This window comes from Vibrio sp. T9 (assembly GCF_003123985.1).
GTDB classification, from domain to species: Bacteria; Pseudomonadota; Gammaproteobacteria; order Enterobacterales; family Vibrionaceae; genus Vibrio; species Vibrio diabolicus.
Map to the genome: position 1 here is coordinate 57,672 of NZ_NIGY01000003.1, position 57,671 is coordinate 115,342.

Genomic DNA, 57,671 nt, shown 5'->3' on the forward strand with positions numbered 1-57,671 from the left:
ACTTTGCCGTTGAGGTCATGAGTTAAAATCAAGCTACCGAGTTTGGGGATTTCTAGTGCGTATTCCATACGTTTTTCTTCATCGTTAGGGATACCGAAGAGAATCAATGGCGCGCCTTGGTGAGACTCATAGTGCCCTTCCATCGCGGCAACTTTGGCGGGTTGATGTTCAAGGGTGTTTAATCCGTGCATGTCTCCAGCAACGATTTGAATTGGTGTCACGATGGCTGCCATCCACATTGCCATCGAGAACATAATTCTGGCTAGTGGATTATGGTTTGCTTTTAGTAAGTGATAAGCGGCAACGCCCGCTACAACAAAGGCGGTAGTGAGGTAAGCGGCGAGCAACATATGAACGAGCCGATAAGGGAAGGAAGGGTTGAAGACAATCGCCCACCAATCTTCTGGGATAAACTGTCCGGCTTCGTTGATACTGTAGCCCGTTGGTGTTTGCATCCAGCTATTGACCGAAAGTATCCAAAACGCAGACAAAAACGTCCCGAATGCAACAATACAAGTCGCGGCGAAGTGAAGCTTCTTACCTACCTTATCCATACCGAAAAGCATCACGCCTAAAAACCCCGCTTCGAGGAAAAATGCAGTGAAAACTTCATAACCCATTAGCGGGCCTAGGATTGGGCCTGTTTTGTCGGCAAACACGCTCCAGTTGGTCCCGAATTGATAGCTCAACACGATGCCACTTACCACACCCATACCAAAACTGATGGCAAAGATTTTGAGCCAGTATTTATAGATCTGCATGTACTGTTTGTTGCCCGTTTTTAAGTACAAGCCTTCTAACACGGCGAGGTAACTTGCCAAACCAATCGTAAACGCTGGAAAAATGATGTGGAAAGAGACAGTAAAGGCAAATTGGAATCTGGCTAAATCGATGGCGAGTGTGTCCATGGGCATTCCCTTTTAAGTTTCGAATTAACGGTTCGCCGAATTAGAAAATATGAGGGAAGAGCGACGAACAAAATGGAATACGAAGAGGGAAGGCTAAGAGATTAAAAAACGATCGCTTTTTACGGCAGTGCGTACCATCTTTTAGATAAAGGAGGAGTTGTTATGAGCCTTAAACACTACTTTGAGAAAGCGACACCTAAGTTTGGCCCTGGTGGGAAGTATCACAAGTTCTATCCATTGTTCGAAGCTGTCGAAACCATTTTTTACACGCCTGGTAAGGTTAACCAGGGCATGACTCACGTTCGAGATAGCATCGATTTAAAACGTATTATGATTATGGTGTGGCTGGCGGTCTTCCCTGCCATGTTCTGGGGTATGTACAACATAGGTCAGCAGTCCAGCGATGCTTTGTTGTATGGAATGGATCAAGCCTCAGCTCATCAAGCGCTGGCTTCTTCGTGGAAACTGAGTTGGGTATGGGGCTCGTTAGATGCGGTTTCACAGGCGGGGTGGGCAAGTAAAATGTGGCTTGGTGCTACTTACTTTCTCCCGGTTTATGCGACGGTGTTTATCGTTGGTGGTTTCTGGGAAGTTCTGTTTGCTATTGTGCGAAAGCATGAGGTAAATGAAGGCTTTTTTGTCAGCTCTATACTTTTTGCGCTGATCCTTCCACCGACAATTCCACTGTGGCAAGCGGCTTTAGGTATCACTTTCGGTATTGTTGTGGCTAAGGAGATTTTCGGTGGTACGGGGCGAAACTTCCTAAACCCAGCTCTGGCAGGGCGCGCGTTCTTATACTTTGCTTATCCTGCCAACATGTCCGGTGGTGCCGTGTGGGTCGCGGCTGATGGTTACTCTGGCGCAACACCGCTGAGCCAATGGTATGAAGGTGGACAAAGTGCCTTGATAAATAATATGACGGGACAGCCAATTTCATGGGGAGATGCTCTTGTTGGTAATTTGCCAGGCTCGATGGGTGAAGTCTCCACGTTATTGATTGCACTAACAGGCTTGGTTCTTATCTTTATGAAGATTGCGTCGTGGCGAATCGTTGCAGGCGTGTTGGTTGGTTTAGTGGCGGCTTCATTATTATTGAATGCGATCGGTTCAGACTCTAATCCCATGTTCTCCATGCCGTTCTACTGGCACTTCGTGATTGGTGGGGTTGCGTTTGGTACCTTCTTTATGGCGACAGATCCCGTCTCGGCGGCTTTTACCAATGGCGGTAAATGGGCATACGGACTATTAATCGGTGTGATGACGATTTTTATCCGAGTGCTGAACCCAGCGTATCCAGAAGGCATCATGTTAGCGATTCTATTTGCTAACTTATTCGCGCCACTTTTCGATTATTTAGTCAAAGAAAGTAATATCAAACGCAGAATGAAAAGGGCGAGACCTTCTTAAAATGAGGGTGACTTCACTGAAAGTTGATTGAAAACTGCACTATATTGAAAAGGTCAGAAACATGGGGTTTCTGGCTTTTTATTTTTATCAGGAGGACGAAGACGATGAGAATAAAGGATATTCTCGATAGCCGTTTGGTGCTGTCGTTCTGGTACAACCTAGACTACTGCTTGTCTCTTCTTAGTAAAATCTCTTCTCGTTGATTTCCTCAATGCAATCGCATTGAAAAGCATTCTATCTATTTGTTTTTTAGTCTTACGTGATACCGCGTAGGGCAATGCGTATAAGGAAATTAACAATGAAACGTATTCCAGAACCTTTCCGTATCAAAATGGTTGAGCCAATCAAAATGACCACTTTGGCAGACCGTGAAGTCGCGTTAAAAGAAGCGGGTTATAACCCATTTCTTCTTCGTAGTGATGATGTTTATATCGATTTACTGACTGACTCTGGCACTGGTGCCATGAGTGATAATCAGTGGGCTGGCATCATGATGGGGGATGAATCCTATGCGGGTAGCCGAAATTACTACAACCTGTGTGATGCAGTAGAGCACTTCTTTGGTTACAAGCTCACCGTGCCTGCGCACCAAGGACGTGGTGCCGAGCAAATTTTGTTCCCAGCTTTGATTGAGCGTATGCGTCAGGTGCGTGGTGGCGAAACGCCAGTATTTATCTCGAACTACCATTTTGATACCACAGCGGGTCATATTGAACTCAATGGCGGTAAAGCGATTAACGTGGTAACGGAAGAAGCATTCGACACCACTACGCCTTATGATTGGAAGGGCAACTTTGATATCGATAAGCTGGTGGCAACAATTGAAGCGCACGGTTCACATAACATATGTGCGATTATCACCACGATTACTTGTAATAGCTCCGGTGGCCAGCCTGTGTCGATGGAAAACATGCGCAGCGTGTACGAAATCGCAACCAAGTACGATATTCCGGTGGTGATTGACTCGGCTCGTTACTGTGAGAACGCCTACTTTATTAAGCAGCGTGAAGAAGGGTACGAAGATAAATCGATTCTGGAAATCATTCGCGAGATGTATCAATACGGCGATATGCTCACCATGTCAGCTAAGAAAGACCCGATGGTAAACATTGGTGGCATGTGTTGTATTCGTGACCATAAGGAGTTGTTCCAGGCGGTGCAGACGCGCTGCGTACCCATGGAAGGATTTGTAACATACGGCGGCATGGCTGGGCGTGATATGGAAGCGCTCGCTCGCGGTTTGTATGAAGCCGCGGATGAGGATTTTCTTCACTATAGAATTAGCCAAGTTCAATACTTAGGTGAACGCTTACGTGAAGGCGGTATTCCGATTCAATACCCAACGGGTGGTCACGCGGTGTTTGTGGATGCCGCTAAGATTTTGCCACATATTCCAACGGATCAGTTCCCTGCGCAGGTATTGTGTAATGCTTTGTACTTGGAGGCGGGTATTCGAGCAGTAGAGATAGGATCACTATTGCTTGGCCGTGACCCTGAAACAGGTAAACAAAAAGCGTCAGAGTTAGAATTAATGCGTTTGACCATTCCACGTCGTGTCTACACAAACGATCATATGGATTACATTGCGGATGCGATTATCGAACTGAAAAATCGTGCACATGAGTTAAAAGGGCTCACTTTTGAGTATGAACCACCAGTGCTGCGCCACTTTACTGCTCGGTTTAAAGAGATCGATTAATTAAGGTTTGAATATAGAAAAGCAAAAGGCCGCGAGTTTCGCGGCCTTTTTCGATTTGTTTCTTAGCGTTACACTTACGCCAACTCTAATGTGATGCGAACGAACTGATCGTCCTGGTACTGCACTTCATAATTGAAGGTGCCACTGGCGTAAATGCTGCCAAGGAAAAGTGAGCGTTGACTCATTGGTCCGCGGAACAGCATCGAAATAGGAGCGATTAGGGCGTTATTATCATCGAAATGCTGATTTAAGTTCTCAGAAAGCACACATAGCAAACAGCCGTGTTGGTCGTGAGATAAGTCGACGTCTTCCGGTCGAGATAATAATACGGTAGTCCCCAACTTCTTCTCAATCTCGTTAATCAACAGCAAGTAGCTATCTAGATCAGGTTGAGGGTTACTTGGTTTATCTGCACCCACGCAACGTTCGAGTAACGCTTCCAGATTTCCGTTCTCGCCTTTTGCCTGTTGAGTCAAAGACTTTAACGGCTTTTTAATCAGCTTATAGCGATTACTCTTCAGTTTTGGCTTCAGCCATTTCTGCAGTAAGTCGTTACGCTCTTTAAGGGAGAGACCATGTGAGGACGCGTGAATTTTAAAGTGCAGGTGCAATAAAGCGTGAACCGCAAGCTCACTCAGAAGTTGGTTAGCATCTGTAGACTGTCTTGCCTGCTTAGAACTTTGCATTACACTCGAACAAAATTAGGGAAGAAGGATAATGGTGCCGAGAGAGGGACTCGAACCCTCACACCAAAGGCACTAGCACCTCATGCTAGCGTGTCTACCAATTTCACCATCTCGGCATCATGATGCTCTGAATACTCAGAGGCCTCGAAAAGAAGCACCGCGAATTGTATAACCAAAATCCATCTGTTGGCGAGAGCAAAATGACGAATTTTGGATCTTTCGAGTTTGATTGCGTGTTTATTGGTCACTTTTGCGTTTTTTACCATCAAAGTCTGTCCTTATACCCTTACTTTTATTAGCAGTATGACGACAAAAGAACGTTTTTGCCTAAATTTTGAACGCTTGAACGTTTGCGTAAATAAATGTGATGAATATCTCTTTTTGTTGGCTATACTTGCGTCCCGTTTAAGCGGGAATTAGGGTTTAGTTGTTCAGGACCCTTACCCATACAAGCCGTCACATGGAGCAGGCCAAGCAATACGCTCGCCAGCAGTGAATGACCCCACGGACCGGACCAGCTACGTTCAATTGCTTGTATAAGGTAAAAATAAGATGTCGAACTATTCGTTCTGTCTACATTCTGGATCTGAAGGCGAGTTATCACTCGCTGCGTTGTCCCTTTCTTCTGCCAATTCCTTTGGCTCTTTTTTCTTTTTCAACGTTCAGTAGGTCCAGCTCATGAGTGTTCTATTTAGTCTATTTGGTATTGTTGCACTGCTAGGTTGTGCTTTCCTACTTTCTGAGGGCCGTTCTTCCATTAATTGGAAAACCGTATCTCGCGCCTTGATGCTACAAATGGGATTTGCTGCCTTAGTGCTTTATTTCCCGTTAGGTCAGGCGGCGCTGGCGAGTTTAAGTAATGGTGTCGCGGGGCTACTCAGCTTTGCTGATGAGGGGATTAAATTCCTCTTTGGTGACCTCGCTTCTTCTGGCTTTATCTTCGCTATTCGTGTCCTTCCTATCATCATCTTCTTCAGTGCTCTTATCTCCGCCCTTTACTACTTGGGCATCATGCAAAAAGTGATTCAATTTATTGGCGGCGCTATCCAGAAGTTCTTGGGTACGAGTAAAGCAGAGTCTCTGGTTGCAACAGGTAACATTTTCTTATCTCAAGGCGAGTCCCCACTTCTTATTCGTCCATTTCTTTCGAACATGACTCGCTCTGAACTGTTTGCTGTGATGGCTGGTGGTATGGCTTCAGTGGCGGGCAGTGTGCTTGGTGGTTATGCCGGTTTAGGTGTCGACCTAAAATACTTGATTGCGGCAAGCTTTATGGCTGCTCCAGGGAGTTTGATGATGGCAAAAATTATCGTTCCTGAACGCCAAACACCAAGTGATTACAACGATATTGAGCTAGATAAATCAGAAGAAAGCAACGTTATTGATGCGCTAGCAAGCGGTGCCATGGGCGGTATGAAAGTGGCCGTTGCTGTTGGTACCATGCTTATCGCTTTTGTTAGTGTTATCGCGATGGTGAACACGGGACTAGAAAACTTAGGTGACATACTTGGCTTCTCTGGTGTAACGCTACAAGCGATTTTTGGTTACTTGTTTGCACCTCTAGCGTGGTTGATTGGTGTGCCAAGCCACGAAATCCTTGCTGCGGGTTCATACATTGGTCAGAAAGTGGTGATGAATGAGTTTGTTGCGTTCATCGATTTTGTACAGCACAAAGCGACGCTGTCTGAGCATACTCAAGTCATCATCACTTTTGCGTTGTGTGGCTTTGCAAACATTGGTTCAATTGCTATTCAGCTGGGTTCTATCGGCGTGATGGCACCTGAGCGCCGCAAAGATGTAGCAAGTTTAGGCCTAAAAGCGGTTGCTGCTGGCACACTCGCTAACCTGATGAGTGCGTGTTTAGCGGGTATTTTCATCTCGCTCTAATTTAGATTGAAGATGCACACTAAAAAACCCGCCTAAATGGCGGGTTTTATTATTTCTAAGGCTTAGGTATTAAGCCGTAGGGTATTGATTTAAAAGCGTCAGGGTGCTCTTGATAAGTTGGCGCTTTATGTACCCCTTTCCAATCGAGCAGCATGATGGCTAGCACATTACGGTGCTCGCCGTACTTGAGATCAAAACTCCCATCGACCGATGGAATCATCCCTTTTTCAGCGTTGATTGCGTGACGAATGGCTTGGCGGGTTTTCTTTACGACCGGATCATGGTCCAAGCCTGCTAACAAAAACGAAATGCCGACTTCTGCAATCACATCTTCTTTGGCGCGCAGTAGAATAGTGTCGATGTTGTTGCGAAAGTAATCATAAATCCATTGGTGTTTCTTTTCGCTTACTCGTTCTTGATAGTACTGTGAGTCGGCAAAGATGATGTGCGTCATACCATAGAGTTTATTCCAATACTGCTGAGCTGACAGCATCTTATCTTTATCGTCGGGGTAGGTATTGCGAAAGGTTTGAGCAAATTCCTCGACCACATCTTGCTCACCAAGCTGACGAAGCCAGTAGACTTGGTTTGCGAGCTGAGCTGCCCACGCCTCTATCATTTCTTTGTCCGTAACGTAACGCGAGAAATCGTAGCGCCTCAGGATCTTTCTTAGCGTCTTGTCTTTCTTATGTTTCAGACCATATTCGTTTGCTCTTGCCATTGCGCCAAGCAAATCCACGCCAAGATAAAGATATTCAGGATGGTGTTTAGTGACGGTATAGCGTCGTTGCCCTCGCTCACTTTCTTTCTCTTGATACGCGGTCAATCTTTGTGATGAATAAAGAATAATGTCTTCAGGTTCAACGACTTCATTAGCAAATCGGTTTAATCGGCTAGCTACTTGTGCCATGTCGGTCCAAACGGCAGCGAGATATTTCTCATCTAACGTCTGACGGTACATGCGTAAGCCAAAGTGCCCCTCTTTAAACGCAGGTAAAGTGAACAGTTCCTGCTCGTAGGTACTACGAATCAACTGTGCTGATTGAGCATTATCTAGGAGCGGTATCTCTTCTTGTGATGCCTGAACAGCAAAGGTAAGTGAGCAAGAGAGTAAGACCGCTAAGCTAAGAGGTTTGATACGCATAAATCCATTCCCTATGAAGTCCTGAATCTAAACCTACCATCAATATTAATTAAGAATGTAAAAGCTGAGTCAATAGTTAAAAATCTGTCGAAAAGTCAGATTGATACGTTCACCTTTGGTTTTCGCGGTTTTTGGTACACAGTGTTTCCAGTGATGTTGGAGCTCGCCAGCCATAACCAGTAAGGAGCCGTGAGAAAGCTCATATTCAATCTCAGTTTTACAATGTAAATTTCTGAGCAAAAATCGACGTGTTTCACCTAAATTCAAAGAGGCGATAACCGGGTTTCTACCTAGCTCTGGTTCATTGTCTTGGTGCCAGCCCATCGAATCTTGGCCGTGTCGGTATAGGTTGGCAAGTACAGAGTTGAAGGCTACATCCGCAATCGTCTCACAGCGCACTTTGAGCTGAGTTAACTCAGGAGTCCAAGGGTGAGGCTGCATGGTCAAGCCAGAGTAAGTATATGCTGCATCACCATGCCACGCTTGTAAACGAGGTTGAAGTACTGACTTGCCGAACATGGTAATGCGCTCTTGATGCCATGGCAGTGTTTTCAGAAGTTGGTCAAAGTAGTGATCCGCTTCTAGATGGCTAAGAAAATAAGGATCGTAATAGAGTTTCCCCCTTTCTACTTCTTGCCACTGAGTACCGTCAAATAAATCGCCTTGTTGATGCATCATCTCATACCTAAAACATAAAAAATCTTAATCACTGTTACCTTTCCGATTGGGATTGGTTATTCTTGTAATAATAAGAATTTTAACAATAAATAAAAATCTCGTAACGATATACGAGTTGTGGGGAGAAAATGCGTTATTTACCCAGAAAGCGATGCTATTTTGCATTGTTCTTCCTCTGTTTTTTCGCTTTATGCGTTGGGGTTATTGAGCTGTTGCATCGAAATCAGCAAGAGCTTCACCAAGAGCGAGTTCAAGTTGAGGCCAAAGAACAACTTTCCACCCTCCGTTCCAATTTGGAAGCGGTACTTATGGCGGATATCTATAAAGCCAGTACCTTGGCGACACTCATTACTTTACTGCCTAAAAACCAAGAAGACGAATTGAACATTGCGGCTCACCGCATTCTGAACAAAAGCAAACATATTACGATCATTGGCATCGCGAAGAATGATGTTATCAGTCATATATTTCCCCGCCAAGGTAATGAGCGTTTAATTGGCCTCGATTACCGAACGGTGCCACAGCAGTGGGTGCAGGTGCAAAAAGCCAAGGATATACAAGAAATATTTATAGCAGGGCCTGTCAACTTGATTCAAGGCGGCAAAGGCTTGATCGTGCGGGTTCCGGTTTTTCTTGATCCACCGTTGAACCAAGATTATTGGGGTGTGATCAGTGCGGTGATTAATTTTGATGCTCTGATGCGAGAAACTGGCGTGATCGATTTCTCTTATCGCTATCCTTTGATGATTCGTGGTTACGACAGTGGCGGTGCTTTTGGTGACGTTTTCTTTGGCGCACTGAGTGAAACCAAAACGCCATACGCGAAAGAAATGGTTCATTTTCCTTATGGTGGGTGGAGTATGGTGGTTTTCTCCGGAGACAAACTCGACCATAAAATTCCTTGGCATCAGCTTTATTTAGCAAGGCTCATCGGTTATCCCATTGTTTTTGCACTGAGCCTCGCGCTTATTGCGATTTATCGCTTGTACACCATTGCGGATGATAGAGCACTGCATGATGAACTGACGCACTTACCAAACCGTCGCTATTTTATGAAGTTTTACAAGCAGCAGTTTGAAATAGCGAAACGTTACAAAAAGCGTTACAGCTTCGCCTTAATCAATATAGATCTGGATAGATTTAAACATATTAACGATACCTATGGTCATGACGCAGGCGACAAGGTCTTAGTCGCTACGGCTGAAAGAGTGAGAAGCTCTCTGCGTAAATCAGATATAGTGGCCCGAATGGGAGGTGATGAGTTTTTAGTTGTCGTTCATAACCCTGGGACGGAAGAAAATGTTCAGTCTCTGCTACAAAAGCTCAGGTTAGCTTTATGTTCGACGCCCGTGATTTACGATGAAGCGCTCATCTACCTGAGAACCAGCATTGGGTACGCGATATTTGATCCGGACATGTCATCTCCAGAGCAAATGATGAAAATAGCCGATGAGAGAATGTATCAACAAAAACATGGCGGATGAACCTGAGCCCAGTTTCAATCAGGGCTTTGGAGCAGTGGTAAGGTTAAGAATCCGAAATCTCACCATCATTTGGGTATAAGAATATATGACTTTACATGTCAATAGACTCTTTGCTGAGAGAGTCATTATTAGCAGTGCATAAAGTGGCATATTTGCATATTGTTGCATTTTGCAAATGCAGTTTGCGAAATTTATGGTTAATAAAGCAACGATATGCATCTGGATCTATTAAAAAACGGCCTTTTTAAAGTTGGCACGCATCGTGCTTTATCTAGAGTGACCCTTATTAAGCCGAGGGTCACCTAGCCAACTGACGTTGTTAGTGAATACACATTGTTCACAAGTATATACCGCCAATCACGATTATTGTGATTGGCGTTTTTTCTTTCTAGAGACCAATAATATTCATGTTGTCACCTGTCTCATCGGTTTCTCCGCACTTACTGTAACAACTAGGCTGCCTTGGACAAACGGCCCCTCTTGAGCAGATTAGCCTAGCTTGGGTTTGAATACCTCGTTCTATCCAATTGATGTTTAATATCTTAGCAATGGTTGTTAAGTCTTTTTTGATGTGGGGAGGAATGACACTACTTCCGCCGGAAGCGACACAAAGTGACTTCAGCTCTTCCGCAATAGAAGCTGCATCACCACCTTGTGCAGAAATCGCAGGGTTTAAATCTATCCCCGCGCACAACACTCGGTTGTTCCCCGCAGGGTCAAATACGTTGACTGATTCACAACAGTAAATACGTGGCTCGTCGCCCACATTCAAAATCGAAATTTGCGCTGAACTTGTATCCAAAGGTTGGGCTAGACGTCTAAATACAGCCCAGTGTTGGCAGGGATCGTTCACTTTGCGCATATTGCCCCAAGGAAGCGGGATGCCATTTCCACGATATACCGCTTTCAACTTGCCCGGACCATAGGCATCAAAGTAATGCCAATGAGGGTACGGAGAAACCACGGTCATACGACGCATCGCAACGGAAGGAGAAACGCCGGCCTTTTTGTGAACATCAATTTCGTAACCGGAACGGTCAAGCAACTGACGAAATGGTACTTTGGGGCAAAGCAGGGCACCAGCAAAAAAGCTGGACTCAAAATCGCGCCAAGCTTGTAGGATATCTTGCGAGTTGAGCTCAGAGTTGGAAACTGGGCTGTCCATTTGCTCCCAGTTGTTTTGATGCCCAATAGATAAAACGTTATTCATTGCATCACTGCTATGGAGCACGCGATGGCCGATGTATACCGCCAAGTCATATTTCAATCGGGTTGGGTAGTCACGCATTCGTTTATTGAGATAAATGGTGCCAGGTGGCTCCATGAAAGACGTAATCAACTGTTTGGCGCTGACGCCCAGTTCATCAATCACATCCTGTGGTGCTCGGTCTACCCAGCGAATATCCAACCCCATGCTTTTCGCAATATCTATCAGATCTTCTACCGATAGATTCAGGCGTTTCAAGCCGACCTCTTCGGCTGCGCGTTCTAAATCAGGAAAATGGTTTTGATGGTTTTCTTGGTGCGCACGGATCAATAAGTGGGCGAATTGACGTCCAGTAATACCCGTTTGAGACAACATCTCTGGAATCGCGATTTGGAGAATATCATTGGAGAACAAAAAGCTCGGCTCCAATGCCATACCGTTGATACCGCCACGATTCCCTTTGTTGGGTGTAATGGCTTCTAGTTCCGGTTCATCATCTAAAAACCAGGCAGGATCTTTTTGAAAAACTTCCGCGATTACTTCGAGCATATCAATACTCGGAACGCGTTTTCCGCGCTCTATCATCGAAAGGTAAGATACCGACGGTGCGTACTCAGGATTGATCCTTACACAGCGTGCAGATAAATCCTCCATAGTTAAATGGTTGTTTTTCCTTAGGTTGCGAATTTTCGTACCTAGAAAATGGGACTGACGAATAAGGCTTTTTGACACAGACATTTTGTAAAATTCACATTGTAAAATTTTTGTTGTGAAATTGTAGTCAATATTTCGCTAGTCTACATAATAAGCAGGCAAGGAAATTAACCATCAACTTCACAGAATTGCCTGAAACTTAAACGAAGGAATTAAGTTTTTACTCTAGGACGAGTTTTTTTAAGTGCGAGGATATGACGATGAATATGCTGAACTTCGATAAAAAAGAGATGCAACAACAACAACGCCCATTTATCGCTGAAGCTGTATTTGCCGTCGAAGCGGTAAGTGCTGAGCAGCAGAGCGAGAAGCAAGTAAAAGCGAAGCAACTACTAGACCGCATGTTCCCATTGGAGAACGGGTCGCACCAAGATGTATCAAGTTACGTAATTGATTACCGCCATGTATTGGCTTACTTCAAAGACGGCACACACAGCGGCCTGAAAAGCCCAAAACACTTTGTGGCGTATACGGGTGAGAAAGAAGATCCAAAATCGATCTTGTTTAAAGACGATTCAGGTAACCACGTAGAAGTGCTATTTGGCTGTCATAAAGGCACCGGTTGTGTGGAGTTGATGGATATTGATGACATTCAACTGGAAACACGCACTACGTTTAATCCTGAACTAACGGGCAATGCGCCGACGGCGATGCGCCACTGGATCAGCCTAATCAAAGGCGACAAAAAAGGTAAGCCGATGGCATGCAGTGAAGATAAAGAATACACTGCGAAAAACGGTGACGACTATATTCTAAGCTACTGCTACAGTGTCGATTAAGATGTGAAGCGCCAGATAAATAGACCCCGCACTCAATAGTGCGGGGTTTTTATTCTATTTCGAAAAAGTCGGTCTTATTAACCAAGCTTACATAACAAGTTGATTTAAATGGGCATCACGCGGTTACGACCGAGTTGTTTTGCCTCATAAAGTTGCTTATCGGCTTTATTGACCAGAGCTTCAGGCGTATCACCCACCTCATATTCAGCTACCCCAAAAGAAGCGGTAATGCTGTGAACTTGTGTACCAGAGCGCTTATCTCTGATGCGCAGTTTTTCAATCATGCGGCGTAGTGTGTCTGCATATTGGCGAGCAATTCGCAGAGACTTATTGGGCACAATTAAAGCGAACTCTTCACCACCAAAACGATACGCGCATATTCCATCTCGACAGCTTTGTTGTAGTCTACGGGCAATGGCTTTTAGCACCGTATCGCCGAAAAGATGGCCGTAATTGTCGTTAAATGACTTGAAATGGTCGATATCAAGCATGATCAAGGTCATTGCTTGATTTGATGCGATAAGCGAAGACAGATCTTTATCAAAAGCTCGACGGTTGTAAAGGTTGGATAGACCATCAAATAATGCGTCTTGCTGTACTTCAGCTAGCTGATTTTTGAGGCGAGAAATTTCTTCACTCGCATTAGTTAATTGGCTATTCAAAAACTTTGTCGAGTGACGAATTTCGTGTGACTCTGCGACAAGTTGACGAATCACCACCATCACTTCTTCAATACTTAAGCTGTTGTCTTCAACTTTTTCGAGCTTATTAAAACTTTTGTCTACCATTTCAGAAAAGGAAGAAGTATCTGAAAGTGTATCGCTCATCGAGCTGGACACTTCATGCAGCAGAACTTCTACATTGGTTCTAAGATCTTCAAGGCTAGTTTCTGCTTTACTAGCAACATAGTTGTTATAAAGCTGTTTATTGGTTGCAGGTGGGCAGATACCGTAGTTTTCTAACACCGTATCCAACTCAAAGTTGAGTTCAGGAATGGTCTTGTCAACGTAGGTATACCAAAGCGCATAGTTGGCTGGCGTGGCAGCAACATGATTTTTGATCATTAGTGGGACCGCTTTTTTCAAATTAGCGGTCGATTTTTTAAACTCGTCGGTCATTTCTGCGATGGTACTAGCAAAATGGAATTGGACTTAGATTAACGGATATTAACCAATATCGCTTTAATTTTTATCATTTTTGCATGGTTTATATAAAAAATGAGTGATTAAGACCGTTATCAATATCGCCAAATTTTAATTTTATAAAATCTTAGTATGAAACATGCGCGAACGATGTTTTGGTGTTAAGGGCTCTAAGATGACCAGCCAATTGGTTTAGTGAGATTGTCAGTAACCTAATGATCGTAAAGCTCTATTGCCCGTACAACAACGAGTGGAATAAAAGACTTAACGCTTAGGCTATTTGCAACAAGAACGCGGGACTCCGAGTTTACAAAAAACGAGTTTACAAAAAGAGGGTGCGACTTGGATAAGAAAATAGGACTGTATTGGTTCACTAATGACCTGCGTTTGCATGACAACCCGCTGTTGATAGACGCTTGTGCAGAAATGGATGAGTTAATTTGTTTGTATTGTCGCCCCTCGGTGACACCTTACTTGCAGCACTTTGCGCAGGAGACCTCTTTAGGGCGTGCGAAATTGCAGTTTCTCGAGGCATCGCTTAATGAACTTAATCAATCTTTAGCTAAATTGGGGCAACGATTATGGACGGTTGAACTGACGCCCTATCAAGCGATCAAATATGCCATCAGTCATTTCGGTATCACTCATATTTATGCTGATGCGTTTGCTGGTTCGGATGAGCAACAGGCTCTAGAGCGTGCAATTGAAGGCACTCCCCATGTGAATATCAAACAGCAAGCGATCCGCACTTTGTTGTGCGAAGAACAGTTGCCATTTGAATTAAGGCAACTGCCTGCGACCTTCACGAAATTTAGAAAGCAGGTCGAAGGTTTAGACCTCTCTCAACCTTACGAGAGCGTTCATGCTTTACCGCCAGTACCTTCAGGTATGAATTTTCCTACCGCCACGACATATTACTTTGACACCAAACCAGCATTTGATGGCGGAGAACTGAGCGGTCTTGAACATTGTCGACGCTATTTTGCTTCAAGTTTAGCGAGCGAATATAAACAGACTCGCAATGAGCTCGATGGGATGGAGTATTCAACTAAATTTTCACCTTGGTTAGCTCATGGTTGCGTCTCTCCTACAATCATTTATGCCATGCTCAAACAATATGAGCAGAAGAACGGAGCAAATGATTCAACCTATTGGATCTATTTCGAGTTGTTGTGGCGGGAATACTTTTATTGGTACGCGAGAAAGTATCAACAGAAGTTGTTTCGATTTGGCGGTATCGCCAACCAGCCACCACTGACCAGCTTTTATGCGCAACGCTTTAAGCAGTGGAAGAAAGGCGAAACACCTTTTCCAATCGTTAACGCATGTATGCATCAGCTTAATAAAACGGGTTATATGTCTAACCGAGGGCGCCAACTGGTCGCGAGTTGTCTGGTTCATGAACTCGGACTCGACTGGCGCTACGGTGCTGCTTATTTTGAAACTCAGTTGATTGATTACGATGTCGGCTCTAATTGGGGCAACTGGCAGTATTTAGCTGGTGTTGGCGCTGACCCACGTGGCTCACGTCAGTTTAATCTAGAAAAGCAGACACAAACTTATGATCCAGATTTTTCATTTATCGACAAATGGCAGGGGAGATGCGTAGGCGTACATCTTGATAGTGTCGATATGGTGGATTGGCCGATTGCGCCAAAAAAAGAGAGCGGGAGATAACCAATGCATTACGAGACGGTTCGGCTCATTCTTGGTGACCAACTTAATAGCGAGCATTCGTGGTTTCAACGTGTAGACGACTCGGTGCTTTACCTTGTCGCTGAGTTAAAACAAGAAAATACTTACGTTACGCATCACATTCAAAAGGTGTGTGCTTTTTTCTCTGCGATGGCGAATTTTGCCAACGAGCTGCAGGAAGAAGGGCATCAAGTTTTGCACCTTACGTTGGATGACACACAATCTTTCGAGGATCTTGCGCAAGTCTTACAACACTACGTGAGTGAAGTTGGTGCAAGTAAGTTTGAATATCAACGCCCCGACGAATACCGTTTACTAGAGCAGTTAGCCAAACTAAAGCTTGATGGGGTCGTGATGCGCAGCGTCGATTCGGAACACTTTTTGTTACCGTTTGAGGAAATAGAATCGCAGTTTCCTCAAGGTAAACACATCATGATGGAGCACTTTTATCGCCGTATGCGTAAGCGTTTCAACATTTTGATGCAAGACGGTAAGCCTATGGGTGGAAAGTGGAACTACGACGCCAATAACCGAAATAAACTTAAAGCAAAAGACATTGAACAGCTGCCAAAGCCATTAATGTTCAGTCATGACGTCAGTGATATTGTCGAGCGCTTAGGTCGGCACAACATTCAAACCATAGGTAAATTAAATGGTGATTTACTTTGGCCAGTAAGTCGCTCTCAAAGCTTGTCTTTACTCGCGCATTTTTGTCAGGTCTGTTTGCCACTGTTTGGTCGTTTTCAAGACGCCATGACAGGTCAGCACGAGGCTAAATGGAGCTTATATCATAGCCGGATTTCGTTCTCGCTGAACAGTAAGCTGCTGAATCCGCGAGAGGTGATTGACGCTTCACTTAAGGCATTTCATGCCAATGCCGACATCGATATTTCTCAGGTAGAAGGTTTTATTCGTCAGATCTTGGGATGGCGAGAGTACATCCGAGGCGTTTATTGGGCGAACATGCCTCATTACCCGAAAAAGAATGAACTGGAAGCGAGTAGAAAGCTGCCAGACTTCTTCTGGAACGGCGAAACCAAAATGGCCTGTATGCGAAACGCGATTGGCCAGTCTCTTGATTACGCTTACGCGCACCACATTCAGCGCTTGATGGTAACCGGTAACTTTTGTTTATTAACCGAGATCGACCCAGACCAAGTGGATGAATGGTATCTCGGTATCTACGTTGATGCGATTGAATGGGTAGAAATGCCCAATACGCGCGGTATGGCACTGTTTGCAGATGGTGGGATTGTTGGCACCAAACCGTATGCGGCGAGTGGCTCTTACATCAACAAAATGAGCGACTACTGTAAGGGTTGCCACTACGACAATAAGGCGAGGAGTGGAGAAGGCTCTTGTCCGTTCAACAGCTTATATTGGCGCTTTATGAACAAACACGACAAACGCTTAGCAACCAATCCACGTATTGGGATGATTTTCCGATCTTGGGACAATATGGAAGAGCAGCAACGCCAGGCGATAATCGATACCGCAGAGTATTACATAGAAAACGTGGAGAGCTTGTAATGGACATACTGATCGTTGGTGGAAATGGCGGCATTGGATTGGCGATGGTTCAACAAGCGCTAGTTCGCTTTCCTCAAGCTCGCGTGCATGCCACTTATCGTAATCACCAACCAGATTGGCAACACCCAAATGTATTTTGGCATCAAGTGGATGTATCGCAGGACGAGCAGGTGAAAGCACTCAGTGAGCAAATTGAACATGTTGATTGGTTGGTGAACTGCGTTGGTATGTTGCATACCCAAGATAAAGGTCCTGAGAAGAATCTTAGCTCGCTCGACGCAGACTTTTTTCAGCAAACCATTTTGGTTAATACTTTGCCGAGTTTACTGTTGGCGAAATACTTCACGCCCAAGTTAAAACGCAGTGCCAACCCTAAGTTTGTAACCATTTCGGCCAAAGTTGGCAGTATTAGTGATAATCACTTAGGCGGTTGGTACAGCTATCGTGCATCGAAAGCCGCGTTAAATATGTTCCTCAAAACCATGTCGATTGAATGGCGGAGAATGGTCAAACACGGCACTGTACTCGCTCTTCACCCAGGCACAACAGATACGGCTTTGTCGGCACCTTTTCAAGCGAATGTACCTGAAGGAAAGCTGTTTAGCCCAGAGCGTGTCGCGCGAGACTTATGGGGATTGATTGACAAAGCAACCCCGCAGGATAGCGGGGCATTTTGGGCTTATGATGGTGCCTTGTTACCTTGGTGAAGCGCTGCTTGGTCTGAGCCACGTTACCTTGGAAAATAAGGCTAGCAGTGCGACACAAAGTTTTTGTGGTTCTAACTTTTGACTGATTTGTTTCTTCGGCAGCGCTCAGAACAGTAAACGACTTCGTCCCAATTTCTTGCCCATTTCTTTCTCCAAGAAAATGGGCGATGGCAAACAGAGCAGATTTTGGTTGGTAATTGTGTTTTAAAACCTTTCATCTGGTCCTCCCCATTTGCCATCGTATGCCCTTGAAGTTGAATGAATACGAACTATTTATCAAAGAGATACAGATACTCTTCATACCCCTGCGTTTTCATTTCACTTACAGGTACAAATTTCATTGCCGCAGAGTTCATGCAGTAGCGTAATCCTGTTGGCTTCGGACCGTCTTTAAAAACATGACCAAGGTGAGAATCGCCAAACTTACTGCGAACTTCCGTTCTTGGATAAATCAGCTTGTAATCGGTTTTTTCAACGATGTAACCTGGGTTGATTGGCTTAGTGAAACTTGGCCAACCCGTCCCCGATTTGTATTTATCGGTAGAAGAAAACAACGGCTCACCAGTTACGATATCAACGTAAATCCCCGCTTCTTTGTTGTCCCAATATTCGTTGTCGAACGGACGCTCGGTGCCTTCTTCTTGCGTTACGTAGTATTGCAACTCTGTTAAGTTTGATTTGATCTCGGACTTAGCAGGCTTACTGTACGCTTTCACTTTCGATAGCAACTTTTTTTCTTCGATCAACTGACGAAGCGTTTTTGGGGTCTCTTTACGATCATCACCAAATACTTCATCCAAGTATTTATCTCGACCAGACGCATAGCGGTAATACTTATACTTTAAGCTGCTCTTTTTGTAATAGTCTTGGTGATACTCTTCTGCAGGATAAAACTTTTCAAACTCGATCAGTTCTGTTTTCAACGGTTTGGGATAGATCATCGCCTTGTCGATTTCCATTATAAACTGTTTTGCGATCTGCTTTTGTTCCGCGTTATGATAGAAAATAGCAGGGCGATACTGTGGGCCACGGTCGACAAAAGAGCCTTTATCGTCAGTAGGATCGATATGACGGAAAAAGTAGTCCAACACTTGCTCGTAACTAACCACTTTAGGATCGTACTTAACTTCGATCACTTCTATGTGACCTGATTTACCTGATGAAACTTGGCGATAAGTTGGGTTTTCAACATGACCACCAGAATAGCCTGATACGACATCGACTACGCCAGTCAACTGTTCCAAATCCGATTCTGTACACCAGAAACAGCCGCCAGCCAGTGTCGCGATTTCTGCATTCTCTGAAGCCTTCATCTTATCCATCGTATCGGCGGTGCCTGCTTTACTCAAAAGTAGGAACAAGACAGGAAGTGCGAAAGAGAATCCGACCAATAACTTAGATATATTCTTCATAGCTACCTCAACGTTGTTTTCCGTAGAAAGTGTGACTGAAATAAAAAGTGTTACGTATAGAGAAAGGCAACCGAGCGAAAAAATTACAGCAATGTTGAAAATTCCGTTGCCCTTTTATGCGAGAAAGCTAAAGTATCGACACGAAATACACCGCTTGATAGGGCAACGATGTCTTCAACGAGCGATGCTAAATGAGGTAAATCATGCAAGCAGAAGTTAAATGGGTAGAAGATTTTAAATTCCTTGGGCAATCTCAGTCGGGTCACTCCGTAGTGATGGATGGCAATGGCGGTGCAACGGCACCAAGCCCAATGGAAATGGTACTAATGGCCGCTGGTGGCTGTAGCTCTGTCGATGTTGTCGACGGTTTGAAAACGGCAGGCCAAAAGGTCTTGTCAGTTAATGCCAAGCTAACCACAGAGCGTCGTGAAACCGCACCACGTATCTTTACGCAAGTGAATATCCACTTTGAAGTTTCAGGTGACGAGCTTGACCCAGAAGTCGTAGCAAAAGTGGCGGCTGACTCGCTAGAAAAATACTGCTCGGTTTGCTTAATGCTAGGTGAAGGTGTTGAGATGACCCACAGCTGGGAAATCGTGTAAGTCGACAGACTCCACAAAATATAAAAACAGGAAAGAGAAAAGTGCAGGCTTTTCTCTTTTTTTATTCCTCAATTCACGTACCGTGTGATTAATCTGAAAGTAGTAATTGCAGGTTGTAGGAGTCTCCCAGTGACAGAACTCGAAAAAATGATGTCTGGTCAAATCTTTGATGGCATGGACAAAGAAATTGACGCCATTAGAAGTCATGCTCTTCAAGCACTTAGAGCGCTCAATAACAATACCGACGAAAGTCAGCGCGACGAATTACAAAAACAGCTGTTTGGCAAAGCGGGTCTTTGCATTGTTCAAGCACCTTTCCATTGCGAGTTCGGTAAAACCATCGAAATCGGCGAAGAAACCTTTATCAACATGAATGTGGTCATGCTTGATGGCGCTAAAATTACCATCGGGAACCACGTGCTAATCGGTCCAAGCGTGCAATTGTATACCGCTTCTCATTCTGTGGATTACCGAAGTCGCCAACGTTGGGAAACGTTTTGTAAACCTATCACGATTGAAGATGATGTGTGGATTGGTGGTAACTCCGTCATTAACCAAGGTGTAACGATTGGTGCTCGCTCGGTGATTGCGGCGAACTCGGTCGTCAACCATGATGTGCCGCCAGATTGTCTATACGGAGGCACACCTGCTAAGTTGATTCGTCGTCTCAACGAAGAAGAGTAAGAATCGATAGTGATGGTATGATGACTCGCTTTACAGGTATAAGAGAATCATGCCATCAGAAAGGGATAATTCGCCAAGGAGTCTAAGATGTCGAACAAGACAGAAGTCCTCATGTGCCCTACATGTGGGGTAGAAACGCATCATGTAGTGGTGTTAGTCAGAAAGAAAAGTGGCTTTGAAGGCGATAAAAATCGCAACAAGAAAGAGTTCATCGCTGGATTTCTCAAAAGTGTAGTGTTCGGCGCCTTCCTTGCTTCTATGGATGAATTTGAACGTCACTTGATCTGCGAAAACTGTGGTCATAAAACCATTCAACAGTAACTGGTAGTCTTTCTTTCTCTGCATAAGTTCATAAGTGCGGTTTGAAGCACTGGTTATTCAAATCGCATTATCCTCTTTTAGTGCTTTTGCTCTTCTTATGTTCCTTTCTCAAAAATGAGTCACATCAGTACGCATTTTAACCGCTTGGATACAGGTAAATCACTGCTATGTATAATAAATTTTGGTGGGAAATACGTGTTTCAGCTCGATGTTTAACCTCTGTTCTATCGACACGTTTTGGGTCCGTAAACACTTAAATTTCGTTTGCTTTATGTTATATACAGTGCGGTTGTGTGAAATTGATCACATTAATGTTTAATTTATAAAAAAATATTTAATGAATAGTAATTCACAAATATGCTGACCGTATGTGCTATTTAGTTTTGACTTATCTTTTTAGTATTCACTTGGTGAATGTTTTGTTGGTTTTAGATTGACTGAAGGTTTGATTTTCTATTCAAACTTGTGAAGGGTTGAATAGATATATTAGAAAACATGAATTTGATCTTGTTTCTATCTTTTGTTTTAAATGCGAAATTCATTATTAACAACGGATGGTTTTGATGATTTCTCTTATGTGTATCCCACCAATTTTAGAAATTGAAAATTAAACTTTCTCAATACAATAACGACTAAAATTAAACGGAATGATGTTCTTATATTTTTATTGTATTTTAACTTATACGTTTTCACTCATTCATTTTAACTGTTTTTGTTGATTTTAAGTTGTTGATAATAATTGTCTTTTAACTTTTATTTTAATGGCGTTGCTTTGCTGCTTCTTTAACGTTGTGGTGAGTGGTTTTATTTATAAAAAGTCATTTTAAAGTACGTTTTTAAGCAAAGTAGAACGCAACAATACTCAGATAAATAGTATTAAAAAATTAAATAAGGATTTAACCATAAGAGTAATTTTATGGTTGATAGGTTTATTGGGGTTGATTATCTGAATTTTTATGGAATTTCATCCCAATAATCTGTTTGTCTTTAAGTTTATTCTAATAAACTTAATTCTCATGGAAGTTTCAAAACATGCAGCACACAACAAAGTGGATGATGACGCCGCTTGCAATGTTGTTGGGTACGCTGTTTTCAGCGCCATCATTCGCGGTGGAAACGAGTGTAATTGATAGCACTAGCACGCCTGAATCTACACAAAATGAAGGAGATACGTCCTGTATTGTTTGTAAGTTTAGTGGGGCCGTTTACCTATCTTACGATACAAACATTTACGATAAAGACGACTACCGTTCTGTCCGCAATTTCTCGTGGGGAGGGGATCTCGTTTATTCCTTTTCGAGCGACACAAAAGCCTATTTTTCTACGGGTGGCTATCGTGCCCTAGAAGATGAAGTCGGCACCTACGCGACAGATTCGGTGTTGGGCTTGCAATACACGAACCTATATCGCTTTGGAGATACAGGGAAAATCGGCGTTGCGGGTCAGCTCACCATTCCAACTTCAGAAACATCTCGTAAAGATGAACTGCACACCGCGGTTCGTTTAGATGTGCCGATCTCTTTTTCAGCTTGGAGCGTCGATTTTTCGGTTTCGCCAAGACTGAGAAAAAATTTCCACGAATACAAAACCATGGGTGGACGCTCGCTGACTGAGTGGACTTACTCGTTGTTTGCTGTTGCGGAAAAGTCGTGGGAGTCGTTCGCAGTGGGGATCACGGCGTTAGGTGGTAACAGCATCAGTTATCAAGGTACGCGCAGAAGCAGTTGGCAGTATGAGGGGGCGTTGTACGGCACATACGAGTTTGATGAAAGTTGGTCATTGCTACTCGCGGCGTCATCAACGGGTTTCTATCAAGATGCAGAGCGAGGCACCTTGGGCAACATCGATTTGTTGGACCAAGAGAAAGCATCTTACATCGCGACAGTGACTTACTCCTTCTAGGAAAATAACAACAATTAAGGATATCCAAATAATGTTTAAAAAATTGACTCTGGTGTCAGCAATAACGGCCGCACTTGCAGGCTGTGGCGCAGATGATCAGGCGTATGACTATGTCGAAAGAGATGCAAAAGAAGTCGCAGTAAAAGATCTTAAAGACGGTCGTTGGTTTTACGTTCCGACGACTGGTGCCGCGCCACGCTTTGCTCTGAACCAATTCCCATTCTTGCAAGGTTCACCTCGTTACGTTGAGCTTTGTTTTACCAAAGAAGGTCTGGAAGTTCGCAGTTACGATAAAAACTACCCAGACGCGCATCTAAGCAAAGATGCTAATAACTACTGCGGTGAAGAGAAATTTGTCGCAGACGACGACGGCGTTAACTTCGCGCAAGTGCTGACGATTCCGGGTGACTTTGCGGCGTATCGCTGTCAAGAAGACGCGCATGGTGATTGCACCAACAAAGAAGAAACCAACGAAGACGCAAGCCTAAACTACAAGAAGAAAACCCACTTCACTCCTCGTCCTGAAGATCTCGAAATTGCAGAATTCAATATGGAAGATCTGTATGGCATTACTGAGGGCATTGATGAAATTGGCGCACCACGATTGATCTCGTGGGACTTTGACCCTAAAAACGGTCTTCTCAATTTCGAACTAGAGCGCACGTTCCGTATCGATTTAGATAATATTTCCGACTACATCAACTTTGCAACGAAAGCGAGCTTGGATGAAGCGCTTGTAGATGGCGCGTTTAAATCTCGGTTCTACTATTCGTTAGTGCACGAAAGTGAAGTGGCAACCGAAGGTTACCAACCGATCTTGTACCCAGTGGGTGATGAGAACGACATTGGTTTCTTCACCACGTCGACGAAAAAGCTTAACCCAGTCACGAATAAATACGACCGTGATGTGGTTTACCTCAATCGTTTCAACCCAGATCAAGGCTCTATCAAATATTACTTGAGCGACAATTTCTTTGAAGAGAAGAACAAGTTGTTCTTGGATGCAACGCTGCAATCGATCGACAAGATGAACCAAGCGCTGAATGTATTTGGGGCGGATGCAGGCAAGCCTGAAATCGAGATTGTGAACAAAACCAAAGCGGCTGGTATTCACCCAGGTGATCTGCGTTACAACGTGATTAACCTGATTGACGAGCCTCTAGCGAACGGTCTGCTTGGCTATGGCCCGTCGGTTTCTAACCCGATGACGGGGGAAATCATCAAAGGCCACGTGAACCAATACGCAGGTGTTGCAAGAACGGGTGTGCCTTTCTATTGGGACAACTTGGCGCGTTTCTATAATCGTAATCAACTGGACTTAGATGGCTTAGAACCATTGCCAACCAGCAGCGAATCTGTGAAAACAGAAGTCGCGGATAGAATTGAAGCGCTTTCTACAATGGCGGCGATGGCGAGCCTGAAATCGGATGAAAACATTCATGCGCCGCTCGTTTCAAAAGAAGACATCGTTTCTGGAAAAGCAGCGACGAAGAGCCCAACTCAGCTAATGAAAAACTTCAATGATGACATGGAGTTTGAAAAGGTGGTTGAAGCTGAAGAGAACCGTTTGTCTTTCTGGGCAGAGAACAACGTCTATCCAATCGAAGCGTCGTGGGTTTCTTCAACCAACAAGGCCATGTTGGACAACTTGAAGTTGGATGACGAGCGTTACTTTGAGATCAAACTCGATGACGCAGGTAACGAAGTATCGCGTCAGCTTAAGCGTTGGAAATACCTACCAAAAGAGTTGCAAGTGAAAGCCGCAGATGCGATTACGGTTGCGACTTACAGCAATACGCTTGTTCACGAGCTTGGTCATAACATGGGTCTGCGCCATAACTTTAAAGGCTCAAATGACAAAGCGAACTACTACACGCTAGAGCAAGCGCATCAACTTGGTTTGAACAACATTCCTGCTTACAGTTCGACGATGGACTACGCACCAAGCATGTTGGATGAAACGCCAACTTGGGGTCTGTACGATATTGCGGCGTTTAAGTTTGGTTACGGTCGTAAAGTCGAGACGATTCAAGATTCTTCAGGTTCAGCTCCTGCGCCTGTTGCGAAACCGGCAGACAGTGCGAGCGATGAAGACAAAGCGGCATACGCTCGTTACCTCGCTGATCAGCAAGCCTACCAACAAAGCTTTGCATACAAGTTTGGCAACAATCCAGACAACACATCGCTGATGGTTTGTTCTGAAGTGAAGGCACTAACGGGGAACGAGAAAGGCAAATCACTCTACAACTGTGACTTCAGCCGATTCGATACCGCCGCGTTGTCTGATGATCCAGAACTGAATGCGAAAACTCGTTATGGCGCACTTTACTACCTAGATAAAGTGAATGAAATTGAGCGTAAGTCTTACGATTTCTGTACCGATGGGAACGTTTCTCTAAACAGCGACTGTAACCGTTTTGACGAAGGTACAAACCTAGAAGAAATTGTTTCTTACGAGTGGCAGAACTATCTCGATAGCTATGATCGACGCAACTTGGAGTTATATGGGACGACGGGATTATTTTCGTCCGATTATCCTGGTTACTTAGTGCGCCGTTATATGGAAATGAGCGCTATCCGTGACAAGATGGAAGATCTTGAGCGCATCGATAACCTGTACACCAATCTTGGTTACACTTCGTCAACGGATAAGCCGGGTGATTTCTTATTGCGCATTGCTTCAAACCCTCAATACTGTAGCGAAGGCAAAGCCGATAACTCATGGTTCTGTGATTACGCGAATGGGGCGAAAAAATCCGCGGCGTTCTTCCTTGATATCTTGCGCACACCAGAGCATCAATGTGTGATAGAAAATGCGGCAGGCAACCAAAAAGTGATTTCTTTTGGTCAACTGTTAGACAACAACTCACACCAAATTCCGGCTGATTACGATCTTTCAACAGCCAGCTGTTTTGATGATTTGGCAGCACGCTTTATCGAAGATTCAGATGAGGGCTATATAGCTGTTGCGGAAACTGCGAATGGACGCTTCCTAAACTCAATTGGTAGCTTTGACCCGGATTACCCTTGGTCAAATGCGGTGTCTGTGTTGGGTAATTGGCCAGACAAAGCGCTTGCGAGCCACTTCTTAGCACGTCGATTCTCGAACCGTTTTACCGATGAGGTGAGCTTTGCATCGCTGCTTGATATCCCTGGGGTGCAAGCTGAATACGAAGACATCATGGGCAACATCGTGGCAAATGATGCGTTAAATACGCCAGTTAAATTGGTGGGTAAAGACGGTAAGGAATACACCAATCTAAAAGGTGTTACCGTGAACCTACACATCACTGAGCAAATGGAGTCCCTACCACCAATGCCTCGTGGTATTGCAAGATTCCTTGATATTGGTGCAGAAGGCCGCGGACGTGTTGGCGATGTCATCTTGAGAATGGGTGTGCGCCAAATGCAGTCTTACGACTACACAGTGAAGACTCGTGGTCAATCTCAGTTTGATACGTTTACGAAGCAGCAAGACCGCTACGGTATTATTGCGGGTGACAAGGTTGAGTTTGTTATCGACGGCGAGAAGTTTGTGGCAACAAAAGCAAACAAGCTGGCTTACGACTACGCAAATCAACTGGTGACGTCCAAAGGTTACGATCTAAAAACGTACCTAGATAGCTATGAGCCTGCAACACTAAACAAGGTCGCAGAGAGCATCGATAGCGCTTGGGGGCCATTCCGAACAGCGATTGTCCCAGCGTTCCACGATCCTGTATTGCTGCTGGATGCGCCAATGGTCAACGCAATGAAGCGAACCATTGATGCGGATATCACGGCAGGTGTGCTGTCGTTTAGCCAGTCTTTCATCAACTTTACGACAGCGAATGTGACTTCGGGTGATTTGGTCATCGATGCAACTTCGGGCACATTGAGCTACAAAGGTGGTAAAGCGCACGATGAGCTGAAAGCGTTCGAAGCTTACACTGATACGATGCTTTTGATTTACAACGATCACGCCGAAGACATGATGTTCGCGGTCGACAATGTGTACGCAGGGTACATGGCGTCTTCAGATGCTGACAAAGAACTTTGGCTGAAAGATCTCAATATGATTCAAGCGTATTTACGTGGTGATATCGGCGCTGTGGCTGGTGATTACTACAAGATGCTTGATCGCCTACCAACTGCAGTGAGTTTCCAGTAAATAACTCTTAATTCACTCATACAAAGGCCTGCAGCAATGCAGGCCTTTTTCGTCATAGGACTGATGGAATTTAGGAGTGAAAGATGATCTGTCCGTCTTCTGTCATCACAAGTGTCGCTTTGCTTTGTTCGATAAGTTGGGCAGCATAAGAAGGGGTAACGGCCTGCATATCACCTTTAGATCGAAGAGTTAAAGATTCCCACGCTTGATCTCGATATTTCCCAGCTTGGGTGTATTGAATCAGTACTTTCATAGCTTTACGCTCCGGTGTGGTTGACGTGCTACTTAAGTTAACGATCTTAGGGTGGTTGCGCATCTGTTAAAAGTGAAACATTAGTTTAACCAAATGTGCCTTTCCAAATATCACGCATTGAGCAGAGCAAGTTTGAATCCTTATGACGGAAGGATGAAGAACACTCAATCTTTCGATTCATACTGCGCAATGTAATGTTTGAGAGATTTGGTTTCCGCACTCTGAAACTTTTCATCGTGCATACGCAGTGCTTGTATACGGTCGAGGCGGAACTGGCGGTAGTCATCGCGCAATTCGCACCAGGCGACCAGCGTCCAGACTTTGCCCCAAAAGAACTGGCCTAACGGTTGGATTTTTCTCTCGGTCACCTGTCCGCTTTCATCTTGGTAATCCAAACTGACCTTAAACTGATGATCAATCGCGTGGCGCAGAAGCTGCCCTCGTTTGGCAGTTTCGGATTGGGTGTGATAATCGGGCACAATCAGCGGACAATCTTCCACTTGTTGTTTGAGCTTATCGGGCAATACCGAAAGTATTTTGGTGGACGCAGAGTGAGACGCTTCGGCGAGTTCTGCATCCGACCAGGCTCGAACCATCCGCATACCCAGTTCAAGCGCCATCATCTCTTTTTCTGAGAACATCAAAGGCGGCAGATGAGAGCCCGCTTGCAACAGGTAGCCGACACCTGCTTCACCTTGAATAGGAACACCAGAACTAAGCAACGACTGAATATCGCGATAAATCGTACGTTCGCTGACTTCCATTCTTTCTGCGAGCTCTTTCGCTGTCACGGCGTAACGCTTTGCGCGCAAAAGCGTCAGTAGCTCAAACAGTCGTTCTGATTTGCTCATGATGTTCCTTATCTAGACCTACTGGTTGTTAGTGGTAGTGTGGCTGATTACTTCTCTAGCTCACTGCACATTTTTAAGTTGTGATGTTTAAGCTCGAAACTTTCGCAGTCAATCATCGATAACAGAGGCTGAAATTCAGCGGCTTGCTTAAGCTGTTTTCCCGCCTGTTTGGCATCGTCCATTGAACGCCAGTAAATGATGTCTGTCCACACATCGTCCGTCGCTTCGTGACTGAGTGAGCGATACAAAAAGCCCGGCAGATTCTTCACAAACGTTTGTGACTGCTTGGCGGCGGCGATCACGTCTTGCTCTGTTGTGCCTGCGGTTAGACGAAATTGCACAGTTTCGATAACGGTTTCCATATTGTGATTCCTTATTGGTTTTGGCGGATTGCCTGTTGAGTTCCAAATAAGGTTACGCGGATGGAATGTCAGAACATGTCAGTAGTGAAATCTCACTCATTTATCATCAATATGGTTATTTTTCTGGGCTGTTGTAACGATCCCAATAAGGTAAATCTGTGCCGAGTTTTTCGCTGATAAAATCGATAAAGGCTCTTACTTTCAACGGCATGTGCTTGCGCTCAGGAAAAACCGCATAAATGGCGTGTTCTGGTAGAGAATACTCTTCCATCACCGGTTTTAGATTTCCTGCAGCAAAGTCTCTCCCTGCAATAAATGTTGGCAGTTGCGCAATGCCCGAACCTCTCAACAGCAACTGGCGAATGGCTTCGCTGTTATTGACGATAAAGTTTCCTTTTGGAAGCACCTTGTATTCGCTGCCATTGTTGATGAACATCCATTCGACGCCGCCACGGAAATAGGAATAGCGCAGGCAGTTGTGACTGACTAAATCACTTGGTTTTTGTGGTGTTCCAAACTCCGCTAAGTAATCTGGCGAGGCACAAAGCACACTTTTACAAGGGGCGAGACGTTTTGCGATTAGATTGGAAGAGGTGAGTTCACCAATACGGATCCCCAAATCAAAACCGTCTTTAACCAAATCGACCATTTTGTCTTCGAGGTTTAAATCCACTTCAATTTTCGGGTAACGAGCGAGAAACTCGCTGATCAAAGGCGCGATATGCAGCACACCGAAAGACATCGGCACGGTAATTTTGAGCCGACCTTGTGGAGAGCCTTGCAGTTCCGATACCGCGTCCACGCCTTGCTGGGCCAGATTGAGCGCTTGAGAAGCGTACTCAAAATAGCGTTCTCCCGCTTCGGTCAGGCTCAGCTTACGCGTGGTTCGGTTAAGGAGACGAATACCCAAATCGTCTTCTAGTTGGTTGATGCGTTTGCTTATCGCCGATTTCGTCAGATTCAGCTGTTTGGCCGCAAGGGAAAAGCTGCCGCATTCGACAACAGCAACAAAAACGGGCAGGGAGGCAATCGCGTTCACATCAATCTCCTATCATCGTGAAGCATTTATTGTTGAGCACAAGGATACAATTAATTTCCAATTATAGAGATTATCTTCAAGAAGAAAACAATCTAGACTATGCATCAGTATTACGACCTTGATTTTGGGAAGAAGAAAATGAAGTACGATTGGATCCTGTTTGACGCTGACGAAACCTTATTCCACTTTGATGCTTTCAAAGGTTTGCAGCTTATGTTTTCTCGCAAAGGCGTAGATTTTACTGAACAAGATTTTGCTCATTACCAAACCGTAAACAAACCGCTTTGGGTGGATTACCAAGACGGCAAAGTAACGGCAGATGAGCTAAAACATAACCGCTTTACCGAGTGGGCTGAGAAGTTGAATACCACAACAGCAGATCTCAATAGCGCATTTTTAGAAGCAATGGCCGATATTTGCAGTTTGTTGCCAGGTGCAAAAGAGCTGATGGAAGCGCTGCAAGGCAAAGCTAAAATGGGCATCATCACCAACGGTTTTACAGAGTTGCAAGCAATTCGCCTTGAGCGCACAGGGATGACTGAGTACTTCGATAAAGTGGTGATCTCTGAACAAGTGGGCGTAGCAAAACCGGACTTAGGTATTTTTGAATACGCGATGCAGCAAATGGGCAACCCATGCAAAACGCGCGTACTGATGGTGGGTGACAACCTGCATTCCGATATTCTGGGTGGTAATAATTTTGGTATTGAAACTTGCTGGTTAAATACCACAGGCGCAAGCGTCGATGAGCGTATCGCACCAAATTACACCGTTGAGTCTTTGAGTGAACTAAAGAACATTTTGGTGGCGTAACCGAATCGGGTATTATTCCGCTGTAACCCTCAGAAAAATCAAGGAATAACCATGTCAGACATCAAACAGCTAGACAGCAAAGTCGTTTACCAGAATAAGTGGATGACGGTGCGTGAGGACAAAATTTTACGTCCGAGCGGCGCAGAGGGCATCTATGGTGTGGTCGACAAACCTGATTGTGCTGCGATTCTGGCTATCGATAACGGGATGATTCACTTGGTTCAGCAGTACCGTTACACCGTAGGTCAACGTTGTTGGGAGATCCCACAAGGGGCGTGGGAATCAAACCCAGATGCGGATCATCTTGAGCTTGCCAAAGGTGAGCTACGTGAAGAAACGGGCATGCAGGCGAGCGCCATGGCGTATGTCGGCGCGCAGTTTATCGCATACGGCTTTTTGAATCAGACATGTCACGTCTACTTCGCCAGTGACTTAACGGATGTGGGTAACCAACTCGACAGTGAAGAAGAGGATTTGATCACTCGCGCTTTTTCTGTTGAGGAGTTCGAACAGATGATGATCGACGGCACGATCAAAGATTGTGTCACCATCGCTGCTTATGGTTTGGCGAAGCTGAAGAAATTCATTTAGTTATCCATGACGATTTTTTAATAAAAACAGCGGTCTAGTGCCGCTGTTTTTAGTTTGGGTGAGCTCGTTGAGCCATCGCTTACTCGTCGATTTTCTTACCTAAAATTTCTACTTTCGCTTTCTTGGTCACTCCTGCGACTTGTAGCGCTGTGCTGCCAACCGATTCATAGTTCAACTCGATCTTGTCTAATTTCGCGTTATCTTTCGTTGGTAGGCTTAAGCTTCTTGATGACATGCCTTTAGTCAGAACCCCTAAGCTGTCGAACGTCTTTTCCTGACCATCTTTCATGATTACTTTAACGCTTTTCAGATCGACCGTACCTTGCGTACATTTGATTTTTATGTGGCTGAAACGAGCGTTAGCAAATGGTGATAGTGGATTGACTGTGTCGGTTTCCGATTTAAAACTGACGGTTTTATCTGCAATCTTGTCCCAATCGTTGTCTCCAGCAACCGATTGGAAAGAGGCTACAGCCGCTAAAAGACAGAGCGCGATGGTGTTGAACAGTTTCATAGCTTTTCCTTACCTTAGGTTTAGATATTCTGTTTAATCAGTTCGATGACGTGTGTGACTTCGTCTTGAGTTAAAGCCCCTTCTTTCACGAATAAAATTTCGCCTTGTTTATTTTGTACGATAATCGCAGAACTTTCTTGCTGCAGATCCCAAGTTGTTGCTAATTCGCCATTTTTGTCTAACACCATGGAAGACCAAGAGAATGTCTTTTTGCTGTCCTCTGCCGACGATTTTACAAATGTACCGGTTCCCCATATGGCGTCTTCTTGGTTGATCACGGTTGTGGTCTGATACTGATCTTCAGGAAAGTGAGCGGCAGTGATTGCTGACATCAGCGGCGCGTTCATCTCTTTGGCTTTACTACGACCTGCAATGGCTTGTATCACACGGACTTTGCCTAACATCTGCTGAGTTGCCCAAGGTTGATAAGCCACATCGTCTCCTTGCAGCGTCATTTCGCCATAGGTATCAATGCTGACGGATGGGGTAGTTTGACCGACAGAAAGGTTATGAGAGAAGGCGAGTGTCGGGGCGAGTGCGAGTAAGAGTGACAGAATAGATGGAGTTTTCATTGGGGGTTCCTGTAACGAAGTGAGGTTAGAGCGAATCAAAATAAGGGGCAAATACGATGCCCCTTATCGGATGTGGCGATTAGTTAGAAAGTACAACGCGCGCATTTAGCGGTTGCAGCGGACGATTGTTTTGTCCCATAACTTCCATCAGTTTCGCAGCTTGATCTTTGGATAAGGTTTGAGTGTCTTTAAGCACAAACCAGCGCACACCTTCTGAACATGGTGGTGTGGTTAAAGAGCCATTAAATCGATAGTAGTTTGCAGTTTTTGGCAGTAAGTCGTTAATCTCAAACGTATCTTTAAAGAACGTGGTTTGATTCTCTTGTGGGATTGCGCTGATCAGTTTAGACAGTGCTGCGTTTTGATCGCCAGCATCAAACATCACCGAAATTACCGCCAACTCGCCGTCTGCGTTGGCGTGCACAAAGTGCGCTTCAAGTGGATATTGGCGGCCTTTGATTTGGTTTTCTGAAGGTGTGTGGAAATGGAACTGTTGCAGCTCGAACGTCTCGCCATCGATGGTGAAGCTGTTACGTCCGTTCACTTGCGCTTGCAGCGTATGACCATTGTTGGTTAAACCAATGACCTGACCTGTGTACGAAAGGTTCAGTGCTTCCAGTTTTGCGTCGGCTGGGTTGTCGATGTTGATTGGGCTTTGGTTTTTCGTGGTTGCGCAGTCTTTGGCGATTTCTCCCCAGTGTTCTGGCCCGTGTTTGTCATTGCCATAGCCCCATTCCGAAGCCTGAGCTGCGCTTAGAGTGAGAAGTGAGAGTGAAAAAGCAAGTAGTGTTTTGTTCATAATAATGTCTCTGTTCGGTCGCTTTGATAAGCGTTGTTACAAGGCAATGACCTAGAGGTTTGATCACTGCCTGACAAATTAGAAACGGTGGCTGAGTTGGGCACCAATTAGGAACGCATTTGAATGGGTCACGCCCGTCACCATCGGTGCAGGAACACCTTCATACGCGTACTCTTCTACGTTGACATCTTCACCAATCAAGTACGTCATGCCGATGTCAACCGTGGTATCTGATGACCATTGGTAAGAGGCCCCCGCGGATAACCAGTGACGGTTCGAATCTGGGAAAGAAAGCGAAGTCAGCTCATCGACAGGTGTTTTGTCGAACATGTAACCCGTGCGAAGTGTCCAACGTTCATTGGCGTACCAAGTCGCACCGATGGAGTAGTGCGCGGAGTCTTGCCACTGAAAATCTTTTAGCAACTGATCATCAGCTTTCAAGTTGTCAAATGCTGACCAACCAATCCACTGCACAGAATAGTGCAGGGCAAATTTAGGTAAGACGCGGTGATAACCGGAAAACTCCGCAATATCCGGTAGCGGCATAGCAAGTGAGTCGTACGATTCGCCAGCAAAGTGGATGTCGCCCTTGGCATCAATGTTAGGGCTGTGCTTGTAGCTTAAACCTAAGCGATGACGCTCGTTAAACTCGTACATCATGCCAATGTTCGCGCCAAGCCCAATGCCGCCCGCTTCCACATCAAGTGCGTTGCCTTTTACGGCTCCGCAACGTTGTTCTAGTTCGTTTCCAAGTATGTTCCCACCAACGCAAACACCCACGTCCATATCGCGGTACAGCTCACCAGAGCCGTAAATCACATCAATACCACCACCGATACTAAAACGGTCGTTCACCTTGTATGCCAAGCTTGCGCCAAGGTTGACACTCGCTACGCTGGTGACACCGCCAAAAACAGGTGCGCCATAGTTTGGTTTAAACTCCATGTCGGTTCCGAAGTTGGAGTATGCCGATAAGCCTAGATACCAGTCGTCGTTGATAGGGTGAATAAAGTAAAAATTGGGTACAACGGCTGGTTGACCAACGCCATCGACGTCATCAATGTCGGTCACGGTTTGAGAGAAGGACGGGGTAATGTCAACTTGAGGGGACGGAGGAAAACCGCCCATACCAACATTGACATCTGCATTAATATTAGCTCGATGATATTGCGCATTTTTAACGGTAACGTCAGGTTTGACGTAAGTGACACCGAACGATAAGGCATTTTGTTTAAACAGCGTCATCGCTGCGGCGTTGCGGCTGACTACAGACGCATTATCACCAATGACGGCATCACCAGCAAAAGCACGACCAAGACCCGTCGCAGAATGTTCGTTAATTTGAAAACCACCGGCATACGCCGTCGAGGAGGCTAACCCGATTAATAAATAAATCGGTGAAAGAGTTAATTGTCGCTGCATGTTTTTCTCATGAATTAATTAGAAGTTGTATTGCAACGAAAATCAGTAAAATAAACAAATCTGACCAGTATATTTAGGGGTAAAACTAACAGTATGTTGACAATAAATAAATTTAACTTAATAAATATTTATTGGTGAATTTATTAATGGTTCATGTCGTGAATGTGGTGGTTATTTTACGTGTAAATTAAACTCAGAGCCTCTATTTTTATTTTTGCGGTATTACTTCTCTATTTTTATTGTGCTGACTGTTCCCTAACAAATAGAGGGAAATCCAGCGATAAAGTGTCCGTGATGGAAACTCTGAGTCATTTGTATTTCCATTGCATCCCAACGTTGGTAGTTCGAATCAGCAAGAGAACTATCGTTTAAACCCACATGACACACTCCTCTCGGTCTTACCTGTGTTATGTGGGTATTTTTTATTTAACTTGTCACTTAACCCTTCTTTAAATTCAATAATCAAAAATGACCATGATGAAATTTAAATGGATTGCATGTTGAATAAGTTTAGATTTTACTGGTTTTCTGGTATTTAAAAGTTTTGTTTATAATACTTATAACTTGAAATTTTGTATTTTAATTACTGTTCATCTATATTTAAATATAAAAGTAGACTCATATATATTAAAAAATGACCACGATATTTCGTGGCCATTTTTAATCATCAACATATTTATGATAATTAAGAGTTTAACCTATAAGAAAGTCTTATTAAAAGCGAAACTCTTCTAAGTTATTGCTGCTTTCCAACATTTTTTCAGCAACATAACGATGCGTGGCTGTGGTTGGGTGAGTCACATCCCAGAACACAAACTTATCTGCGCCAGATGCCGCACACTCAGAGCGTAATGAATGGGTGTACATGTAATCCACAGAAGATGAGCGGTTGATGTCCAGACAAGGATCACTTGCATTCACGAACCCGTGTTCTTCTGGTGCCGAGGTTAACGTCTCAAACAGCGCGTGCGTATCAAACAATGAAATGTTGTAACCTTGAGCTTTATAGTACATCGCTTGTGCTTTGATGAACTCGTTCATTTTCAATACTTTCGCGCGAATCGTTTCAATTTCTTCCTGCGTTGAGTATTTGAACTGTGGTGCTTTGGTTGCGTCTGGCAGTGTCATCAACATGAAGTTCTTCGCGCCCGCGTCTGTTAGACGAATCAGAGCTTCAGCGTAATCCGCTTTTACTTCCGGCACGCTACGGTTGTAGTTCATGAAATCATTTAAACCAAACTCCAACGTAAACAATGTGTTTGCTGGGTTGTAGTTTTTCGCCAGTTTTGTGTAGGTCAAGTAAGAAGAAACTTGTTCGCCGACACCTGTTAGCGCAATGTATTGGTTCTCACCTGCTGCGCCGCCAACTGCCCAGTTATAAAGCGGTAAGTTTTTGGCTTTAGCAACGTATTCCGTCCAAACAAAACCGTTCGAGAAGTGACCTAAGAACCAGCTATTCGGGTTAGGGAAGCGCCATTGGGAAGCGTTAAAGATGTTGCCTGTATCAGACAAGCTGTCGCCCAAAGCCACTACTTTGTTGATTTGATCTGGTTGCATTGCAGCATCATTGCTCCAGATCGTGTGGTTATAAGAATAGCGATTGTCAGCAGCAAAAAACGTAATGTCTGCGTTTTCGTTCGCCAGATCTAGTGTTTCTTCACAGCGCTGGCGAATCACGTTTTGTGAAGTGTTGGTGTAGAACATGTTTTTAAATGAAACAGAGCTCCACCAATAACCGTCGATAGTGAAGTCACTACCATCTTGGTTTTTTGCCCATTTCCAGTCGGTAGCCGCATCATCCTTAGAGTGGCTCGTACGATACCAGCAGCGAACGTAAGTATAGGTTTGATTTTCTTGCGTGCTGACCACTTCAGACGCAGAAACCATTTCTGGTGATAATGTTGGCTCCTCTGCAACGGCAGAGGCAAGCGGAAGTAATGCAGTTAATAGTGTGATTGTTTTTTTCATCATTCACTCTTCTTGTAATGGTTATGGTTCCGAATACGTGAATACGCTCGGCTATAACAGTATTTAGATGAGAATTTTTCTCACTAAACCTTCTAATTCTGAGTAAATACTCAAGACAGTCAACAACTAAATATTCAATATTTCAGTTTTGGCACCACGGTCAAAAAATCCATTCAGCATAGCAATCGATTAAATGTGTATTATTTAGAATAATTACTCACTAACATTAATTTAACATGCACTTTTTGTTAATTAAGTGATTGCTTTATAAGGTTTTGTTTATGCTTTTTGATGTTAACTAAAAATGTTTATTGAATGATCTTTTGTACAAAGTTGTATATTCATGAAACAAATTGTTTGGCATTTTTGGCCTATAAACTATAGCTGAAGCTCTCATGCGAACATCATAGTGATGACTTTTCATGAGAATATAGTGAATAAAAATTAGCTCAAATAAGGAATAGGGCAAATGCACTACACAACAAGTAAAAAACAAGGCTTATTTTCGTTGTCTGCCGTAGCGATAGCACTGACCACTTCTATGTCAGCGTTTGCGGCTCCACCAATGGGATTTGATGAATCTAAGTTACCGACGAAGTACATCGTCAAATTCAAAGAAGATGCAGTCAGCCGATCTTCAATGGGTGGTAACTCTTTTTGGGGACCACGAATCGCGCAGGAGTCTGTTTTACAACAGGTGAAGGCACGTAAGGTGGAAAAACTGGGTAATCGCGCCATTTACAGCGTTGAGTTGGATGGTGATGACTTAGAACCACTTCGTAATCGCAGTGATGTGGAATATGTCGAAGTCGATCCGCCTCGCTATTTGCTAAGCGAAACTACCCCGTGGGGTTATGAAGCGGTTAATGCTCAACAGTTAGATGACTTCAATGCTGGTAATCGCACTGTATGTATTATCGATTCAGGGTACGACATCTCGCACAACGACCTAAGCGGTAACCGTGTTGCAGGTACCAACGATAGTGGTACAGGCTCATGGAGCGATCCGGGTAACAATAACGCCCACGGTACTCACGTAGCAGGTACTATCGCAGCGATTGCCAACACCGAAGGTGTGAAGGGTGTGATGCCAAACCAGAATGTGAATTTGCACATCGTGAAAGTATTTAACGAATCAGGTTGGGGTTACTCATCTGGGCTTGTTAAAGCGATCCAAACGTGTGCAGATAATGGTGCCAACGTTGTGAACATGAGTCTTGGTGGTAGTCAATCAAGCCGAACTGAGCAAAATGCACTGCAAAACATTTACGATCAAGGTGTTCTGCTAATCGCCGCAGCTGGTAATGACGGTAACACCGCACACAGCTACCCAGCTTCTTACGATTCAGTTATGTCTGTTGCTGCTGTCGATAACCAAAATGATCATGCGGCGTTCTCGCAATCTACTGATCAAGTTGAGATCTCTGGCCCAGGTGTGGCGATCTTATCAACGGTTACGGTAGGCGAAGGTAAACTTTCTGATATTACCTTGAATGGCGTAAGCCAATTTGATCGCGGCATTGTCCCTCACAATCGTTTGATCAATAACGGCTCTTCGTATGTGCCAGATCCAATCGCTGGTTCAGTAACAGCAATGCTAGATAGCTGTGATGTATCTGGCGGTAACTTTAACTGTGGTGATATGTCGGGCAAAATTTGTTTGACTGAACGTATTGGCAACCAGTCTTCAGGTAACTACCCAGAAGTGGATGCGGTTCAGGCTTGTTACAATGCGGGTGCGCGAGCGGCAATCGTATACAGCAACTCGGAACTACCTGGTTTACAAAACCCATTCTTGGTTGACACAAACAACGCTTATCGCATGGTTTCGGTGACGGTTGACCGTGCATTTGGTCAAGAGTTGCTGGGATATGTAGGTCAAGAAATTACGGTTTCAACTACATCTGGTGAAGATTACGAGTACTACAATGGTACATCGATGGCAACACCTCATGTAACTGGCGTAGCAGGCTTGGTGTGGAGTTACCACCCAACGTGTACAGCAGCGCAAGTACGTAATGCCCTAGTTCAAACGGCAACAGACATTGATGTCGCTGGACGAGACAACCGCACAGGTCACGGCCTAGTGAATGCGGAAGCAGCGAAACTGTTCTTGGATGCGGGCTGTAACGGTCCTGACGGTGGCGGTAGCTCTTCGGATTCTAGCTTCTCAAACACCAGCCCTGTTGCGATTCCTGACAACAAATCTTCTGGTGCAATCAGCGCTGTAGATGTCGATCGCTCTGGTGATTCAGGTACAGTAAGTATTGACGTTGATATTAGCCACACTTACATCGGTGACCTACGAGTGACGCTAACTTCACCGACTGGTGGAGAAGTCGTGCTTCACGATAATACTGGCGGCAGTGCTAACGATATCAAAGCCACTTTCCAAGCGGATTTCTCTGGTTTTGAATCACAAGGTTCTTGGGAACTAAAAGCGGTAGACAGTGCCAGAAGAGACACAGGCACAATCAACAGTTGGACTCTGACTTTTCAATAAGGAGTGGCTATGAAGAAGTTGACCTTACTTTCTTTGTCTGCGGTGAGTGCTACCGCACTATTGGCAATCGGACTAAGCTCGGCCAGCTTGGCGAACAATCAAGGATTTCCGCTCGTGGATGAACGTTCTGAACAAGCTGAGCAACAACCTACGCGTTACTTTGTTAAGTATCACAAAGGGAAAGAGAGCGAAGTGAGAGCGCTTCTTCGTCAACATAACCTTAAAGTGGTTGATGCGTTGGTGAAGCAACAGGTACTGGTGGTGAGCGGCGAACAAGCGGACGTCGATAAGCTATCTGGTAATGAATCCGTTGAATACACCGAGCAAGAACCAACTAGAAAGTTGTTGTCTCAATAAGATAGCCTCAATATGAAAAACGCCCCTCACGTGAGGGGCGTTTTGTTTGAGTGCTTTTCCTGCTAGAGCCTTTGAGAGATGAATGCCGACGAGCCTAATTCTGCATTCATAAGAATAAAAGCTTAGCGCACAATCAGGCCAAGTAGGATACCTACAATGCCGAAGTCAGCATCACTGAATGTTGTGTTTGCAAAGCCAAGATCACCCAGTACTGGCATTAGGAAGACAGGTAGGAAAGTAATCAGTAGACCTTGTGCAAAAGCACCCAAGATTGCGCCGCGACGACCACCTGTTGCGTTACCAAATACACCCGCAGCCGCACCCACAAAGAAGTGTGGAACTACACCAGGGATAATCACAGTAAGACCCATCACGTAAAGTAGGAACATGCCCACTAGACCGGCTGCAAAGCTCGATAGGAAGCCCACCAATACCGCGTTTGGCGCGTATGGGAATACAACCGGACAATCCAGTGCAGGTTTTGCGTTTGGAACCAGTTTGTCTGAGATGCCTTTAAATGCAGGAACGATTTCTGCGATAACCATACGTACACCTTGCAGGATGACGTACACACCACCGGCGAAAGTGATGGATTGCATTAGCGCAAACATAGACCAATGTTTACCGCCACTGACTTCACGGACAAAATCACCGCCAGCGAACAAACACGTCACCACAAAGATGATGCCCATGGTGAACGAGATCGCCACTGGTGTATCACGTAGGAACAACAAGCTTTTAGGGACATTCATCTCTTCAGTAGAGTGTTCTTTGTTACCGAACTTGCTGCCAATAAAGCCAGCTAGCACGTAAGAAAGGGTAGAGAAGTGACCAATCGCAACGTCATCAGAACCTGTAACTTGCTTCATGTACTTGTGAGCGATCGCAGGGAAGAACACCATTACAGAACCCACAACCACAGAGCCAAGCGCGATCAGTGGAACACCTTTCATGCCGCTAGATGCCAGAATCGCTGCTACCATCATCGACATAAATAGTGTGTGGTGACCGGTTAGGAAGATGAATTTCCATGGCGTGAAGCGAGCGATCAAGATGTTCACTAACATACCGAAGAACATGATCATCGCCATCTCTTTACCAAACGCTTCTTGCGCGATAGAGACGATAGCTTCGTTGTTTGGAACCACGCCTGTAATGCCAAATGCGTGTTGGAAAATCGTCGCGAAGTCGCCTAGCGAGCTCACAACTAAGCCTGCACCTGCGCCAAGCACGATGAAACCAAGAATGGTTTTTACCGTGCCTTTAATGCACTCGGTGACTGGTTTTTTCTGGGCAATTAAGCCGATTAGAGCGATGAGACCGACCAGAACCGCTGGCTCTGATAGGACATCGTTCATTAAGAAACTGAAGAATTCCATAACGCCACCTTATAGAGCGCCAAGCTCTTGAAGTGCCACAGATAAACGCTCTTTCATTGCGACTTTGTCGACCATGTTATCAAGCGCTACGATACGTTGCTCAACGCCAATAGCTTCCAACTGTTCTGCAATGTCTTTTGTGCCGATGAAAATGTCGCAACTTGTGCCTTTTGCTGAGCCAAGATCGATGTGATCCACAGCGGCATTGACGTTCAATTCTTTTACGATGCTTTTGATGCTCATTTCCATCATTAGGCTAGTACCAAGACCGTGACCGCAAACAACCATAATTTTCATAATTCAGACCTTTTCTTTTTTATAGGGGGTATACCCATTTGTGAATGGGGTATGTCAGGAGTAAAACTTAGTATTTGTCGATGATCGCAAGAACATCTTCTTTGCTTTGAGCGTTGCAGATGGCCCCTACATGCTCTTCATTCATAAACAATTCCGCCAGTTTCGAAATCGCATCAACGTGGCTATTACTGTCCGTTGCCGCTAGCGTGACCAGCATTTTTACTGGGTCATTTTCTTCAGAGTTAAAGTTGACGCCGTTTTGGATCACCGTGATCGCCAGTGATAAACGGTTAACGCCATCTTCAGGGCGAGCGTGTGGCATCGCCATGCCAGGACCTACCACGTAGTAAGGGCCAAGCTCTTCGTGCGAGCGGTAAATTGCTTCAACGTAACTTGGTTCTATCGCGCCATTTTCAATCAAAGCTTCACAAGATTTGCTGATCGCATCTTTCCAGTCGGTTGCGTCAGAATGGATGCGAATGACATCAGAGGTAATCAGTTCACGTAGCATTGGAATGTTTCCGATTTGTTGTTTTGTTGCTGCGTACTTTATCGATCAATTTGCCATAAAAACCTGAGAGCGATCACAAATGGTAGCGCTATCTGATAGCGCTACCATTAATTGTGATAGCGCTATCATTTTTATCAGGCATCGAAGTTTCATGTGCTGGTGTTCGAGTTCTAATGCGCTAATATCAAAACCATTAAAGCGCTGTGATAAGATGTCGCAGCTGAAATTAGAGAACATTAAATAAAAACAATGAGCGAACCTCGCAAACGAAGAAGTACCGGCAATGTCACCTTGGCGGACGTCGCTAAAAAAGCCGGCGTAGGCACGATGACGGTGTCGCGAGCATTACGAACGCCCGAGCTAGTATCTGACAAGCTGAGAGAAAAAATTCAACAAGTGGTTGATGAGCTCGGCTATATCCCGAACAAAGCCGCAGGAGCACTCGCATCTGCAGAAAGTTATTCCATCGCTCTTATCATTCCGTCACTGTTTGAAAAAGCATGCGCGCATTTCTTACCAAGCTTCCAACAGGCGTTAAACAAAGCGGGTTATCAATTATTACTGGGTTACAGCGACTACTCGATTGAGCAAGAAGAAAAGTTGCTTTCGACCTTTTTAGAGAGCCGTCCTGCGGGCGTTGTACTGTTTGGAAGTGAGCATAGTCAGCGAACGCATCAACTGTTAGAGGCGTCAAATACGCCAGTGTTAGAGATTGCCGAACTGAGCTCAAAGGTCAGTTATCTCAACATTGGCGTGGATCACTTCGAAGTGGGTAAGGCCTGTACCAGACACCTGATTGAACAAGGTTTTAAGAACGTTGGTTTTATTGGGGCGCGCGGGAATCACTCGACGTTGCAACGCCAGTTACACGGTTGGCAAAGCGCAATGATTGAAAACTATCTCACCCCAGATCATTTTCTAACGACTCATGAAGCGCCATCTTCACAATTGGGTGCGGAAGGATTGGCGAAGTTATTGCTGCGCGATTCAAGCTTGAATGCTTTGGTGTGTAGCCATGAGGAGATAGCAATTGGTGCGCTCTTTGAGTGCCATCGCCGCGTGCTCAAAGTCCCGACCGACATTGCCATTATTTGCCTTGAAGGTTCTTCTATGGGGGAGCATGCTTACCCAAGTTTGACATCGGCAGAATTTGATTACGAGCGCATGGGCACCAAGGCGGCAGAAAAACTGTTGCATGCCATCAAAGGTGAGCCAGAAGAACGGCCAACCAGTATGGGCTTTAAGCTAAAGCGTCGAGCAAGTACTGCGATTAACTGACACTTCCTCTTTCCATAAATGTAAAAAGCCTCTCAATATGGAGAGGCTTTTTACATTCTGAATTCGCGAGCGAAAACTACGGACGTTCGCCCGCGGCTAGGCGTTGTTCGATATCTACGATCACCTCTGGCAGATCGGAGATGGTGTCGATTAAGTAGTGAGGTGCACTCTTGATAAACTTCGCGCGTGCTTTTTCACGAGCTTTCTCTAAGGTTGCTTCGTCTGCAGCTTGGTATTCTTCAAATGTCAGACCCGCTTCGTTACCAGAAAGCAGCAGACCTACCGTCCACATGCCCGCATTGTGACCTTCAAAGATGCCTGGTGCTGAGTCGTCCACTTTGACGCATGCTTTAACGTCGGTTACACCAAGCTCAATCACGTTTTTCAGTGCCATAAACGGCGCAGGGCGACCACCTTGTGGCAGATCGTCTGTCGCGACAACGTAATCTGGTTGGTAGCCGTAATCCGCCGCAACTGGAATCAGTACATCCATTACTTCGCGAGGGTAACCCGAACAAGAACCGATCTTGATGCCTTTGTCTTTCAGACCGTTTACCACTTCAACTGCGTTGAGGATTGGTTCTGCGTGGTCAGCCACTTTTGCTTTTTGCAGAGGCATAAATGCCGCATAGATAGCGTCGATGTCTTCGCTGGTCATTGAGCGCCCAAACTTCTCGTTCCAACGCTTATCAACCGCAGGAATGCGACCCACAGCTTGGATGTGGTCCCACTTACCAAGCCCCATTGGTTCACGCGCCTCTTCAAGGTCGATATCGAAATCAAAGCCTTGCTTGAACGCTTCCACAAAGATGCTGGTTGGCGCGAAAGAGCCGAAATCGACGATAGTGCCAGCCCAGTCAAAGATCACTGCTTGAATTGGTGAGTTGCTCATGTTCAATCCTTTTTCTTGCTTGCCAGAGCGCTTGCCCACTCGTTGGAACCGCGCTCTGAATAAATTGGTTTTGTTGAGGTCTATTGACCCTAAAAGTAGTTAAAGTCTTTACACACTTTGGCGATGGCTTCTTCGAAGATCGCCAACGCTTCTGTTAGTTGTTCGCGGGTGATGATCAGCGGTGGGCTGAGTTGAATCACATTGCCTTGCGATACCTTGAAGCTCACACCATTGTTGAGGCATTGGTACAACACAGCTTCCGCTTCGTCATACGCGCGTGCCTTGCTTTCGTGGTCAGTGACCAACTCAATACCCCACAACATGCCAATGCCACGAACATCACCAATCACAGGGTACTTGGCTTTCATCTCTAGCAGCTTTTCACGCATGAACTGGCTGTCGGCTTTGGCTTTATCTAGCAAGCCGTCTTGCTCAATGGCTTCCATGGTTGCCAGTGCCGCAGCACAACCGATAGGGCTTTTCTCATGAGTGTAGTGACCCATGGAGATTTGCTCGGCGGTGTTGTATTTGTCTTTGGTTACCATGGCTGCGATAGGCACTAAGCCACCACCCAAACCTTTACCGATGCAGAGCATATCTGGCTCGATGTCGTAAGCTTGGAAGGTAAACCATTCACCGCTACGACCCATACCGTTAGGGATGTCGTCGATGATCAGCATGACATTGTGTTTGTCACAGATTTCACGGATGCGTTTCCAGTAGGCTTTACTCGGTACTTGTACGTCGGTATTACGAACCGCTTCTGCGATAAATGCGCCCACGCCGCCTTCTTTCTCAATCACGTATTCAAGGTAGTCGGCGTAGTGCACGTCGCTGCCGTCTGCGACAGGGAAAGCACCTCGGTAAGATACGGCTGGTGGAATGCGCTCAACACCTGCCATTAGTGGTCCCATGCCTTGGCGGAAACACGCTTCGCCACCTACTGAGATGGCATCCAATGATGCGCCGTGGAAGGAATCCCACAGAGACACCACCTTGTAGTTGCCCGTGATGTGGCGCGCTAGTTTAAGTGCCATGCCAACCGCAGATGTGCCACCCGGAGCAAACAACACACGGTTCAATTCGCCGCCACAGATTTGGGTGAGTTTTTCGGCACATTCAATCGCGGTCTCGTTGGTAAAACGACGTGGTGAAAACGGCAGTTTGGCAATTTGATCTTGCACGCGTTTAATCACATGCGGATGACCGTAGCCCAGCTGATGGACGTTGTTGCCATGGAAGTCCATGTACTTTTTGCCGGTAGCATCTTGGATGTAGATGCCTTCCGCTGCTTCCAAGGTATCTAAGCAAGGCGTCGACATAGCTTGATGAAGAAAGACCTCGGAATCGCGCTTCAATAATGCTTGCGTGCGTTCGTCGTCCATCGACGCATTCCAAGCTTGGCGCGCCGGTGTCGTGTTGACATCGCCTTCACTACGAGAATGGGTCGGTTTGATATTCTGAGTCATAACGCTCTCTCAATCAGAAGGCTGCTTTAAGCAACTTGCCAGTACATCGCTTTTTCAATCGCACCGATTAAGCGCTCGATATCTGCTGGGTAAACTTCACCAATGTTGCCGATACGGAAGCAGTCTGCGTTTGATACCTTACCCGGATAAATTACAAAACCTTGCTCTTTCAAACGTGTGTAGAACGTTTTGAATTGGTAATCACTGTGAGTCGGAGAGTAGAAAGAAGTGATGATTGGCGAGTGAAGATCATCACTCAGTAGTGGCTCAAACCCCAAAGAACGCATACCTGCAACCAGTGTTTTCTGGTTAGTTTGGTAACGGTTGTGACGAGCCTCAATGCCGCCTTCTTGTTCCAGTTCTAACAATGCTTGATAGAAAGCGCGAACCGTGTGCGTTGGAGATGTAAAACGCCATTTACCGTGGTTCACTTCCATGCAGTGCCACTGGTCGTAAAGATCAAGGCTCAAAGAACGTGCCTGACCTTGGCACTTTTCGAGCTCAGTTTGTTTTGCAATCACAAAGCCAAAACCCGGCACGCCTTGAATACATTTGTTCGCTGAGCTGATCATAAAATCGATACCTAGCTCAGCTATATCGATAGGAATGCCACCAAAGCTCGACATGGCATCGAGAATCACCACTTTACCGTGTGCTTTTGCCGCAGAAGCAAATGCCTCAATTGGGTTCAGCATGCCAGTGGTTGTCTCACAGTGAACAATTGCCACGTGTGTGATAGCAGGATCCGATGCCAATGCAGTTTCCACCTCGTTCAAGTGTGGCTGTGATGTTTCGCCTGGGGAAACTACATGGCATGGAATATTTAGGTAATCAGCGATCTGAGCGATACGCGCACCGTAAGCACCGTTGTCGACTACCAACAACTTTCCATCTTTGTCAATGGCGCTGCCAATCGTCGCTTCTACTGATGCGGTGCCGCTACCTTGCATTAGTACGCTGGTGTAGCCGTCTTGCTCCGTCGCCAGTTTTACAAGCTTAGTGCGGATCACTTCTACAATGTCTTTGTTGTATTCATCATCCCAAGTACACCAGTCTTTTAGCATGGCTTCACGTACTGTTTCAGAAGTAGATAGAGGACCTGGAGTCAGTAGTAGGTATTCGTTTTTCATCTCGATTTCCATCAGAATAGGCTAATTGGTCTACACCAAATTTCGAGTTCACTCTAGCGAGGAAGAAAAGGGCAGTAAATAGGCGAATATCCAATTTCATAAAACTTTAATATCCAGAAAAAGGCGGATCAATTGAACGATTATTCATCGCAAATTTTCGTAAAACTGCCATTTAATGGTCATAATTTCGTCACAAAGGCTCAGTAGGGTGTATACCAGTCAACTGGTACAGACCAAATGAAAACTTAGCCAAATTAACTGGAGAAAATGATGAAAAACCGTTTGATGAAAGGATCGCTGGCTGCACTTGTCTCTCTGCTAGCTACGAATGCAATGGCAGCACAGGAAGTCACGGTTTACACCGCTTTCGAAACTGACATTCTTGCTAAATACAAGTCTGCGTTTGAGAAAGATAACCCAGATATCAAGATTAAGTGGGTTCGCGATTCAACCGGTATCATGACGGCGAAATTGCTGGCAGAAAAGAACAACCCTCAAGCGGAAGTGGTTTGGGGGCTTGCTGGCTCGTCAATGGCACTGCTTAAAGATGAAGGTCTTCTTAAGCCTTACACACCAAAAGGTTTGGAAGAGCTGCATGCGAACCTAAACGACCCTCAATCAAACCAAGCTTGGTTTGGTAACGATGCGTTCTTTAACGCAGTTTGTTTCAACGAAGCGGTAGCGAAACAACTTAACCTACCGAAACCAACGTCTTGGGAAGACTTAGCGAAGCCGGTTTACAAAGGTCACATTGCAATGCCTAACCCAGCTTCTTCAGGCACTGGCTACATGCAGGTTTCTGCTTGGCTACAAAACATGGGTGAAGATCAGGCATGGAACTACATGCGTGACCTAGACAAAAACATTGCACACTACACACATTCTGGCTCTAAGCCATGTGTCCAAGCGGGCATGGGTGAAGTGGCTATCGGTATTTCGATGGCGAGCCGCGGCGCGAAGCTGAAAACACAAGGTGCACCACTTGCGGTTATCACACCTAAAGGTATCGGCTGGGAATCAGAAGCCGTTGGCCTAGTAAAAGAGTCTGATGCCGCGAAGCGTGTTGTCGACTGGTCAATCTCTAAAGCAGCAAATGAGCTTTACGTAGAAATGTACCCAGTGGTTGCACATAAAGAAGTGAAAGCGACCGTATCTAACTTCCCGAACGTTCAAGAGAACATGGCGAAGATGGACTTCGCGCAAATGGGTAGCAAGCGTGCAGAAATCTTAGCGACATGGTCTGAGAAATTTGACGCGAAATCAGAGCCAAAGTCTTAATTGAATTTGCTCTAATTTGAATGCTGAAATCCACCTCGGTTGAGGTGGATTTTTTGTTTTCCCTCTTATTTCAGAGTTCGCTACAAGTAGATTCCTAGTCTCACCTAGGTTCGCTGGAATGACGGACTTGAGAAAGTTGGGTACTTCTATCAGCACTCACCACGTCATTCTCGAGAGCGACGGAGGAGTGAGTCGGGAATCTCTAATTACCACTTAAACAAACCTCATCTCCCTTCATCTATTTGTCATCTTCTGGCTATAAATTTGTCATTGGAACGTAACACTCAAAAACTAAAGTTGGTATATACCATTTGGAGCGTGTGTTATGTCAACTAACCAACATTACCTAAATATCGAAAATGTAGTGAAGCAATTCGGACAGTTCACTGCATTAAAGAAAATCTCGCTAGCGATTGAAAAGGGCGAGTTCGTTTGTTTTCTTGGTCCTTCTGGCTGCGGTAAAACCACTCTATTACGTGCCATTGCAGGTTTAGACTTGCCAGCATCTGGTGCAATCTTTCAAAACGGTCAAGAGACCACATTCTTACCACCAGAGAAACGCGATTTCGGCATCGTATTCCAATCTTACGCGCTATTTCCGAACCTAACTGTGCAAGAGAACATTGCGGTGGGTTTGAAGAATCAAGGAATGTCGACCAAAGAAGCGCTAGAGAAAGTGGATTACTGGCTAGAAACCATTGGTCTTCCAACCTCTGGCGAGAAATTCCCTAACCAACTTTCTGGTGGTCAGCAGCAGCGTGTTGCTTTGGCTCGTGCATTGGCATTGTCTCCGGGGCTACTGTTATTGGATGAGCCATTATCGGCGCTGGATGCAAAAGTGCGTGTTCACTTACGTGACGAGATTTGTAAGCTGCAACGCAAGCTTGGCATCACCACCATCATGGTTACGCACGATCAGGACGAAGCATTGTCGATGGCGGATCGTATCGTGGTAATGAACCATGGCGTGATTGAGCAAGTTGGCACACCTCAAGAAATCTACCAACAACCAGCAACGCGCTTTGTCGCTGAGTTTGTCGGCAGCATGAACTTTATTGAAACCTCAGTCGCGACGGACTCCCAAGTACGCATTGCAGAAACCTTGATGCCAGCACCAAGCTTGACCAATCGCAAGATCCAACGTGGTGACCGCTTCGACCTTGCGGTGCGTCCTGAAAGCATCAAGTTCGTTGAAAACTACAACAACTCTTTACCTGTGCGAGTTACCGCAACCGAGTTTCTAGGGGCGTTTTTCCGCATTGATTGCGTATTGCAAAACGACAGCTCAACGAAAACCATCGTCGTAGATGTGCCTGTGGAAACGGTTCAAAAACTCAATATCAAGGCGGGCGATGTACGTTACATCCAGTTTGCTGAAGAAGGGCTGCATGGTTACGCCGTGCCCTCGGTTGATAAAGCGCTAGCAGCGTAGGTGTAAACATGGATGCGAAGACAATGACGATGAATAGCCTGACCACGCAAGACAAAGCAAAATCCCTACTCGGACGTGTTAGCCGCGACAACCTTGTGTTGTTCGGTTTGCTCGCTGGTTTGTCGACCATGATGGTGCTGTTCATCTTAATGCCGCTTTGGGCAATGTTGACCAAGAGTGTGCAAAATGCCAATGGCGAATTTGTCGGATTGGCAAATTTTGCGACGTACTTTTCCTCTTCAAGCTTGTGGGTGTCGGTGGGAAACACCTTCACTTTGGGCGTGATAGTGACCTCGGTAGTGGGTGTGCTTGCGTTTGGTTATGCCTACGCGCTGACTCGTTCATGTATGCCGTTTAAAGGTTTGTTTCAAATCCTAGGCACTGCGCCAATTCTTGCGCCTTCGTTGTTGCCGGCGATCAGTTTGATCTTCCTTTTCGGTAATCAAGGCATTGCCAAAGAGATGTTGTTAGGAAACTCGGTTTACGGTGTGATTGGTATCTCGATGGGTTTGATTTTCTGGACCTTCCCTCACGCATTGATGATTTTGACCACTTCGCTGCGTACTTCAGATGCCCGTTTGTATGAAGCTGCCCGCGCACTGAAAACCTCACCAATCAAAAGCTTCTTTATAGTGACGTTACCTGCGGCGAAATACGGTTTGATCAGTACGCTTATCGTCGTCTTTACACTAGTTATCACGGACTTTGGTGTGCCGAAAGTGATTGGTGGCAGCTATAACGTTCTGGCGACTGACATCTTCAAGCAAGTTGTGGGACAACAAAACTTTGCCATGGGAGCGGTAACCAGCATTATGTTGTTATTCCCTGCGGTAATGGCGTTCGGCGCAGACCGCTGGGTACAGAAAAAGCAAAAGAGCTTATTCGACACACGCTCGGTGCCTTATCAGCCAGAACCTAACAAAGCGCGCGACAGCATTTGTCTGGTTTACTGCAGCATCATTTCTATCGCAGTGTTGGCTGTGCTTGGCATGGCGGTGTATGGCTCGTTAGTTACGTTCTGGCCTTGGAACAAAGCGCTGACGCTAAACAACTACAACTTTGCTGAAATGAGCACTTACGGTTGGAGCCCATTCTTCAACTCGCTAACACTTGCAGGTTGGACGGCAGTTATTGGTACAGCCATCATCTTTGTCGGTGCTTACTGCATTGAGAAAGGGCGTGCATTTGGTCCAATTCGTCAGGTGATGCAAATGCTCAGCGTGGTGCCAATGGCGGTTCCGGGTATGGTGCTTGGCTTGGGTTACATCTTTTACTTCAATGATGCGAACAATCCGCTGAATGTGCTTTATGGCACCATGGCATTCTTGGTAATTAACACGGTAGTGCATTACTACACGGTGGGTCACATGACTGCCCTGACAGCGCTAAAGCAGTTGCCATCGGAAATTGAAGCCACGGCGGCATCGGTGAAGCTTCCTCAATACAAGTTGTTCTTTAAAGTGACATTACCTGTGTGTTTACCTGCGATTTTGGACATTGCGACTTACTTGTTTGTTAATGCATTGACCACCACTTCTGCGGTAGTATTCCTTTACTCAACCGATACGATTCCGGCTTCGGTCTCGATTCTGAATATGGACGATGCAGGTCAAACTGGCGCTGCAGCGGCAATGGCTGTGATGATTATGATGGCTGCGGCAATTGCGAAGATTGTTCAGATGACTTTGGGTAAATTGTTAGAGAATCGCACACAAGCTTGGCGCAAGAGATAAGGACACTTCGTGCAATACGTAAAAATTAAAGATTCGATTGTTGAACAGATTGAAGCGGGCATGCTATCGCCGCGTCAAAAACTGCCAGCAGAGCGTAAGTTGGCGGAGTCGTTCGATACTACACGCGTCACTTTGCGTGAAGCTTTATCACTGCTCGAAGCGGAAGGTCGAATCTATCGCGAAGACCGCCGAGGCTGGTTTATCTCACCTGAGCCATTGCGTTACGACCCAACCCAAACGTTGAACTTCCCAAACATGGCAAAAGCGCAAAATCGCGTGCCAAAAACAGAAGTGATAGCCGCAAAAGGCACCTTGGCTAATAAATTGGCCGCTCGTTTGTTGGACCTTCAGCCGTTTTCAGACGTATTTCGTGTCGACCGCGTTCGTTACCTAGAAGAGCGTCCGGTGGTTTATGTCACGAACTACATTCGACCAGACATATTTCCCAACTTATTGTCTTATGATTTATCAAACTCGTTAACCGACATTTATCGTGAACACTACGGTGTGACGTATCAAAAAATTCGTTACCGCATTTCGACTAGTACTTTGTTGGGTGAGGTGGCACAGGCATTGCGCGCGACTTCTGGTACGCCTGCAATGGTGGTTGAACGTATCAACTACAACCAACATGGTGAGTTGATTGACTGTGACATCGAATACTGGCGTCATGATGCCATCAGCATCGAGTCTGTCGCAGAGCTGAATTAATCTCTGTTTGCTGGTCATCTGTCTAGTTGGCGGCGAGCAGTTTATATCTCAAATTCAAAGGCTCCATATTGGGGCCTTTGTTGTACCCAAGCACCATGAGGGTATCTAAATATCATAAACAGGAAAACGGAATGGATCTCTTGGCAATAGCACTCGTTGTATTGTCTGCGGTTATGCATGCTGGCTGGAATATTCTTGGTAAAAGCAACGCTGGTTCAGGGCTCGCGTTTACGATGGCGGCAAGTTTATCTGCTTGCCTTCTGCTCACGCCTTATCTTATTTGGTATCTCTTTAACATTGGCTGGGCGACGTTGCCCAACGTGTTTTGGGGAATGCTGTTTATCAGTGGTTTATCTCAAATCGTCTATTTGGTTGGTTTGATCGTGGCCTACAAGCACTCCGATGTGGGAGTGATTTATCCGATTGCGAGAGCACTTCCTGTAATGATGGTGGGCGCACTCACCGTCGCCTTAGGTTATGAGTTGAATGCTCAGCAGTGGTTGGGTTTCCTGCTTATTACTTTAGGTTGTGTCCTAGTTCCAGTGACCAGTTTTCGTCAAATTACTCTTGGGGAGTACCTGAATGTTGGTGTGTTTTGGGCGTTGATTGCAGCATTTGGCACGACGGGTTATTCCGTTGTGGACAAGCAAGCATTGAATCTGCTAACTCAACAAACATCGACCATTCTTAACGACCACTATAGCGCGATCTTTTATCTAGGCGTGCAGTTTTGGGTTATGGGAGTACCGGTTTTATTGTGGTGTATTGTTTCGGGGAGTCAGCAAGAACTACAAACCGCTTGGATGATACGCAAAAGTGCGAGCATGGCTGGCATCATGATGGCATCCACCTACGGCATGGTGTTGTTTGCGATGACCATGACTGATAACGTCAGCCTTGTTGTGGCTTTGCGACAAATCAGCATTGTATTTGGTTTATTAATGGGCGTGTGGTTGTTGGCTGAAAAATGGTATTTCACGCGAGGCGTCGGGGTGCTGTTGATCCTGAGCGGAATCATTATGTCATTGAGCTCTGCTTGAGGTATAAGGCACCGATGTCGATTCGGTGCCTTGGCACAGCTAAATTTTTAAAATCGCAATTGTGCACCAAACATCACACCGCCAGAATCAAAATCGCTATTCTTGGCGTAGTTGTACTCTAAGTTCAAACCAAAGTGTTTATAGGCCCAAGCGACACCAGCAGCGGCTTCTCCGCCAAGACTAGACTCGTCATATTCTTTATTCTGACCATTGTTTTTAAGCGTGTAACTTAACGTGTAGTAAGTGATACCGCCTTTCCCGTAAAGCTCAAAGCCAGCTCCCAGAGGGTAACTTGCGTAACCGCTAAGTCGAGGCCCGCCATAACTGACATCGGTGATTTCTGTTAAGGGACTGATAAGTACGGAGCCAATGCCGTTAAATGCGCCCTTATAGCCGGCTTCAATACCAAAGTTGTGATCGAACATGTAACGGTAATATACATCACCAAGGAACATGTCACCTTCATCATGGCTATTGTTCACATCGTAACTAACATTACCGTAGCCTAAATTTGCTCCAACAACATGTTGGGTTGGTTGTGCATGAGCCGTTAAGGAAAGTGCGGACAGTAAGCATGCAACGGCGTACTTGTAAGACATAAAAACTCCGAATCATAAAATGAAAAAACAAAACGTCATGTGGTGCGTTGGGTTAACGTAGCCTTGTTATGAACACCGTTTTGGTATTGTCTAACCATTCGTAACGACGTCGATACATAGAACGCTTAGAACGCGACATGCCTTCGATATCACGACGCGGGGCATTCACATCGAGTGAGTAGAAATGACGGTTGTATTCGGTGCCGCCCAACTCTTGCCAGAGTGCATCGTAATCCGTTTTGATTCGTCCTTTACTGTAGCGTCGTGCAGCATAAGTATGGGATTGTGTTTTTACCGCTAGAATCGTATTCACTTCCCAAATTTGCGCGAGTAAAGTGAGCAAACTCACCATCAAGCTTTTTGGTCTTTGCCCGTAAAGCTTACGAGTTAACTTTTTAATTTTCGCGTTGTTCTCTTCACTGCTGCGTGGCCCTTGCAAGCCGCCAATCATAATGCTGCGTCCAGATTCTATGTGGCCGAGAGTAAATGAGAGCGTATAGAAGTTGCCATCCTCCGCGCTGTGTAGCACTAGGCTCATGTCGCCTTCTTTTTGGTAACGCGCTTCGTACACCAATCGCACAGAGTACAATGTCTCGTCGATTTCAAATGATGTTAATGTTAAGCCTGTCGAATCGGTATAGATCTCTTCAATGGTCTGTTTAGAAAACAGCTCTGAAATGGTTTTGTAGTGATCAACCACTAGGTTTGAACGATCGAACGCTGAGTTATTTTTGATGATGTAGGGACGAAACGGTTTTTCTAAAAATCGGTGCGTACGTGCACAAAGCATCTTTAGCAATGACGATTCAATATTATCTGACAGGTGCTTAAACGCTCGTTTGTAGTAAAGTGCGCGCAAGATGAACTTAGCTCTATAGGTCCAAATTGGCTTATAGACATCAGCATAATCATCTGAGTAAATTGATTTGCTATGGTAAAAAATGGATTTGTTCGCGGTCATTTTCACTCCAGATTAACGTGTGCTCAACAGCCACAATTAAGAACCGACGGACGAGCAGCGAAGAACCCGAAAAAGGGGGAAATGCAAAGCACTACTAAAAGGGGAGGTTTTGCTGTGCCCGACGTTTATATAAGGTTTTGAACACTGTTCTTTTGTTGGGATTCTAAGAGAAAATTGACCTTAGGTATTGTATGGGTTGGTAAGGAAATGTCAGTTTGGAAGCCACTTTGAACGTTGTGACTACGAGGTAGAAAAATGCTCGTGTTGGCAGAGTATGATGCCGTGTTGCTAAGTTAAAGTGAAATGAGTTGAACAAGAATTGAACGTTATTTGAAATTATTTTGACGTGTTTCTGGTCTTTATACGTACCTTATAAATATCGAGCCAATTTAGGCCCGATATAAAGGTAAGTAAGGAGAGGTTTATGAAACGCTTAATGACTTTAGCAAGTATGATTGCTCTGACTGCTGCACCTTCTGTTGTTTTTGCTGGTGGCTATCAGTGGACGAACGATACCGAAACGATCCATGGTGATGTTATGGATAGCAAACAAGCGGCTTATGAAATGGGTCGTGACATGATTCAGAACTATCAAAGCAAATCACCAGGTCAGCTTCGTGACGAGTTTACAAGCCTTACAGAGTATGTTGATCGCCAGTCGTTTTCTATCACTGACTCAAAAGTCATGGTGAATGAGTTCTTGCAAAGTGACGGGCAAGTTGTATACCAGCCTATTCTCAATGTTCAATACGAGTACCGCATGCGTGAAACCGGTAAATACTAACCAGTAAGACGGTCTCGATTTTCCGATAATTTATATCCTTGCTGTTTGTTTTGGGGAGCGCTGCTCCCCATTTTTGTATTCATTGATAGCAGAAACTTCCACTCTCTTAGCGCAACATTTGCTATCGCTCAGCGTTAGATATTCTTGCTCGTTGATTGTGCTCATCGTTTGTAAAGTGTTTACAGAAACGATGCAACGCACTAACAAGGATATCCGATGACACATAGTTCATACTGGTTCAAACAGGCCATTGAAGCTGAACAGCCAGAAACGCCGCAACCATTACATCAAAATATTGATACCGATGTTGCTATTGTCGGTGGTGGCTACACCGGACTTTGGACAGCGATTATGATTAAGCAGCAATCTCCTGAAAAACAGGTGGTTGTTATCGAAAAGGGCTTGTGTGGCAGTGGGGCATCTGGCGCGAATGGCGGCTGTATGCTGACATGGTCTACCAAGTTCCCGACGTTGAAACGGTTATTCGGTGAAGAACATGCTGTTTGGTTGGTAAAAGAGTCGGAACAAGCGGTGTTGGAGATTGACGACTTTTGTCAGCAATACAATATCGATGCGCAATTATCGTTAAAAGGGGTTTATTACACCGCAACCAATCAGGCTCAGAAAGGTGGCATGCAGCCAGTTGTCGACGAGTTACAACGGCTAGATGTGAACAGTTGGCGTCGTTGCTCGGTGGAGGAACTGTGTGCTAATGCGGGTTCACCTCGCCATATTGAAGGCTACCACTCTCCGGTTGCTGCTAACGTACAACCCGCCTTACTTGCGCGAGGGTTACGCCGTGTTGCTATTGATCTGGGTGTAGAAGTTTATGAGAACACGCCAATGACGCGTCTAGATTATGGAAAACCTGCGACTGTTTGTACTCCTGAAGGCAAAATTCAAGCACAGCAGGTGGTGCTGGCATTGAACGCATGGATGGTTGAGCAATTTAAGCAGTTCAAAAACAGTATTGTTGTGGTGTCTTCGGATATGGTTATTACCAAACCGCTTGGTGATACTTTGTCTCAATCTGGTTGGCAAGCGGGTTCGAGTGTCTTGGACTCACGCATCTTCGTACATTATTACCGAGATACGCCAGATGGCCGTTTGATGCTAGGTAAAGGCGGTAATCAGTTCTCTTTCAACAACCAAGTTGATGCGATGTTTAACAAGCCGACGCGTTATCAAACGCTACTAAAAAAATCATTCGACAACCTTTTTCCTCGCTTAAAAGGGACTGAATTTGAGTACTCTTGGACTGGCGGTTCGGATCGTTCCGCAACTGGGTTTCCTTTTTTTGGCCAATTGGATGAGCAAAGTAATGTCTTTTACGGGTTTGGTTATTCAGGTAACGGCGTTGCCCAAACTCGAATGGGTGGAAAGATTTTATCGTCGTTGGTGTTAGGGCTAGATAACGAATGGACGCGAAGTGGTTTAGCGCAAGGACCGCTTGGGTATTTTCCACCAGAACCAATACGTTGGCTGGGAGCAATGATGGTACGAAATGCTGTTCGCCGAAAAGAGGAAGCGGAAGACAATGAGAAACATCCGTTTGTTTGGGATAAATGGCTAGCGAAACTCGCAGGACCAGCAGGCAAAGCGGATAAGCTCGACTAAACTGAAGACTTTAGCCACAAACGAGACAGTTTGCAGTGAAAGTCATTGGGGGGCGATGTAGCCTTGTGTTAGCCTCTGTCTTTCAAGCTCAGATTTAAAAGGTGAGTAATATAATGAAAGTATTCAGCAACTTCGATAGCGGCAGCATTCACGTAGTGAAAGCGGACGACAAAAATGACATCCAACTTAAAATCCCTAATGACAATATGTCGGAATTCTACCAGTGGTTCCATTTCCGTCTAGAAACCGAAGCCGAGCAGTCGCACACGATCAAACTGCTTGATTTGGCTAAGTCGGCTTATCCAGAAGGGTGGCAAGGTTACGATGTCGTGGCGTCTTACGACCGTGAAGAATGGTTCCGTATACCAGCAGAGTTCGATGGTGACACGCTGACTTTCACTGTTATCCCTGAGCGTAGCTCAATTTACTTCGCGTACTTTGCGCCTTACACATACGATCGTCATTTAGACTTGTTACACATGGCACAAAGCGCGCACCACTGCCAACTAGAAACATTAGGCCACACATTAGACGGCAATGACATGAGCTTGCTAACGTTTGGTGAGCCAGAAGAAGGCAAAAAGAAAATCTGGATGATTGCACGCCAACATCCGGGTGAAACCATGGCTGAATGGTTCATGGAAGGCATGATCCAACGTTTACTGGATGAAAATGACACGGTTACGCGTGCATTACTGGAAAAAGCAGTGCTTTACGTGGTACCAAACATGAACCCAGACGGTGGTATTCGCGGTCACTTACGTACGAACGCGGTAGGCGTGAACTTGAACCGTGAGTGGCAAACTCCGTCTATGGAGAAAAGTCCAGAAGTCTACCTTGTGCGTCAGCGCATGCTGGAAACGGGTGTTGACATGTTTTTAGATATTCATGGAGATGAAGCGATTCCGTATAACTTCGTCGCTGGCTCAGAAGGTATTCCTTCTTACGATGAAAATCTTGCCGCTTTAGAGGCATCATTTAAGCAAGCGCTACTGACTATTACACCTGAGTTCCAAGATGAGATTGGTTATGATAAAGATGAGCCGGGTAAAGCGAATTTGACGGTAGGCTCAAACTGGGTCGCGGAGCAGTTCAAATGCCTGTCGTACACGATCGAGATGCCATTTAAAGATAACAACAATCACCCAGATCCGCTTTATGGTTGGTCACCAGAACGCAGTGTATTATTTGGGCAAGATGTCTTAGCTGCAACGCTTACCGTGGCGGATAAAATCTAGTTCGATAAGTTCACGTCTGTTCATTATTTCGAAAACAGCTCATTTTAAATGAGCTGTTTTTTTATGCCTTCGATATCCATTCTCTCCTGTAAAAATTTGTTGCCATTCACAGGCTTAAATGTCGATTCTTAAATTTGAGAAAATGGGTTTTTATGGTGATTTGCGTCACAGAAAACTGGCTATTTTGTGATATTCTCCGCAACGAATTGACTATGGCTAAACCAACGCAACGAGACTTTATTTCTCGGTTGGGTATGCGGATGAAGCTCATGAATAGATGGTCTTGAGGTTATCTTTCTCCGTTTTACGTCATTGGCGTTTGAATATCATTTTTGATTCTTTCCTACGCTATTTAGCTATTTCTGTTCGAAGAAAAGAGAAAGTTACGGCTTCATATTTTACGGCAGTATGCTGCCTCGATGTGTTGCTTTGTGTACAAGAAAAAGGAAAAGAATAATGAAAAAAATCGCTATAGCAGTGGCTACTGTACTTGCTGGTGGTGTGATCTCAAACGTTGCACTTGCTGACACTTACATGGGC

Annotated in this window: 52 protein-coding genes and 1 tRNA gene (2 of these 53 cut by a window edge); 27 read left to right on the plus strand and 26 right to left on the minus strand. The window is 45.2% G+C overall.

Translation table 11 applies throughout. From position 1 onward, the window contains the following. Positions 1-908, minus strand: the 5' portion of a protein-coding gene (locus CBX98_RS07025; RefSeq protein ID WP_109168840.1) for a cytochrome ubiquinol oxidase subunit I. The gene continues 481 nt to the left of window position 1, outside the view; the window shows 908 of its 1,389 coding nt (coding positions 1-908); it begins with the start codon at positions 906-908; the stop codon falls past the left edge of the window. 162 nt (positions 909-1,070) lie between these two features. Here CBX98_RS07025 and CBX98_RS07030 point away from each other — a divergent pair, with 162 nt between their 5' ends. Beyond that, on the plus strand, positions 1,071-2,315 hold the full coding sequence (locus CBX98_RS07030; protein ID WP_109168841.1) for an NADH:ubiquinone reductase (Na(+)-transporting) subunit B: 1,245 nt from the start codon (positions 1,071-1,073) through the stop codon (positions 2,313-2,315). A 298-nt stretch (positions 2,316-2,613) separates the two neighbouring features. Next, entirely contained in the window at positions 2,614-4,014 is a 1,401-nt protein-coding gene (locus tag CBX98_RS07035) for a tryptophanase (protein ID WP_005393637.1), read from the plus strand. Between the two features lie 74 nt (positions 4,015-4,088). Here CBX98_RS07035 and CBX98_RS07040 read toward each other — a convergent pair whose 3' ends face one another. Together CBX98_RS07040 and CBX98_RS07045 are read right to left on the minus strand one after the other, a co-directional pair. Further along, positions 4,089-4,700, minus strand: coding sequence for a DUF2913 family protein (locus CBX98_RS07040; protein WP_005374167.1), 612 nt, complete (start codon positions 4,698-4,700; stop codon positions 4,089-4,091). Positions 4,701-4,732: 32 nt separating this feature from the next. Further along, a tRNA-Leu gene (locus CBX98_RS07045) sits at positions 4,733-4,816 on the minus strand. A gap of 562 nt (positions 4,817-5,378) precedes the next feature. Between CBX98_RS07045 and CBX98_RS07055 the strand changes: the two genes are divergently transcribed. After that, positions 5,379-6,587, plus strand: coding sequence for a NupC/NupG family nucleoside CNT transporter (locus tag CBX98_RS07055; RefSeq protein ID WP_005393641.1), 1,209 nt, complete (start codon positions 5,379-5,381; stop codon positions 6,585-6,587). A 55-nt stretch (positions 6,588-6,642) separates the two neighbouring features. Here CBX98_RS07055 and CBX98_RS07060 read toward each other — a convergent pair whose 3' ends face one another. After that, positions 6,643-7,731, minus strand: coding sequence for a DUF3541 domain-containing protein (locus tag CBX98_RS07060; RefSeq protein ID WP_109168842.1), 1,089 nt, complete (start codon positions 7,729-7,731; stop codon positions 6,643-6,645). 69 nt (positions 7,732-7,800) lie between these two features. Next, positions 7,801-8,406 (minus strand): alpha-ketoglutarate-dependent dioxygenase AlkB, encoded by a 606-nt coding sequence (locus CBX98_RS07065; protein ID WP_104973364.1) that lies wholly within the window; start codon positions 8,404-8,406, stop codon positions 7,801-7,803. 131 nt (positions 8,407-8,537) lie between these two features. Here CBX98_RS07065 and CBX98_RS07070 point away from each other — a divergent pair, with 131 nt between their 5' ends. Next, positions 8,538-9,893, plus strand: a complete 1,356-nt coding sequence (locus CBX98_RS07070; protein ID WP_109168843.1) for a diguanylate cyclase — start codon at positions 8,538-8,540, stop codon at positions 9,891-9,893. Positions 9,894-10,281: 388 nt separating this feature from the next. On the opposite strand, the gene CBX98_RS07075 is transcribed toward CBX98_RS07070, so the two are convergent. Continuing rightward, entirely contained in the window at positions 10,282-11,838 is a 1,557-nt protein-coding gene (locus CBX98_RS07075) for a DUF3612 domain-containing protein (RefSeq protein WP_109168844.1), read from the minus strand. Between the two features lie 176 nt (positions 11,839-12,014). Between CBX98_RS07075 and CBX98_RS07080 the strand changes: the two genes are divergently transcribed. Beyond that, the gene (locus tag CBX98_RS07080) at positions 12,015-12,593 is read left to right on the plus strand and encodes a malate synthase (RefSeq protein ID WP_005393653.1); all 579 of its coding nucleotides are present in this window, start codon (positions 12,015-12,017) and stop codon (positions 12,591-12,593) included. Positions 12,594-12,697: 104 nt separating this feature from the next. Here the strand turns inward: CBX98_RS07080 and CBX98_RS07085 are convergent, their stop codons facing one another. After that, positions 12,698-13,711: a GGDEF domain-containing protein gene (locus tag CBX98_RS07085; protein WP_005393654.1), complete on the minus strand. Its 1,014-nt coding sequence runs from the start codon at positions 13,709-13,711 to the stop codon at positions 12,698-12,700. Positions 13,712-14,077: 366 nt separating this feature from the next. Between CBX98_RS07085 and CBX98_RS07090 the strand changes: the two genes are divergently transcribed. The 3 genes from CBX98_RS07090 to CBX98_RS07100 are packed head-to-tail and all read left to right on the plus strand — an operon-like array spanning position 14,078 to position 17,667. After that, positions 14,078-15,412, plus strand: coding sequence for a DASH family cryptochrome (locus tag CBX98_RS07090; protein WP_109168845.1), 1,335 nt, complete (start codon positions 14,078-14,080; stop codon positions 15,410-15,412). A 3-nt stretch (positions 15,413-15,415) separates the two neighbouring features. Next, entirely contained in the window at positions 15,416-16,960 is a 1,545-nt protein-coding gene (locus CBX98_RS07095) for a cryptochrome/photolyase family protein (protein WP_109168846.1), read from the plus strand. Next, entirely contained in the window at positions 16,960-17,667 is a 708-nt protein-coding gene (locus CBX98_RS07100; RefSeq protein WP_109168847.1) for an SDR family oxidoreductase, read from the plus strand. The genes CBX98_RS07095 and CBX98_RS07100 overlap by 1 nt, the downstream gene beginning before the upstream one ends. A gap of 71 nt (positions 17,668-17,738) precedes the next feature. Here the strand turns inward: CBX98_RS07100 and CBX98_RS07105 are convergent, their stop codons facing one another. Further along, positions 17,739-17,885 (minus strand): DUF2256 domain-containing protein, encoded by a 147-nt coding sequence (locus CBX98_RS07105; protein WP_074189751.1) that lies wholly within the window; start codon positions 17,883-17,885, stop codon positions 17,739-17,741. Between the two features lie 51 nt (positions 17,886-17,936). Then, positions 17,937-19,079 (minus strand): peptide-methionine (R)-S-oxide reductase MsrB, encoded by a 1,143-nt coding sequence (gene msrB / locus CBX98_RS07110; RefSeq protein ID WP_109168848.1) that lies wholly within the window; start codon positions 19,077-19,079, stop codon positions 17,937-17,939. A gap of 203 nt (positions 19,080-19,282) precedes the next feature. On the opposite strand from msrB, the gene CBX98_RS07115 reads away from it, so the two are divergent. From CBX98_RS07115 to CBX98_RS07135, 5 genes are all read left to right on the plus strand, one after another. Then, on the plus strand, positions 19,283-19,681 hold the full coding sequence (locus CBX98_RS07115) for an OsmC family protein (protein WP_005393675.1): 399 nt from the start codon (positions 19,283-19,285) through the stop codon (positions 19,679-19,681). Positions 19,682-19,810: 129 nt separating this feature from the next. Continuing rightward, positions 19,811-20,365, plus strand: a complete 555-nt coding sequence (locus tag CBX98_RS07120; RefSeq protein WP_109168849.1) for a sugar O-acetyltransferase — start codon at positions 19,811-19,813, stop codon at positions 20,363-20,365. Positions 20,366-20,452: 87 nt separating this feature from the next. Then, positions 20,453-20,686 (plus strand): hypothetical protein, encoded by a 234-nt coding sequence (locus CBX98_RS07125; protein ID WP_005393681.1) that lies wholly within the window; start codon positions 20,453-20,455, stop codon positions 20,684-20,686. 1,032 nt (positions 20,687-21,718) lie between these two features. Further along, the gene (locus CBX98_RS07130) at positions 21,719-22,588 is read left to right on the plus strand and encodes a hypothetical protein (RefSeq protein ID WP_005479976.1); all 870 of its coding nucleotides are present in this window, start codon (positions 21,719-21,721) and stop codon (positions 22,586-22,588) included. Between the two features lie 31 nt (positions 22,589-22,619). Further along, the gene (locus CBX98_RS07135) at positions 22,620-26,738 is read left to right on the plus strand and encodes a M66 family metalloprotease (RefSeq protein ID WP_109168850.1); all 4,119 of its coding nucleotides are present in this window, start codon (positions 22,620-22,622) and stop codon (positions 26,736-26,738) included. A gap of 70 nt (positions 26,739-26,808) precedes the next feature. Here CBX98_RS07135 and CBX98_RS07140 read toward each other — a convergent pair whose 3' ends face one another. The 4 genes from CBX98_RS07140 to CBX98_RS07155 form a co-directional block, all read right to left on the minus strand. Beyond that, positions 26,809-26,991: a hypothetical protein gene (locus CBX98_RS07140; protein ID WP_005393690.1), complete on the minus strand. Its 183-nt coding sequence runs from the start codon at positions 26,989-26,991 to the stop codon at positions 26,809-26,811. A 164-nt stretch (positions 26,992-27,155) separates the two neighbouring features. After that, positions 27,156-27,842 carry a YafY family protein gene (locus CBX98_RS07145; RefSeq protein ID WP_109168852.1) on the minus strand — a complete coding sequence of 229 codons (687 nt, stop codon included), beginning with the start codon at positions 27,840-27,842 and terminating at the stop codon, positions 27,156-27,158. Positions 27,843-27,889: 47 nt separating this feature from the next. After that, positions 27,890-28,204: a hypothetical protein gene (locus CBX98_RS07150; protein WP_029861917.1), complete on the minus strand. Its 315-nt coding sequence runs from the start codon at positions 28,202-28,204 to the stop codon at positions 27,890-27,892. 115 nt (positions 28,205-28,319) lie between these two features. Further along, positions 28,320-29,243, minus strand: a complete 924-nt coding sequence (locus CBX98_RS07155) for a LysR family transcriptional regulator (protein ID WP_005384329.1) — start codon at positions 29,241-29,243, stop codon at positions 28,320-28,322. A gap of 138 nt (positions 29,244-29,381) precedes the next feature. On the opposite strand from CBX98_RS07155, the gene yjjG reads away from it, so the two are divergent. Continuing rightward, positions 29,382-30,056, plus strand: coding sequence for a pyrimidine 5'-nucleotidase (gene yjjG / locus CBX98_RS07160; protein ID WP_029800868.1), 675 nt, complete (start codon positions 29,382-29,384; stop codon positions 30,054-30,056). Between the two features lie 51 nt (positions 30,057-30,107). Continuing rightward, on the plus strand, positions 30,108-30,647 hold the full coding sequence (locus tag CBX98_RS07165) for an NUDIX hydrolase (RefSeq protein ID WP_020834877.1): 540 nt from the start codon (positions 30,108-30,110) through the stop codon (positions 30,645-30,647). A gap of 79 nt (positions 30,648-30,726) precedes the next feature. On the opposite strand, the gene CBX98_RS07170 is transcribed toward CBX98_RS07165, so the two are convergent. The 5 genes from CBX98_RS07170 to CBX98_RS07190 all read right to left on the minus strand — a co-directional run bounded on the left by CBX98_RS07170 (position 30,727) and on the right by CBX98_RS07190 (position 35,925). Then, positions 30,727-31,161, minus strand: a complete 435-nt coding sequence (locus CBX98_RS07170) for a hypothetical protein (protein WP_005393700.1) — start codon at positions 31,159-31,161, stop codon at positions 30,727-30,729. Between the two features lie 20 nt (positions 31,162-31,181). Continuing rightward, positions 31,182-31,733: a YtfJ family protein gene (locus CBX98_RS07175; protein WP_109168853.1), complete on the minus strand. Its 552-nt coding sequence runs from the start codon at positions 31,731-31,733 to the stop codon at positions 31,182-31,184. 79 nt (positions 31,734-31,812) lie between these two features. Then, the gene (locus CBX98_RS07180) at positions 31,813-32,532 is read right to left on the minus strand and encodes a carbonic anhydrase family protein (RefSeq protein ID WP_005393702.1); all 720 of its coding nucleotides are present in this window, start codon (positions 32,530-32,532) and stop codon (positions 31,813-31,815) included. A 78-nt stretch (positions 32,533-32,610) separates the two neighbouring features. Next, on the minus strand, positions 32,611-33,954 hold the full coding sequence (locus tag CBX98_RS07185) for an outer membrane protein transport protein (protein WP_109168854.1): 1,344 nt from the start codon (positions 33,952-33,954) through the stop codon (positions 32,611-32,613). 714 nt (positions 33,955-34,668) lie between these two features. Next, on the minus strand, positions 34,669-35,925 hold the full coding sequence (locus CBX98_RS07190; protein WP_005395362.1) for a type 2 secretion system lipase: 1,257 nt from the start codon (positions 35,923-35,925) through the stop codon (positions 34,669-34,671). A 466-nt stretch (positions 35,926-36,391) separates the two neighbouring features. Between CBX98_RS07190 and CBX98_RS07195 the strand changes: the two genes are divergently transcribed. Next, positions 36,392-38,425 carry a S8 family serine peptidase gene (locus tag CBX98_RS07195; protein WP_046873865.1) on the plus strand — a complete coding sequence of 678 codons (2,034 nt, stop codon included), beginning with the start codon at positions 36,392-36,394 and terminating at the stop codon, positions 38,423-38,425. A 9-nt stretch (positions 38,426-38,434) separates the two neighbouring features. Further along, the gene (locus CBX98_RS07200) at positions 38,435-38,782 is read left to right on the plus strand and encodes a hypothetical protein (protein WP_005395359.1); all 348 of its coding nucleotides are present in this window, start codon (positions 38,435-38,437) and stop codon (positions 38,780-38,782) included. Positions 38,783-38,904: 122 nt separating this feature from the next. On the opposite strand, the gene CBX98_RS07205 is transcribed toward CBX98_RS07200, so the two are convergent. The 3 genes from CBX98_RS07205 to CBX98_RS07215 all read right to left on the minus strand — a co-directional run bounded on the left by CBX98_RS07205 (position 38,905) and on the right by CBX98_RS07215 (position 40,969). Continuing rightward, positions 38,905-40,161, minus strand: a complete 1,257-nt coding sequence (locus CBX98_RS07205; protein WP_047007992.1) for a PTS ascorbate transporter subunit IIC — start codon at positions 40,159-40,161, stop codon at positions 38,905-38,907. Between the two features lie 9 nt (positions 40,162-40,170). Beyond that, a complete protein-coding gene (locus CBX98_RS07210; protein WP_109168855.1) occupies positions 40,171-40,458 on the minus strand; it encodes a PTS sugar transporter subunit IIB in 288 nt (95 codons plus the stop codon). Between the two features lie 67 nt (positions 40,459-40,525). Beyond that, positions 40,526-40,969 (minus strand): PTS sugar transporter subunit IIA, encoded by a 444-nt coding sequence (locus CBX98_RS07215; RefSeq protein WP_109168856.1) that lies wholly within the window; start codon positions 40,967-40,969, stop codon positions 40,526-40,528. Positions 40,970-41,218: 249 nt separating this feature from the next. Between CBX98_RS07215 and CBX98_RS07220 the strand changes: the two genes are divergently transcribed. After that, a complete protein-coding gene (locus CBX98_RS07220; RefSeq protein ID WP_109168857.1) occupies positions 41,219-42,247 on the plus strand; it encodes a LacI family DNA-binding transcriptional regulator in 1,029 nt (342 codons plus the stop codon). A 76-nt stretch (positions 42,248-42,323) separates the two neighbouring features. On the opposite strand, the gene phnX is transcribed toward CBX98_RS07220, so the two are convergent. From phnX to phnW, 3 genes are all read right to left on the minus strand, one after another. Then, a complete protein-coding gene (gene phnX, locus CBX98_RS07225; RefSeq protein ID WP_047007994.1) occupies positions 42,324-43,139 on the minus strand; it encodes a phosphonoacetaldehyde hydrolase in 816 nt (271 codons plus the stop codon). A gap of 89 nt (positions 43,140-43,228) precedes the next feature. Continuing rightward, the gene (locus CBX98_RS07230) at positions 43,229-44,608 is read right to left on the minus strand and encodes an aspartate aminotransferase family protein (protein WP_109168858.1); all 1,380 of its coding nucleotides are present in this window, start codon (positions 44,606-44,608) and stop codon (positions 43,229-43,231) included. 26 nt (positions 44,609-44,634) lie between these two features. Beyond that, on the minus strand, positions 44,635-45,738 hold the full coding sequence (gene phnW / locus CBX98_RS07235) for a 2-aminoethylphosphonate--pyruvate transaminase (protein ID WP_109168859.1): 1,104 nt from the start codon (positions 45,736-45,738) through the stop codon (positions 44,635-44,637). A 267-nt stretch (positions 45,739-46,005) separates the two neighbouring features. On the opposite strand from phnW, the gene CBX98_RS07240 reads away from it, so the two are divergent. From CBX98_RS07240 to CBX98_RS07260, 5 genes are all read left to right on the plus strand, one after another. Continuing rightward, a complete protein-coding gene (locus tag CBX98_RS07240; RefSeq protein WP_109168860.1) occupies positions 46,006-47,016 on the plus strand; it encodes a putative 2-aminoethylphosphonate ABC transporter substrate-binding protein in 1,011 nt (336 codons plus the stop codon). A gap of 325 nt (positions 47,017-47,341) precedes the next feature. Further along, on the plus strand, positions 47,342-48,448 hold the full coding sequence (locus CBX98_RS07245) for a putative 2-aminoethylphosphonate ABC transporter ATP-binding protein (protein ID WP_109168861.1): 1,107 nt from the start codon (positions 47,342-47,344) through the stop codon (positions 48,446-48,448). An 8-nt stretch (positions 48,449-48,456) separates the two neighbouring features. Next, the gene (locus CBX98_RS07250) at positions 48,457-50,181 is read left to right on the plus strand and encodes a putative 2-aminoethylphosphonate ABC transporter permease subunit (RefSeq protein WP_109168862.1); all 1,725 of its coding nucleotides are present in this window, start codon (positions 48,457-48,459) and stop codon (positions 50,179-50,181) included. Positions 50,182-50,190: 9 nt separating this feature from the next. Next, a complete protein-coding gene (phnR, locus tag CBX98_RS07255) occupies positions 50,191-50,892 on the plus strand; it encodes a phosphonate utilization transcriptional regulator PhnR (protein ID WP_053808131.1) in 702 nt (233 codons plus the stop codon). Positions 50,893-51,023: 131 nt separating this feature from the next. After that, the gene (locus CBX98_RS07260) at positions 51,024-51,932 is read left to right on the plus strand and encodes an EamA family transporter (protein ID WP_109168863.1); all 909 of its coding nucleotides are present in this window, start codon (positions 51,024-51,026) and stop codon (positions 51,930-51,932) included. A 47-nt stretch (positions 51,933-51,979) separates the two neighbouring features. On the opposite strand, the gene CBX98_RS07265 is transcribed toward CBX98_RS07260, so the two are convergent. Together CBX98_RS07265 and CBX98_RS07270 are read right to left on the minus strand one after the other, a co-directional pair. Continuing rightward, positions 51,980-52,531 (minus strand): porin family protein, encoded by a 552-nt coding sequence (locus tag CBX98_RS07265; RefSeq protein ID WP_047008000.1) that lies wholly within the window; start codon positions 52,529-52,531, stop codon positions 51,980-51,982. A 52-nt stretch (positions 52,532-52,583) separates the two neighbouring features. Beyond that, positions 52,584-53,492, minus strand: coding sequence for a VirK/YbjX family protein (locus CBX98_RS07270; protein ID WP_172605936.1), 909 nt, complete (start codon positions 53,490-53,492; stop codon positions 52,584-52,586). Positions 53,493-53,916: 424 nt separating this feature from the next. Between CBX98_RS07270 and CBX98_RS07275 the strand changes: the two genes are divergently transcribed. The 4 genes from CBX98_RS07275 to CBX98_RS07290 form a co-directional block, all read left to right on the plus strand. After that, on the plus strand, positions 53,917-54,276 hold the full coding sequence (locus CBX98_RS07275) for a DUF3316 domain-containing protein (protein ID WP_005395335.1): 360 nt from the start codon (positions 53,917-53,919) through the stop codon (positions 54,274-54,276). 216 nt (positions 54,277-54,492) lie between these two features. Continuing rightward, positions 54,493-55,893 carry an FAD-dependent oxidoreductase gene (locus CBX98_RS07280; protein WP_109168865.1) on the plus strand — a complete coding sequence of 467 codons (1,401 nt, stop codon included), beginning with the start codon at positions 54,493-54,495 and terminating at the stop codon, positions 55,891-55,893. Positions 55,894-56,006: 113 nt separating this feature from the next. Beyond that, positions 56,007-57,131 (plus strand): M14-type cytosolic carboxypeptidase, encoded by a 1,125-nt coding sequence (locus CBX98_RS07285; protein ID WP_109168866.1) that lies wholly within the window; start codon positions 56,007-56,009, stop codon positions 57,129-57,131. Positions 57,132-57,587: 456 nt separating this feature from the next. After that, positions 57,588-57,671, plus strand: the 5' portion of a protein-coding gene (locus tag CBX98_RS07290) for an OmpA family protein (protein WP_109168867.1). It continues 897 nt past the right edge of the window; only the first 84 of its 981 coding nucleotides appear in the window; it begins with the start codon at positions 57,588-57,590; its stop codon lies beyond the right edge, outside the window.

What these genes read in the sequence shown, in the direction of transcription:
- CBX98_RS07285 (WP_109168866.1), top strand. Translation starts at nt 56,007, where the DNA reads ATGAAAGTATTCAGCAACTTCGATAGCGGCAGCATTCACGTAGTGAAA.
- CBX98_RS07095 (WP_109168846.1), top strand. Translation starts at nt 15,416, where the DNA reads ATGCATTACGAGACGGTTCGGCTCATTCTTGGTGACCAACTTAATAGC.
- CBX98_RS07230 (WP_109168858.1), bottom strand. Translation starts at nt 44,608, where the DNA reads ATGACTCAGAATATCAAACCGACCCATTCTCGTAGTGAAGGCGATGTC.
- CBX98_RS07085 (WP_005393654.1), bottom strand. Translation starts at nt 13,711, where the DNA reads ATGACCGACGAGTTTAAAAAATCGACCGCTAATTTGAAAAAAGCGGTC.
- CBX98_RS07105 (WP_074189751.1), bottom strand. Translation starts at nt 17,885, where the DNA reads ATGAAAGGTTTTAAAACACAATTACCAACCAAAATCTGCTCTGTTTGC.
- CBX98_RS07210 (WP_109168855.1), bottom strand. Translation starts at nt 40,458, where the DNA reads ATGAAAATTATGGTTGTTTGCGGTCACGGTCTTGGTACTAGCCTAATG.
- CBX98_RS07245 (WP_109168861.1), top strand. Translation starts at nt 47,342, where the DNA reads ATGTCAACTAACCAACATTACCTAAATATCGAAAATGTAGTGAAGCAA.
- CBX98_RS07080 (WP_005393653.1), top strand. Translation starts at nt 12,015, where the DNA reads ATGAATATGCTGAACTTCGATAAAAAAGAGATGCAACAACAACAACGC.
- CBX98_RS07200 (WP_005395359.1), top strand. Translation starts at nt 38,435, where the DNA reads ATGAAGAAGTTGACCTTACTTTCTTTGTCTGCGGTGAGTGCTACCGCA.
- msrB (WP_109168848.1), bottom strand. Translation starts at nt 19,079, where the DNA reads ATGAAGAATATATCTAAGTTATTGGTCGGATTCTCTTTCGCACTTCCT.
- CBX98_RS07250 (WP_109168862.1), top strand. Translation starts at nt 48,457, where the DNA reads ATGGATGCGAAGACAATGACGATGAATAGCCTGACCACGCAAGACAAA.
- CBX98_RS07150 (WP_029861917.1), bottom strand. Translation starts at nt 28,204, where the DNA reads ATGGAAACCGTTATCGAAACTGTGCAATTTCGTCTAACCGCAGGCACA.
- CBX98_RS07040 (WP_005374167.1), bottom strand. Translation starts at nt 4,700, where the DNA reads ATGCAAAGTTCTAAGCAGGCAAGACAGTCTACAGATGCTAACCAACTT.
- CBX98_RS07130 (WP_005479976.1), top strand. Translation starts at nt 21,719, where the DNA reads ATGCAGCACACAACAAAGTGGATGATGACGCCGCTTGCAATGTTGTTG.
- CBX98_RS07030 (WP_109168841.1), top strand. Translation starts at nt 1,071, where the DNA reads ATGAGCCTTAAACACTACTTTGAGAAAGCGACACCTAAGTTTGGCCCT.
- CBX98_RS07070 (WP_109168843.1), top strand. Translation starts at nt 8,538, where the DNA reads ATGCGTTATTTACCCAGAAAGCGATGCTATTTTGCATTGTTCTTCCTC.
- CBX98_RS07220 (WP_109168857.1), top strand. Translation starts at nt 41,219, where the DNA reads ATGAGCGAACCTCGCAAACGAAGAAGTACCGGCAATGTCACCTTGGCG.
- CBX98_RS07115 (WP_005393675.1), top strand. Translation starts at nt 19,283, where the DNA reads ATGCAAGCAGAAGTTAAATGGGTAGAAGATTTTAAATTCCTTGGGCAA.
- CBX98_RS07280 (WP_109168865.1), top strand. Translation starts at nt 54,493, where the DNA reads ATGACACATAGTTCATACTGGTTCAAACAGGCCATTGAAGCTGAACAG.
- yjjG (WP_029800868.1), top strand. Translation starts at nt 29,382, where the DNA reads ATGAAGTACGATTGGATCCTGTTTGACGCTGACGAAACCTTATTCCAC.
- CBX98_RS07035 (WP_005393637.1), top strand. Translation starts at nt 2,614, where the DNA reads ATGAAACGTATTCCAGAACCTTTCCGTATCAAAATGGTTGAGCCAATC.
- CBX98_RS07145 (WP_109168852.1), bottom strand. Translation starts at nt 27,842, where the DNA reads ATGAGCAAATCAGAACGACTGTTTGAGCTACTGACGCTTTTGCGCGCA.
- CBX98_RS07170 (WP_005393700.1), bottom strand. Translation starts at nt 31,161, where the DNA reads ATGAAACTGTTCAACACCATCGCGCTCTGTCTTTTAGCGGCTGTAGCC.
- CBX98_RS07060 (WP_109168842.1), bottom strand. Translation starts at nt 7,731, where the DNA reads ATGCGTATCAAACCTCTTAGCTTAGCGGTCTTACTCTCTTGCTCACTT.
- CBX98_RS07240 (WP_109168860.1), top strand. Translation starts at nt 46,006, where the DNA reads ATGATGAAAAACCGTTTGATGAAAGGATCGCTGGCTGCACTTGTCTCT.
- CBX98_RS07165 (WP_020834877.1), top strand. Translation starts at nt 30,108, where the DNA reads ATGTCAGACATCAAACAGCTAGACAGCAAAGTCGTTTACCAGAATAAG.
- CBX98_RS07190 (WP_005395362.1), bottom strand. Translation starts at nt 35,925, where the DNA reads ATGATGAAAAAAACAATCACACTATTAACTGCATTACTTCCGCTTGCC.
- CBX98_RS07075 (WP_109168844.1), bottom strand. Translation starts at nt 11,838, where the DNA reads ATGTCTGTGTCAAAAAGCCTTATTCGTCAGTCCCATTTTCTAGGTACG.
- CBX98_RS07140 (WP_005393690.1), bottom strand. Translation starts at nt 26,991, where the DNA reads ATGAAAGTACTGATTCAATACACCCAAGCTGGGAAATATCGAGATCAA.
- CBX98_RS07215 (WP_109168856.1), bottom strand. Translation starts at nt 40,969, where the DNA reads ATGCTACGTGAACTGATTACCTCTGATGTCATTCGCATCCATTCTGAC.
- phnW (WP_109168859.1), bottom strand. Translation starts at nt 45,738, where the DNA reads ATGAAAAACGAATACCTACTACTGACTCCAGGTCCTCTATCTACTTCT.
- CBX98_RS07275 (WP_005395335.1), top strand. Translation starts at nt 53,917, where the DNA reads ATGAAACGCTTAATGACTTTAGCAAGTATGATTGCTCTGACTGCTGCA.
- CBX98_RS07055 (WP_005393641.1), top strand. Translation starts at nt 5,379, where the DNA reads ATGAGTGTTCTATTTAGTCTATTTGGTATTGTTGCACTGCTAGGTTGT.
- phnX (WP_047007994.1), bottom strand. Translation starts at nt 43,139, where the DNA reads ATGAGCAACTCACCAATTCAAGCAGTGATCTTTGACTGGGCTGGCACT.
- CBX98_RS07065 (WP_104973364.1), bottom strand. Translation starts at nt 8,406, where the DNA reads ATGCATCAACAAGGCGATTTATTTGACGGTACTCAGTGGCAAGAAGTA.
- CBX98_RS07125 (WP_005393681.1), top strand. Translation starts at nt 20,453, where the DNA reads ATGTCGAACAAGACAGAAGTCCTCATGTGCCCTACATGTGGGGTAGAA.
- CBX98_RS07185 (WP_109168854.1), bottom strand. Translation starts at nt 33,954, where the DNA reads ATGCAGCGACAATTAACTCTTTCACCGATTTATTTATTAATCGGGTTA.
- CBX98_RS07265 (WP_047008000.1), bottom strand. Translation starts at nt 52,531, where the DNA reads ATGTCTTACAAGTACGCCGTTGCATGCTTACTGTCCGCACTTTCCTTA.
- CBX98_RS07270 (WP_172605936.1), bottom strand. Translation starts at nt 53,492, where the DNA reads ATGACCGCGAACAAATCCATTTTTTACCATAGCAAATCAATTTACTCA.
- CBX98_RS07175 (WP_109168853.1), bottom strand. Translation starts at nt 31,733, where the DNA reads ATGAAAACTCCATCTATTCTGTCACTCTTACTCGCACTCGCCCCGACA.
- CBX98_RS07100 (WP_109168847.1), top strand. Translation starts at nt 16,960, where the DNA reads ATGGACATACTGATCGTTGGTGGAAATGGCGGCATTGGATTGGCGATG.
- CBX98_RS07135 (WP_109168850.1), top strand. Translation starts at nt 22,620, where the DNA reads ATGTTTAAAAAATTGACTCTGGTGTCAGCAATAACGGCCGCACTTGCA.
- CBX98_RS07180 (WP_005393702.1), bottom strand. Translation starts at nt 32,532, where the DNA reads ATGAACAAAACACTACTTGCTTTTTCACTCTCACTTCTCACTCTAAGC.
- CBX98_RS07205 (WP_047007992.1), bottom strand. Translation starts at nt 40,161, where the DNA reads ATGGAATTCTTCAGTTTCTTAATGAACGATGTCCTATCAGAGCCAGCG.
- CBX98_RS07260 (WP_109168863.1), top strand. Translation starts at nt 51,024, where the DNA reads ATGGATCTCTTGGCAATAGCACTCGTTGTATTGTCTGCGGTTATGCAT.
- CBX98_RS07195 (WP_046873865.1), top strand. Translation starts at nt 36,392, where the DNA reads ATGCACTACACAACAAGTAAAAAACAAGGCTTATTTTCGTTGTCTGCC.